Here is a 40,761-nt window from a genome sequence, read left to right as displayed (position 1 = left end):
TGCTCCCAGGAGGACCGCGCTGCAGGCCCCATCCTGGGGCCCAGCGCTTGACGGGCATCCATGCCCGTCACCTCCCTCCGCAAGGCCTGCGTTCGGCCTACTGAAGTCGCGAAGATCAAAATCAAAATCAAAATACAAAATCAAAAAACAAAATCAAAATCACGGTATAGCACAACCTCGAGCGGGGAGTGCGGGTCGCTGTGCGACCCGTCGCGCAAGCAAAAAAAACCCGGGTTCTGGGGGGGGAATCCGGGTTAAGACCATTAGGAGTAAAACAAAGGTACGCGGTCCCTGAGCACCTTTATCGGCGCGCCACTTGGGGGGGATGCGCCGCGCCAACACTTCAAGTATTGGTCAGGTTTGGCGCAGTGCCAGCGTATATTGGTCGTTTTTTAAACAAATTTGGAATACGCCGAGGTTTCAATCCTTCCACAGCGCATGGCAGTAAGCATGGTGAAACACAGACATGCGTGGATGATCCGTGCAATTTCTTGCAAGTTAGGCATAATAAACCGCTTCGATTGTCATCCAGTCCTTCCCATGCAGAAAGAACCTCGTAAGGTCCGTGAGTTTCGCCGTCGCGAACAGGAAATCCTCGACACCGCGCTCAAGCTGTTTCTCGAACAGGGTGAGGACAGCGTCACTGTCGAAATGATCGCCGACGCCGTGGGTATCGGCAAAGGCACGATCTACAAGCATTTCAAGTCAAAGGCGGAAATCTACCTGCGCCTGATGCTCGACTATGAGCGCGACCTGAACGAACTGTTGCACTCGGCCGACGTCGACCGTGACAAGGAAGCCCTGTCACGCGCCTACTTCGAGTTCCGCATGCGCGACCCGCAACGTTACCGGTTGTTCGATCGCCTGGAAGAGAAGGTGGTCAAGGGCAACCAGGTGCCGGAAATGGTCGAGCAACTGCACAGTATCCGTGCCTCCAACTTCGATCGCCTGACTCAGCTGATCAAGGGCCGCATCAGCGAAGGCAAGCTCGAAGACGTACCACCGTATTTCCATTACTGCGCCGCCTGGGCGCTGGTGCACGGCGCCGTTGCGCTGTACCACTCGCCGTTCTGGAGCAATGTGCTTGAGGATCAGGAAGGTTTCTTCCAGTTCCTGATGGACATCGGTGTGCGCATGGGCAACAAACGCAAACGCGATCCGGAACCGACGAACTGAAGCGTTCCGTCACTTGACGCTGAAACCGGCAGGGTGCGGGGGCTTGCAAAAACCTGATTTATGAGTCAGGTTTCGCCTGCCCCTATCATCCATGCCGGAGTCATTCATGATTGTCGATCGTCAAGGCAGGCGCTTTCGCAACCTGCGTGTCAGCCTGACGGCTGCTTGCAATTATGCCTGCACCTACTGCGTGCCCGACGGCAAACGCCTGGTGGCGGCGCAAGACGAGCTCTCGGCAGATGCCCTGGCCCGCGGCGTGGCTTACCTGATCGAAGCGGCGGGTATCGAGCGCCTACGCATCACAGGGGGTGAGCCGCTGGTCAGCCCGCGCCTGGATGCCTTTCTGGCCGCAGTGGCCAAGCTCGACCTCGACGATATCTCGCTGACCACCAATGGCCAGCTGTTGGCACGCAAGCTGCCCCAGCTGCAAGCGGCGGGTATCCGACGCCTGAATGTTTCCCTCGACACTCTCGACCCCCAGGCCTTCCGCCGCATTGCCCGGGGCGGCGACCTGGCCAGTGTGCTGGCGGGTATGGAGCAGGCCACTGCGCTGGGCATGCGAATCAAGGTGAACATGGTGCCAATGCGCGGGCACAACCTCGACCAGGTATTGCCGCTGCTGGATTACTGCCTGGAGCGCGGCTTCGAGTTGCGCTTCATAGAACTCATGCGCATGGGCCACCTGGCCCGTGAGCACAATGCCTTTGTGCAGCAGTTCGTCGGGCTCGACCAGTTGCTGGCGCTGATCGGCGGCAAGTATGCCTATGTCCAGGTCGATGCGCCGCTGGACGCTACAGCCCTGCGCTATGAAATCCCGGGCATTGGCCACTTCGGCATCATCGCCAACGAGAGCGTGCCGTTTTGCCGTACCTGCTCGCGCTTGCGCCTGTCCTCCACGGGCTGGTTGCATGGCTGCCTGTCTTCGAGCAATCGCCACTTCGTCGGTGACCTGCTGGAAAAGCCGCGTCATCAGGCCCTTCCGGCCCTGCAGCGCCTGTTGGTCAAGGCGCTGGCAGACAAGCAGGACCTGGCGTTTTCCGGTGATGTGATGGTGATGAAGGTGATTGGCGGCTGAAGCTGGCGCAAAAGCTGCATCCGCCTGCTATTCGCCGGTTTTTCGTCGCCGGCCACTGGAGGAAAGATGCGTAGCCTGGTCTTGCTGCTGGCGCTGATGGCGCTGGGCGGCTGCATGAATGTCAGCGATATGGGCGAAGGCGTCCGCTATCACATGAGCGATGCCGGTCTGCTGGACCACAGCGATACCCGGCGTACCCTGTCGATCCGCCTGCAGCCCGATTCGTTCATTTTCATCGGCCAGGGCGCATTCGTGCCGCCGGGCAAGGGGCCGGTGCCACGGCAGAATGCGGTGGCTGACGAGGCGTTCAAGAGCTTTGTCGAGTATTTCCCGTTGGTGCGCCGCGCCCAAGGCCCATTGGGCCTGGAAGACGCCATTGCCCAGGCACGCTCGGTGGGTGCCGACTACGTCCTGTACACCCGCTTCGCCCGTACCGACGACCGCATCGGCAATGGCGATGAGTGGTATGACGAACAGGCCGTCGACCGGCTGGGGTGGGACACTGGCGTGGTGCAGATGATGTTGATCGAAACCAATACCCGCTACCTGATCGACACCGCACGCATCAAGAGCCGTGGCGGTTTGTTGACGTTCCACGACAACACCCCGGAGGATTTGCTTGGTGCGCCGATGCGCGAGTACGCTCGTAGCCTTCTGGGTATGAGCGAATGAGGCAGGCGTGATGAGTGATTCCGGCAAGGCCAATGATCTTCTGGCACAGATCCCCAAGGCCAAGGGCCTGCCGCCGGTGCATCTGTGGAACCCGGATTTTTGCGGTGACATCGATATGCGCATTGCCCGCGATGGCACCTGGTATTACCTGGGCACGCCGATCGGGCGCAAACCGATGGTGCGGTTGTTTTCCACGATCATTCGCCGCGATGGCGATGACTACTTCCTGATTACCCCGGTAGAAAAGGTTGGCATCCGCGTCGACGATGCCCCATTTGTGGCCGTGGCTCTGGAGGTGCTGGGGGAGGGGGAGCAGCAGGTGCTGCGCTTCACCAGCAATGTCGAGGACCAGGTTGACGCCGGGCCGGACAACCCTTTGCGTGTGGTCATCGACCCGGTGACGCAGGAGCCATCGCCCTATGTGCTGATGCGCAGCAACCTTGAGGCGCTGATTCACCGCAATGTTTTCTATCAGTTGGTAGAGCTGGCGGTGGCGCGTGAAATCGACGGCGAGGAATGGCTGGGGGTCTGGAGCCAAGGCGTGTTCTACCCGATTGGGCGTAGCAGCTGAGCTCTTGGTTGCCTGTACCGGCCTCTTCGCGGGCATGCCCGCTCCCACAGGTACAGCACCTGTGGCGAATGAACTTGTGGGAGCGGGCGGCACAGGTAAAATCGGCCCCCTGCTTTTACCTCGAATTGGCCATTTGTCTTCAGCCAACGAAGGCCTAACCTGCTGGCATTAGTCATCCAGGAGAAGCCCGCCATGAAACCCTTGGCTATCGTCCTTTTTGCCCTGCTCGCCGTCCAAGCCCCCGCCTGGGCCCACGGCGACGTTGCCGACCAGGTCAAAGTCCTGCAGCAGCAACAACCCTCGAACGCCCCGGGCAAAACGGCTGTCATGCTTACGGTGAGCTACGCCCCTGGCGAGGCATCGCCCGCGCATCAGCACCCCGGCGCAGTGATGGCCTACGTTCTGGAGGGGGCAGTGGTGTCGAAGCTCAACAACGATCCGGAAAAGACCTACAAGGCCGGTGAGTACTGGTACGAGGCGCCAGGCACCGTGCACAGCGTGTCACGCAATGCCAGCAAGACCCAGCCCGCCAAGCTGCTGGCCTGGAGCCTGGTGGACGAGGGCAAGCCAGTGACCGAGCCGCTGGGCCAGTAAATCCGATGCAATGCAAAAAAGCCCCCGGTTGCTTGCGCACCCGGGGGCTTTTCAATGTTTGGCTCCGCGACCTGGACTCGAACCAGGGACCCAATGATTAACAGTCATTTGCTCTACCGACTGAGCTATCGCGGAATCTGTGCGTATCTTACTGACTGCCTGGAAGAAGTCAAGCCTCTCCCAGGCAAATCAACAGGTTACAGCACTTCGACGATGGCCTTGGTTACCACGTGGATGTTGCTCTGGTTCAGCGCGGCAACCGCGATGCGTCCGGTGTCCAGTGCGTAGATGCCAAACTCGTTCTTCAGGCGGGCTACCTGTTCAACGGTCAGGCCCGAGTAGGAGAACATGCCTGCCTGTCGGCCAACGAAGCTGAAGTCGCGCTTGGCGCCATATTCAGCCAGCAGGCTGACCATTTGCTGACGCATGCCGTGGATGCGCTGGCGCATCTCGCCCAGCTCGGCTTCCCACATTTGGCGCAGTTCGTCGCTGTTCAGCACGGTAGCGACGATGGTTGCGCCATGGGTCGGCGGGTTGGAGTAGGTGGTACGGATCACACGCTTGACCTGCGACAGCACGCGAGTGCTCTCATCCTTCGAGGCGGTGACGATCGACAGTGCGCCAACGCGCTCGCCGTACAGCGAGAACGACTTGGAGAACGAGCTGGAAACGAAGAACTCCAGGCCCGACTCGGCGAACAGGCGCACGGCGAAGGCATCTTCGGCGATGCCGTCACCAAAGCCCTGATAGGCCATGTCCAGGAACGGCACATGGCCCTTGGCCTTGACCACTTCCAGGACGTTTTTCCAGTCGTCCAGGCCCAGGTCGACACCGGTCGGGTTGTGGCAGCAAGCATGCAGCACCACGATCGAGCCGGCCGGCAGGTTGTTCAGGTCTTCCAGCATGCCCGCGCGGTTGACGTCGTTGCTTGGCGCGTCGTAGTAGCGGTAATTCTGTACCGGGAAGCCGGCAGTCTCGAACAGTGCGCGGTGGTTTTCCCAGCTCGGGTCGCTGATGGCTACCACAGCGTTGGGCGACAGGCGCTTGAGGAAGTCGGCGCCGATCTTCAGCGCGCCGGTGCCGCCAACGGCTTGCACGGTGACCACGCGGCCAGCGGCCAGCAGTGGCGACTCGGCGCCAAAGATAAGTTTTTGCACGGCCTGGTCATAAGTGGCGATGCCGTCGATCGGCAGGTAGCCGCGCGAGGCGTGCTGGGCGGCACGCTGGGTTTCGGCTTCGATCACGGCGCGCAGCAGCGGAATGCGGCCTTCCTCATTGCAGTACACGCCAACGCCCAGGTTGACCTTATCGGTACGTGGGTCGGCGTTGAATGCTTCGTTGAGGCCCAGAATAGGGTCGCGGGGTGCCAGCTCGACAGCGGAAAACAGGCTCATTGTTACCTTGGCTCTGATTGGAGAGTGATAGGGCGTACACGCTCCAGCCGAATGCACTGAAGCGGTGCACAAACGGGGAGTCAGTATAGTGATACCGTCCGGTCACTGCGACACTCTGGCACAGCTTTTCCGGCTATTTGCGCAAATATTTTTCGACCATTGGTCTAATTGCCGGGTCCACTGTAACAAGCGCTCACAGCCCAGCCTTGAAAGCGCCCCCAGCTAGCCGCATTTGGGTATAGACTACTGGCTAAATTTACAGTTGCTGCAGCACCGCGAGGTCAAACATGTCCGAGTTCCAGCTCGTCACCCGTTTTCAGCCGGCCGGCGACCAGCCAGAGGCCATCCGTCAGATGGTCGAAGGCATCGAAGCGGGGCTGTCGCACCAGACGCTGCTCGGCGTGACCGGGTCGGGCAAGACCTTCAGCATCGCCAACGTCATCGCGCAGGTGCAGCGCCCGACACTTGTCCTGGCACCGAACAAGACCCTGGCCGCGCAGCTCTACGGCGAATTCAAGGCGTTTTTCCCCAACAACGCGGTGGAGTATTTCGTTTCCTACTACGACTACTACCAGCCCGAGGCCTACGTACCATCGTCGGACACCTTCATCGAGAAGGACGCCTCGATCAACGACCACATCGAGCAGATGCGCCTGTCCGCGACCAAGGCGCTGCTGGAGCGGCGCGATGCAATCATCGTCACCACCGTGTCTTGCATCTATGGCCTCGGCAGCCCCGAGTCCTACCTGAAAATGGTCCTGCATGTGGACCGCGGCGACAAGCTCGATCAGCGCGCACTGCTGCGCCGCCTGGCCGACCTGCAGTACACCCGCAACGAAATGGACTTTGCCCGTGCCACTTTCCGCGTGCGGGGTGATGTGATCGATATCTTCCCGGCCGAGTCGGACCTAGAGGCCATCCGCATCGAGCTGTTCGATGACGAGGTGGAGAACATAGCCGCCTTCGACCCGCTCACTGGCGAGGTCTTCCGCAAGCTGCCGCGATTCACCTTCTACCCCAAGAGCCACTACGTTACCCCGCGGGAAACCCTGCTGGAGGCCGTGGAGGGCATCAAGGAAGAGCTCAAGGAGCGCCTTGAGTACCTGCACAAGGCCAACAAGCTGGTAGAAGCGCAACGCCTGGAGCAGCGTACCCGCTTCGACCTTGAGATGATCATGGAGCTGGGCTACTGCAACGGCATCGAGAACTATTCACGCTACCTGTCCGGGCGCCCTGCCGGGGCGCCACCACCCACCCTGTACGACTACCTGCCAGCCGATGCGCTGCTGGTCATCGACGAATCCCACGTCAGCGTTCCGCAGGTAGGCGCCATGTACAAGGGTGACCGTTCGCGCAAGGAAACCCTGGTCGAATACGGCTTCCGCATGCCTTCGGCACTGGACAACCGGCCGATGCGCTTCGACGAATGGGAAGACGTCAGCCCGCAGACCATCTTCGTCTCCGCGACCCCGGGCCCCTATGAGGCTGAGCATGCCGGGCGCGTGGCGGAGCAGGTCGTGCGCCCGACCGGCCTGGTCGACCCGCAAGTCGAGATACGCCCGGCACTGACCCAGGTAGACGACCTGCTGTCGGAAATCCGCAAGCGCGTGGCGGTGGGGGAGCGGGTGCTGGCCACTACGCTGACCAAGCGCATGGCCGAGGACCTTTCCGATTACCTCGCCGACCACGATGTGCGGGTGCGCTACCTGCACTCGGACATCGACACGGTGGAGCGGGTGGAGATCATCCGCGACCTGCGCCTGGGTACTTTCGATGTGCTGGTGGGCATCAACCTGCTGCGCGAAGGCCTGGACATGCCAGAAGTGTCGCTGGTGGCGATTCTGGATGCGGACAAAGAAGGTTTTCTGCGTTCCGAGCGCTCCCTGATCCAGACCATTGGCCGTGCTGCGCGTAACCTCAATGGCCGGGCGATTCTGTACGCCGACAATATTACCGGCTCGATGCAGCGGGCAATTGACGAAACCGAGCGACGCCGGGAAAAGCAGATCGCTTTCAACGAAGCCAACGGTATCGTGCCCAAGGGTGTGGTCAAGGACATCACCGACATCATGGAAGGCGCTACCGTGCCCGGCGCGCGCAGCAAAAAGCGCAAGGGCATGGCCAAGGCGGCAGAGGAGAGCGCCCGCTATGAGGCAGAGCTGCGTACACCGGGCGAGATCACCAAGCGCATCAAGCAGCTGGAAGAGAAGATGATGCAGCTCGCCCGCGACCTGGAGTTCGAAGCTGCGGCGCAGCTGCGCGACGAGATTACCCAGCTGCGCGAGCGGTTGATTACCAGCTGATCCCTTTGGGTGGATGAACTGGCCCTGTCGTCGGCAAGCCAGCTCCCACAGGTGTGCCGCTGCATTCAAAATTTGCCCGGTACCTGTGAGAGCTGGCTTGCCGGCGATAGGGCCAGTACAAGCTAGTGAGCTTCCCCAGCCTTCAACCCCGCCGGCAGCTTGCGGGTCAGCAACACTGCCACCATGCTCACCGCCAACCCGATCCCGACAAAGTGGAAAGCATCGTTGTAGGCCATGATCATGGCCTGCTGATGGGTAATCTCGCTCAGCTTGCCCAGCGCTGCATTGTCATTGCCCAGGCGCTCCGCCAGTTGCGCCAGCCGTTCTGCCACCTGTGGGTTGCTCGGCACTACCGATTCGCGCAGGTAATCGAAATACACCTTGGTCCGCGCATCCAGCAACGTGGCCAGCAAGGCGATACCAATCGCACCCCCCAGGTTACGCAGGATATTGAACAGGCTCGATGCCGACCCCGCATCCTGCGGCTGGATGTAAGCCGTGGCGATCAGCGAAATGGTCACCATGATCATCGGCTGGCCCAGGGCGCGGATGATCTGGATCTGGTTGAATTGCGGCCCGGCAAAGTCCGGGTTCAGCACCCCCGAACCGAAACTGGCGGCGCCGAACAGGCAGAACCCCAAGGCGCACAACACTTTGGGTGACACCACCTTCATCAGTTGCGGCACCAACGGGATCAGGAACAGCTGCGGGACACCCATCCACATGATCACCTCGCCGATCTGCAGGGCGTTGTAACCCTGCACCTGCGCCAGGTACAGCGGCAACAGGTAGATTGACCCGTACAGGCCTACGCCCATGCCCAGGCTGGCGATGCTCGACAAGCCGAAGTTGCGGTTACCGAGAATGCGCAGGTTGATCAGCGGGTGCGGCTTGGAAAACTGCAGGATGACGAAGGTGATGAGGCTGATCAGGGCGATGCTGCCCAGGCCAACGATCAAGTTCGACTCCAGCCAGTCCTTGCGGTGGCCTTCTTCGAGAAACACCTGCAGGCAGCCCAACCCCAGGCCCAGGGTGACGATGCCTGCGTAATCGGTGCTTTTCAGCAGTTCCCAGTGCGCCTCTTTCTTCTCCAGCCCATACATCAGGCCGGCAATCATCACCAGGCCGGGCGGGATGTTGATGTAGAAGATGTACTCCCAGCCCCAGTTCTCAGTCAGCCAACCGCCCAGCGTGGGGCCGATGGAGGGGGCGAACGTGGCGGTCATGGCGAACATCGCCATGCCTTTGGCGCGGTGGTGTTCGGGCAGCTTGATCAGGGTAAGGGTAAACGCCAGCGGGATCAGTGCGCCGCCGGTAAAGCCTTGCAGGGCGCGGAACAGGATCATGCTCTCCAGGTTCCAGGCCATCGAGCACAGCAGTGACGACAACAGAAACCCTGCAGAAACCCACACCGCCAGGCGCCGCGCCGAGAGTAACTGCACCAGCCAGGCAGTCAGCGGGATCATGATGATTTCCGCCACCAGATACGAGGTGGAAATCCATGAGCCTTCCTCCAGCGTCGCTGACAGTGCGCCCTGGATGTCTTTCAGCGACGAATTGGTGATCTGGATATCCAGCACCGCCATGAACGCACCGAGCATCACGCTCATTACCGCGATCCAGTCGCGGCGGGTGGGCTCAGCGGTGGGCCGGAGCAATTGGTCACCGGCCATTGTGGCCTTCGCTTTCGCTGCGCAGGTCGACGGTGGCAGTCACCGACATGCCGGGGCGAATGCGCCCGTGCAGCGGGTTGTCGGCGCTGAAGGTGAGTTTCACCGGGATGCGCTGTACCACCTTGGTGAAGTTGCCGGTGGCGTTGTCGGGTGGCAGCAGGCTGAATTGCGCGCCCGAGGCAGCGAAGACACTGTCGACCCGGCCTTCGATGGGGGTATCCGGGTAGCTGTCGAACAGCAGCTCGGCGCGTTGCCCGGGCTGCATCCGGCCGATCTGGGTTTCCTTGAAGTTGGCCTGCACCCAGATGTCTTCGTCGGGCACGATCGACAGCAGGTAGGCGCCAGCCTGCACCACCTGGCCATTGCGCGCGTTGCGCTGGCCGATGGTGCCGCTGATCGGCGCGCGGATTTCGCAGCGGGTCAGGTTCAGTTCGGCCTGTGCCAGGTCGGCGCGGGCGTTGGCGATCTGTGCATCAAGGCGTTTGAGGTCGGCGTTCAGGGCGTTGACCTGCTGGCGCTGGCTTTGCAGGTCGGCGCGGGCTTTGTCGACCTGAGAGCCGGCGACATGGCTGTCCGCCGACAGGGTGGTGACCCGCTCTTCGGATATGAAGCCTGGCTTGCGCAGCTTTTCGGCACGGCTCAGGTCTACCCGCGAGCGCTCGAACGTGGCTTGGTTGGCTGCCACCTGCGCCTGCCCGGCGGCGATCAGGCTACCCTGCTGGGTCAGGCGGCTTTGCGCTTGCGCGTATTCTGCTTCGCGGGTAGCCAGGGTAGCGCGGGCGCGGTCAACCGCCAGCTCGAAGTCTGCTACTTCCAGGCGCACCAGCAGGTCACCTTTGTTGACATGCTGGTTGTCCTCGACCGGCACCGCCTCGATACGTGCGCCCAGCTGGCTGGAAATACGGGTGATCTCGCCCTGTACGTAGGCGTTGTCGGTACTCTCGTAGAAGCGGCCCTTGAAGTACCAGTGGGCCAGAAAGGCGAGGGCGATGATGGCCACCAGGGTGAAGAAGACCAGCAGGCGACGTTTGAGTTGGGCAGGCATGGGCACTATCGTTCCAGAAATGTAAACAAATTTAACAGCGCTGCAGGGGCTGTCGACAAGTGACGTTCGCGCCATTGCTGGAGCCCGGTGCCTGCCTCCTGCTAACATCCCGCCTTTGTTTCATCTTCAGTTCGAGACCTTCCATGACCACCGTACGTACGCGTATCGCGCCATCGCCTACCGGCGACCCCCATGTCGGCACTGCCTACATCGCCCTGTTCAACTACTGCTTTGCCAAGCAGCACGGCGGTGAGTTCATCCTGCGCATCGAAGACACCGACCAGCTGCGCTCCACGCGCGAGTCGGAACAGCAGATCTTCGACGCCCTGCGCTGGCTCGGCATCGAATGGAACGAAGGCCCGGATGTGGGCGGCCCGCACGGCCCGTACCGGCAGAGCGAGCGTGGCGAGATCTACGCGAAGTATGCCAAGCAGCTGGTGGATGCCGGTCATGCCTTCTACTGCTTCTGCACCGCCGAAGAGCTGGAGCAAATGCGTGCCGAGCAACAGGCCCGCGGCGAAACCCCGCGCTACGACGGCCGCGCGCTGCTGTTGAGCGCCGAAGAAGTGCAGCGCCGCCTGGACGCCGGCGAGCCACATGTGATCCGCATGAAGGTGCCGAGCGAAGGTGTCTGCGTGGTACCGGACATGCTGCGTGGCGATGTCGAGATCCCATGGGACCGCATGGACATGCAGGTGCTGATGAAGAACGACGGCCTGCCGACGTACTTCCTGGCCAACGTGGTGGACGACCACCTGATGGGCATCACCCACGTACTGCGTGGCGAAGAGTGGCTGCCGTCGGCGCCCAAGCTGATCAAGTTGTACGAATACTTCGGCTGGGAGCAGCCCAAGCTGTGCTACATGCCGCTGCTGCGCAACCCGGACAAGTCCAAGCTGTCCAAACGCAAGAACCCGACCTCGGTGACCTTCTACGAGCGCATGGGCTTCATGCCTGAGGCGATGCTCAACTACCTGGGCCGCATGGGCTGGTCGATGCCGGACGAGCGCGAGAAGTTCTCGCTGGACGAAATGGTCGAGCACTTCGACCTGTCGCGTATTTCGCTGGGTGGCCCGATCTTCGACATCGAGAAACTGTCCTGGCTCAACGGCCAGTGGTTGCGCGAACTGCCGGTCGAGGAATTCGCTACACGGCTGCAGAAGTGGGCATTCAACAGCGACTACATGATGAAGATTGCCCCGCACGTGCAGGGCCGGGTCGAGACCTTCAGCCAGGTTGCCCCGCTGGGCGGGTTCTTCTTTGAAGGCGCGCTGAAACTGGATGCCAAGCTGTTCGAAAGCAAAAAACTGTCGGCCGACCAGGTGCGCCAGGTGATCCAGCTGATCCTGTGGAAGCTCGAAAGCCTGCGCCAGTGGGAAAAAGAGCGCATCACCGGCTGCATCCAGGCCGTGGTCGAGGCGCTGGAGCTGAAGTTGCGTGATGCGATGCCGCTGATGTTCGCCGCCATTACCGGCCAGGCCAGCTCGGTGTCGGTACTGGACGCCATGGAAATCCTCGGCCCCGACCTGACCCGCTATCGCCTGCGCCAGGCCTTGGACCTGCTGGGTGGCGTTTCGAAGAAAGAAAACAAAGAGTGGGAAAAGCTGCTGGCTTCTATCGCTTGACGGTGTTTTGAAAGCTGCCGCTGAACCGTGTAGTAGCAGCCGTGTGCCGCGAAAGGGCCGCAAAGCGGCCCCGATGATATTGCTTCAAGGCGAAGATTGTGGGACCGCGCTGCGGTCCTATCGCGACACAACGCCGCTCCTACAAGGGTTCGAGGGTGAGGTTTTGCTGGGGCAGGGCGGTAAGTGATTGTTATCTGTGAAAAAACTTTTGAATATTTTCAAAATTTCGTTTGACAGCCCTGCAATCCGATCTTAATATGCGCCCCGTCCACAGCGATGAACGAAAACGAATCGTCAGGCACCCAGCCAGCGGTTCAGTTCAAAGCGACATTGTGGGGCTATAGCTCAGCTGGGAGAGCGCCTGCATGGCATGCAGGAGGTCAGCGGTTCGATCCCGCTTAGCTCCACCAAATTCCGCTTGTCAGTCAAGGCTGGCAAGCAAGACCGGGTCCAGCAACCAGGTCTTGAAGGTAAGAAGGTTCGTCCCCTTCGTCTAGTGGCCTAGGACACCGCCCTTTCACGGCGGTAACAGGGGTTCGAGTCCCCTAGGGGACGCCAGTTTTACACAAGCGATGGTGCACTTGTCGCTGGGCCGCGAGGCTAGAAATCTGGGGCTATAGCTCAGCTGGGAGAGCGCCTGCATGGCATGCAGGAGGTCAGCGGTTCGATCCCGCTTAGCTCCACCAATTTTGCCGCGGTTCGCGTAAGCGGATCGGCACGAAGGTTACGTCCCCTTCGTCTAGTGGCCTAGGACACCGCCCTTTCACGGCGGTAACAGGGGTTCGAGTCCCCTAGGGGACGCCACTTTTTCCTGCGTTTTTGCAGGGCTTAAAAAGGCTCGTCGATTATTGATGAGCCTTTTGTTTCGGGGCTATAGCTCAGCTGGGAGAGCGCCTGCATGGCATGCAGGAGGTCAGCGGTTCGATCCCGCTTAGCTCCACCATTTCTGCCAGGGTTCACGCAAGTGGATCTTCGCGAAGGTTACGTCCCCTTCGTCTAGTGGCCTAGGACACCGCCCTTTCACGGCGGTAACAGGGGTTCGAGTCCCCTAGGGGACGCCACATTTACCCGCGTTTTGCGGGATTTTAAAGGCTCATTCGCTTATTGAATGGGCCTTTTGTTTTTTCGCCCTTCCGAAAAATCGCAGCTGACCAGCGGCGTAAAATTTTGCTTGCCAAAAAATATGATATGCATAATATTTCAAGCATCATATTTTGAAAGGCGGATGCCTGATGAGCGACAAGAAGAGCAGAACCCGCGAACGCATCCTGGAAGCAGCGCGCAGTGCGCTGATCCAGCACGGCCCGGCCGAGCCCAGCGTTAGCCAGGTGATGGGGGCGGCAGGCCTGACCGTCGGTGGTTTCTATGCCCACTTTGACAGCAAGGACGAGCTGATGCTCGAAGCGTTTCGCCAGCTGCTGGGTGAGCGCCGCGCCTTGCTCGCCCAGATCGACCCCAGCCTCGATGGTGCAGGGCGGCGGGCGCTGGCCAGTGCCTTTTACCTGTCGCGCAAGCACCGGGATGCCGAAGTGCACGCTTGCCCGCTGCCCAACTCGCTGGGCGAGATGCAGCGCCTGCCAGAGGCGTTCCGCGAGGTATTGGCTGAGCACATCGAGCTGATGACTGCCGCCATGGTTGACCGGCCTGAAGATGCCGACAAGGCCCTGGCTGATCTGGCGCTCATGGTTGGCGGCCTTGCCCTGGCCCGTGCCTTGGGTACCGGTGAACTTTCTGACCGTATTCTGCGCGCCGCCAAATCGGCGGTGCTTTAACCCTGGAGCATGGCGATGACTACCCTGAGCTGGATTCGTGGTGTCAATGGCACCCTGGGCCGGCTGGCCCCTGAGCATGTCGCGGGCAAGATGCGCCGTGCCTTCATGACCCCGCGCAACCTGCCACCTAGGGAATGGGAGTTGCCCGCGCTGGCCAGCGCCGAACGCATCACCCTGCGCTTCGGCTTGTCTGCCTTGCGCTGGGGCAAAGGGCCGACCGTGTTGCTGATGCATGGTTGGGAAGGGCGCCCGACCCAGTTTGCCGCTTTGATCGAGACCTTGGTCCAGGCCGGGCACACGGTGGTGTCGCTGGAAGGGCCGGGCCATGGCCGTTCGCCGGGCGAGCAGGCAAATGTGGTGCTGTTTGCCCGGGCACTGCTGGAGGCCGCTGCAGAGCTGCCGCCGCTGCGTGCGGTCATTGGCCACTCGATGGGGGGTGCCAGTGTGCTGCTGGCCCTGCAGATGGGGTTGCGCACGGAAGCGGCTGTGAGCATTGCTGCCCCGGCGCGGCTGCTGGGTGTGTTGCGTGGCTTTGCTCATCGCCTGGGGATGCCGGCGCGGGCGCGGGCGGCTTTCATACGCCAGGTGGAGCGGGACGTGGGCATGCAGATTGCGCGGCTGGATGTGACCGGTTACCAGCTTGAGCTTCCGGGGTTGGTGGTGCATGCCGCCGATGACGCCCTCGTGGCCGCCGATGAAGCCCATGTCATTCATAAGGCCTGGTTCGATAGCCGTTTGCTGATGTTGGAGGAGGGCGGCCACCAGCGGGTGCTGGCCGACCCGCGGCTGAGTGTGGCCGTGCTCGAATTGCTGGCCCGGGCTGACGAGCCAGCGCGGCAAACCGCCTGATGGTGTTGCCTGTGCTGGCCTCATTGCCGGCAAGCCAGCTCCCACAGGTACGGCGCAAACCTGGAGTCCTGCGCGGTTTTTGTGGGAGCTGGCTTGCCGGCGATGAGGCCGGTAAATCTTGCGCAGGGGCTGGACATTGCCCTGCAGGTCGCTGCTAAATCGCCTTTTGTGCCAAGGAAGCGAACATGAGCTGGGACCTGGCAACACCCTTCGTCATCGACCTGCGCGTCAGCAGCGAGGACATCGACGGCCTTGGTCATGCCAACAACGCGGTCTACGTCACGTGGCTGGAGCGTTGCGCCTGGCGCCACTCCCAGCGCCTGGGGCTGGACCTGGCGGAGTATCGGCGCCTGGATCGGGCGATGGCGGTGGTGCGTCACGAAATCGATTACCTGGCCGCCGCCTACGAGGATGACGAGCTGCAACTGGCCACCTGGATCATCGACTGGGATCAGCGCCTGCGCATGACCCGGCGCTTTCAGCTCAAGCGCCCGCGTGACGGCGTAACCCTGCTGCGTGCGCACACCACCTTTGCCTGCATCGAGCTGTCCAGCGGCAAGCCCAGGCGCATGCCGGCGGAATTCGTAGATGGCTACGGTCCGGCGCTGATCGGCACCTGAATCGTCGACAATTTTTGTTAGACTGCCGGCTTTTTCACCGAGACCCCGACATGCAAATTGCCCTGGCCCCCATGGAGGGGCTGGTTGACAACATCCTGCGCGACGTATTGACCCGCGTGGGCGGTATCGACTGGTGCGTCACTGAGTTCATTCGCGTGTGCGACCGCCTGCTGCCGCCGTCCTCGTTCGACAAGCTGGCGCCCGAGCTGCGCCAGGGCGCGCGTACGGCTGCGGGGGTGCCCATGCGCGTGCAGTTGCTGGGGTCGGACCCGGTGTGCCTGGCGGAAAACGCGGCGCTGGCCTGTGAGCTGGGTGCGCCAGTGATCGACCTGAACTTCGGCTGCCCGGCCAAGACCGTGAACAAGTCACGTGGCGGTGCCGTGCTGCTCAAAGAGCCGGAGTTGCTGCACGCCATCGTGCGGGAGGTGCGCCGCGCAGTGCCGGCGCATATCCCGGTAACCTCGAAGATGCGCCTGGGTTTCGACAGCCCCGACGGCGCGCTTGAGTGTGCCACGGCATTGGCAGAGGGGGGCTCGGCGCATCTGGTGGTGCATGCGCGGACCAAGGTCGAGGGCTACAAGCCGCCGGCGCACTGGGAATGGGTGGCGCGGGTGCAGGATGTGGTCAAGGTACCGGTGTTCGCCAATGGCGAGATCTGGACTGTTGATGACTGGCGGCGGTGCCGTGAGGTCAGCGGGGCCGAGGACATCATGCTGGGCCGTGGCCTGGTATCGCGCCCGGACCTGGGTCTGCAGATTGCCGCAGCCCGTGATGGGCGGGACTATCAGCCGATGAGCTGGGATAACCTGCTGCCGTTGTTGCGCGAGTTCTGGCGTCAGGCCCAGGCCAAACTGTCACCGCGTTATGCACCGGGGCGGATGAAGCAATGGCTGGCCATGCTGACCCGCAGTTACCCCGAAGCGGTGGTGCTGTTTGCCGAGTTGCGCCGGGAAGATGACTGCGCGCGGATCAGCCGGTTGCTGGGGGTTGAGGTGCAGGCTTTGGAGGCCTGTGTTGCCTGAGCTGGCCTCTTCGCGGGCGCGCCCGCTCCCGCAGGTAGTGCACTGGTCCTGAGGCCTGTGGTGATCCTTTGGGAGCGGGCATGCCCGCGAAAAGGGCTACACCGATTTCAAATTTTTTTATCATTGCCCCTTGAAAGCTTTTCCCTCGGCCATATCTTTTGAGTACGCGATGCCGAAGCCGGGTCGCGTAATGACTTACTTGCTGAATCTCAGGAGTTTATGACCATGACTACCGCTTTCTCTCTTGCTCCACTGTTCCGCCATTCCGTTGGTTTCGACCGTTTCAACGACCTGTTCGAATCCGCGGCACGTAATGAGGCCGGTAGCAGCTACCCGCCCTACAACGTGGAAAAACATGGCGAGGACCACTATCGCATCGTAGTAGCCGCAGCCGGTTTCCAAGAGGAGGACCTCGACCTGCAGGTTGAGAAAGGTGTCCTGACCGTGACCGGTGGCAAGCGCGACAATGGCGCCGCTGAAGTGACCTACCTGCATCAGGGTATCGCGCAACGCGCCTTCAAGCTGTCGTTCCGCCTGGCTGACCATATCGAAGTGAAAGCCGCCGGCCTGGCCAACGGCCTGCTCAGCATCGACCTGCTGCGCATCGTGCCTGAAGAAGCCAAGGCCAAGCGCATCCCGATCAATGGCGACAAACCAGCGCTGAACTGATCACGCTGCGATGAAGAAGGGCACCCCCAGGGGTGCCCTTTTTTGTGCTCCTGACGCGCTACCGTGCAGGCGCTGGCAGCCAGGCGGTCAGTAGTCTGCCGGCGCTTCCAGCAACAGCTTGCGAAACTCTGGCAACGGCAACGGCCGGCTGTGCAGGTAGCCCTGATACAGGTGACAGCCCAGCCGTTCCAGAAACTCAAGCTGTTCAGTCAGTTCGACCCCCTCGGCAATCACCGCCAGGTCCAGGCTGCGGGCCATGGCGACAATGGCGCGGACGATTTCGGCGTCGTTGGGGTCGATCGGTGCATCGCGCACAAAGGTCTGGTCGATCTTCAGCGCATCGACCGGCAGGCGCTTGAGGTAGGTCAGCGATGAATAGCCCGTGCCGAAGTCATCCATGGCAAAACTCACCCCGTAGTGCTTCAGTTCGCGCATTTTGCTGATGGTGTCTTCCAGGTTCTGGATGACGATGCCTTCGGTGATTTCCAGCTTGAGCATGTGTCGTGGCAGCCGATAGTCGTCCAGGCTGCGCAACACACGCCCGACAAAGTCGTTTTGGCGGAACTGCCGAGGGCTGATGTTCACGCACAGGCTGAAATCATCCGCGTCGATCAGGCCGTCGGCCAGCATGTGCGCGCAAGCATCGCAGGCTTCGTCAAGGATCCAGCTGCCAACTTCCAGGATCAGGCCGCTTTCTTCCAGCACCTGGATGAACTGCGAGGGCGGCTGCTGGCCGAGTTGCGGGTGATGCCAGCGCAGCAGCACCTCGGCGCCGACGATGCGGTTGTCGCGGGCATCCACCTGCGGCTGGAAGTACAACGCCAGTTCACCGCGGGCCAAGGCCAGGCGCAGGTCGTTTTCCATGCGCAGGCGTTCGCTGGCGGCCTTCTGCATGGTGGTGTGGAACAACTGGGTGGTGTTGCGCCCAGAGTCCTTTGCCCGGTAAAGGGCGATATCGGCACGCTTGAGCAGATCGGCCGGCGTGGTGCCGTGGTCGGGGATCAGCGCCACGCCGATGCTGGGCGTCACCTGCAGGCGCTGGCCATCCAGCGACATCGGTTCGGCCAACAGCTCACGCAGCGTGTCGGCCAGTTCACGCACTTTTTCCTCTACCAGCTCACGGCTGCCTTCCAGTCCGCTGAGCAATACCACGAACTCGTCGCCACCCAGTCGGGCCACGGTGTCTTCCAGGCGCACACTGGCTTCCAGGCGTGCGGTGATGATCTTCAGCACCGCGTCGCCCACCGGATGGCCCAGCGAGTCGTTGATGTGCTTGAAGTGGTCGAGGTCGAGGAACAGCAGGGCGCCGCGCAAGTTGTGGCGCTTGAGCAGGGCAATCTGCTGGCTCAGGCGGTCCATCAGCAGGGCACGGTTGGGCAGGTTGGTCAGCGGATCGTGGTAGGCCAGATGGCGTATTTGCGCCTGGGCGTTTTTCAACTGGCTGACGTCGCGTGCGGTCAGCAGCAGGCAGTCGACTTCGTTGAGGGTGATCGGCTCGACAGAAACTTCCACGGTGAGGATATCGCCGCGCTTGTTACGCCCAAGCATTTCCCGGTGATGCACCCGGCCGCGCTCGCGCAACTCGGCCAGCAACGCGCTGCGCTGCTTGTCATCGGCCCAGATACCGATCTCATATACCGTGTGGCCGACCACATCGGCGGCACTGTAGCCTGTCAGGCGGCAGAAGCCATCGTTGATTTCCAGGTAGCGGCCGCTGTGGCGTTCGGTGATGGTGATGGCGTCGGGGCTGGAGTGGAAGGCCTTGGCGAACTTTTCCTCGCTGGACTGCAGCGCCGCCTCGGCGCGTTGTTGCTGGGTGATGTCGCGCAGGGTGGTAACGCTGCAGGGCTGGTCGTCGACGGTGATCAGGCGGCTGGAGATCACACAGGTCAGCGGCGCGCCGTCGCGGTGGTTGACCACCACGGCAACGTTGCTCAGGGCCTGTTCGCGGATGACCCGCTCGATACGTTGCGCACGTTCGATGGACTCGGCCCACAAGCCGATTTCCTCGGCTGTGCGGCCAATCACCTGGTCGCTGCCCCAGCCAAAGGTCTGGCTGAACGCGGGGTTGATCTCGATGAACTGGCCGGTGTCCTGGCGGGTAACGCAGATTGGGTCGGGGCTGACCTGGAAAAGGCTGGCGAACTTCTCTTCCGAGGCGCTCAGGCGCTGCTCGCGCTCCACCTGGTCGGTAATGTCGAGCAAGGTGCCGGCCATGCGCAGCGGGTTGCCCTGTTCGTCGCGGTACAGGCGTGCGCGGCTTTCGATATAGCGCGAAATGCCGTTCTCCAGCTGCACCCGGTAGGTAATCTGGTAGTTGCCGGCGGGCCCTTCGCGCAGGCTGCGGTAGGCCTGGCGCATCGAGTTGCGCTCCTGTTCCGGCACCCCCTCGAAAAACGCATCGAACGACTCGTGAAAAGGGGTGGGCGGCAGGCCGTGAAGCTGCGCGGCGCGGGCCGAACCGTAGAGCATGCCGCTGGGGATATGCCAGTCCCAGGTGCCCAGCTGCGCCGAGTCCAGGGCCAGGTCCAGCCGTTCCTGGCTGTCCTTCAGGGCCTGCTCGGCGCGCTTGCGTTCGGTGGTGTCGACGAACGTGCTGATCAGGAAGGTGATGCCCTCCAGTTCGATGCCCTGGGTGCAGAGGATGCCGTCGTGCACCTTGCCGCTGGAGGCACGGAACTGCACCTCCATGATGAGCGGGCCGCCATTGGCGCGGGTCGACTCCATCACCTGGTGACGCTGTTCGGGGTGGACCCACAGGCCCAACTCCAGGCTGGTCTTGCCGATCACCTGGCTGCCAGGCCAGCCGAACATGTCTTCGAAATGCTGGTTGACCTCGAAGATCATGCCGTCGTGGCGGCGGGTCAGCAAAATGGCGTTGGGGCTGAGGTGGAACAGGGTGGCGAAGCGCTTTTCCGAATTGATCAGCGCTGTTTCCCGCTCGCGCTGGCGGGTGATTTCGCGGATCACCCCGATCATCTGCGGGCGCCCATGCTGGTCGTGGGTCAGGCTGCCGTTGATCTCCAGCCAGTGCAGGCTGCCGTCAGGCCAGCGAATGCGGTGACGCATGGCCTGTTCCACCGGCTCGCCGTTGAACACGGCCTGGAACACCTGGCGGGTGCGGGCGCGGTCTTCCTCGGGCAGCAAGTCGAGGTAGTCGACATCGGCGGGCAACGGTCGCTGCGGGTCGAAGCCGAACAGCGCCTGGGTGCCTCGTGACCAGCTGACCCGGCCGCTATCGATGTCCCATAGCCAGGCCCCCAGGCGCGCGCCATTGAGCGCGGCCAGCAGTTGTGGGGCGTTCTGCCAGGCCTGCTCCGACTCTTGGGGATCGGCCGCAGGAATACGCGGCAGGCGCAAAAAGCGGTTTGCTGATTTGGGCATCGGTACCAGACCTTTGGCGTATGACGCGTCCTTGAATTGGATATGCCGGGCTGACGGCCGGTCAGGCCGGCCCTGCGTGGCTGTCGAGCAGGGCCATGAAAGCCCTGGCCGCGTTCGACAGCGTACGCTCCGTGTGCAAGATGTAGCCTAGCTGGCGTGACAGCTGTATGCCCGGTAATGCGATGGGTGCAACCTGTTCGTCGAGCATGGTGCGTGGCAATACACTCCAGGCCAGCCCGATCGATACCATCATCTTGATGGTTTCCAGGTAGTTGGTGCTCATGGCGATGTTCGGCGTCAGGCCCTGGCTTTCGAACAGGCGCTGGACAATATGGTGGGTAAAGGTGTTGCCGCCGGGGAATACCGCCGGGTGGCGGGCCACATCAGCCAGGCTGACTGTACGGTTGTTGGCCAGCGGGTGCTCGGGCGCGGCGACAAAGTCCAGGGCGTCGTCCCACACCGGTACGGCCTTGATCAGGTGGTGCGGCTCGGGCGCCAGGGTGATCACGGCAATCTCGGCACGGCCATGCAGAATTTCGTCGTAGGCCTGTTCTGAATCCAGAAACTGAATATCCAGCGCCACCGCCGGGTACTGGCGGGTGAAAGCCCGCAGCAATGGAGGCAGGCGGTGCAGGCCGATGTGGTGGCTGGTGGCCAGGGTCAGACGACCGCTCACGGCCCCGGTCAGGTTGGTCAGCGCCCGTCGGGTATCATCAAGCACATTGAGAATCTGGTAGGCCCGTGGCAGCAGGGCGCGCCCGGCCTCGGTCAGGGTGACCTCGCGGCCCAGGCGGTCGAACAGGCGCACACCCAGTTGCTGTTCCAGCCCGGCGATGCGTTTGCTGATGGCCGGCTGGGTCAGGAACAGCCGCTCGGCGGCCCCGGAAAAACTGCCGGTTTCGGCAATGGCGATAAAGGCACTGAGGTTGGCCAGGTCCATGGGGTTGTATTCCTTTGGGTTATCCAAAGCATAAAAATTATGAATTTGAGTTATTCAATCTAACCCCCTAGCATCGTCCGTACAAGCCAAGGGGTCTTTGGCATAGAAAGACGCTGATGAGGAACAGTCTGATGGCTGGCAAAACGCTCTACGACAAACTCTGGGAAGCCCATGAGGTCAAGCGCCGTGATGACGGCTCGTCCTTGATCTACATCGACCGCCACATCATCCACGAAGTGACGTCGCCCCAGGCCTTTGAAGGCCTGCGCCTGGCCAACCGCAAACCGTGGCGCATCGACACCAACATCGCCACCCCCGACCACAACGTGCCGACCACGCCAGAGCGCAAGGGCGGCATCGAGGCCATCGTCGACCAGGTGTCGCGCCTGCAGGTGCAGACCCTTGACGAAAACTGTGACGAATACGGCATCGTCGAATTCAAGATGAATGACGAACGCCAGGGCATCGTTCACGTCATCAGCCCCGAGCAGGGCGCCACCTTGCCCGGCATGACCGTGGTCTGCGGTGACTCGCACACCTCCACCCATGGCGCTTTCGGTGCCCTGGCCCACGGCATTGGCACCTCCGAGGTCGAGCACGTGCTCGCCACCCAGTGCCTGGTCGCCAAAAAGATGAAGAACATGCTGGTGCGCGTGGAAGGCCAATTGCCTGCCGGTGTTACCGCCAAGGACATCGTCCTGGCCGTGATCGGCAAGATCGGCACCGCGGGTGGCAATGGTCACGCCATGGAGTTTGCCGGCAGCGCCATCCGCGAATTGTCGATGGAAGGCCGCATGACCATTTGCAACATGTCCATCGAGGCCGGTGCCCGTGTGGGCCTGGTGGCCACTGACGCCACCACCGTTGCCTACGTTGAAGGCCGCCCGTACGCGCCGAAGGGCGAGCAGTGGAAACAAACGGTCGAGTCGTGGAAAGACCTGGTGTCGGATGACGATGCCGTGTTCGACACCGTGGTCGAGCTCGATGCCAGCCAGATCAAGCCACAGGTCAGCTGGGGCACCTCGCCCGAGATGGTCCTGGCCGTCGATCAGCGCGTGCCGGACCCGGCTGCCGAAGCCGACCTGGTCAAGCGTGGTTCGATCGAGCGTGCCCTGAAGTACATGGGCCTGACCGCCAACCAGGCGATCACCGATATTCAGCTGGACCGCGTGTTCATCGGCTCGTGCACCAACTCGCGTATCGAAGACCTGCGCGCCGCAGCCGAAATCGCCAAGGGCCGCAAGGTGGCCGCTACCGTCAAGCAAGCCATCGTCGTACCGGGTTCGGGCCTGGTCAAGGCCCAGGCCGAGCGCGAAGGCCTGGACAAGATCTTTGTCGAAGCCGGTTTCGAATGGCGTGAGCCAGGCTGCTCGATGTGCCTGGCGATGAACCCGGACCGCCTGGAGAGCGGCGAGCACTGCGCGTCCACCTCCAACCGCAACTTCGAAGGCCGTCAGGGGGCCGGTGGCCGTACCCACCTGGTCAGCCCGGCCATGGCTGCCGCTGCCGCGGTGACCGGCCACTTCATCGATGTCCGCGAGTTGATCCAAGGGAGCGCAGCATGAAAGCCTTTACCCAGCACACTGGCCTCGTCGCGCCGTTGGACCGTGCCAACGTCGACACCGACCAGATCATCCCCAAGCAGTTTTTGAAGTCGATCAAGCGCACCGGCTTTGGCCCTAACCTGTTCGACGAATGGCGTTACCTGGACGTGGGCCAGCCCTACCAGGACAACAGCAAGCGCCCGCTGAACACCGAGTTCGTGCTCAACCACGAACGCTACCAGGGTGCCAGCGTGTTGCTGGCGCGGGAGAACTTCGGTTGTGGCTCCAGCCGTGAGCACGCCCCGTGGGCGCTGGACGAGTACGGCTTCCGCAGCGTGATCGCGCCGAGCTTTGCCGACATCTTCTTCAACAACAGCTTCAAGAACGGCTTGCTGCCGATCATCCTCAGCGATGAGGAAGTCGACGAGTTGTTCAAGCAGGTCGAAGCCAACCCGGGTTACCAGCTGACCATCGACTTGCAAGCGCAGGCCGTGACACGTCCGGATGGCAAGGTGCTGCATTTCGAGATCGATGCGTTCCGCAAGCACTGCCTGCTCAACGGCCTGGACGATATCGGCCTGACCCTGCAGGACAGCGATGCGATCAAGGCCTTCGAAGGCAAGCACCGCGCCAGCCAGCCTTGGCTGTTCCGTGATGCCTGAGTGATGTAGCTGTGAGTGCTGGCCTCTGTGGGAGCGGGCTTGCCCCGCGAAGAGGCCGGTACTGGTGATGACAATCAAAAGGACTGCACCCATGACCAGCACCAACCACACCGACGTGGTCCAGCGCCAGTTCGGCGAACAGGCCAGCGCCTACCTCAGCAGCACCGTGCACGCCCAGGGCAGTGAGTTCGCCCTGCTGCAGGCTGAGCTGGCAGGGCAGGCCCATGCGCGCGTGCTGGACCTGGGCTGCGGTGCCGGTCATGTCAGCTTCCACGTCGCGCCGCTGGTCGCCGAGGTGGTCGCCTACGACCTTTCGCAAGCCATGCTCGACGTGGTCGCCAGTGCTGCCGCCGAGCGCGGCCTGGCCAACATCACCACCGAGCGCGGCGCGGCCGAACGCCTGCCGTTTGCCGATGCTTCGTTCGATTTCGTCTTCAGCCGCTACTCGGCCCACCACTGGAGCGACCTGGGCCTGGCCCTGCGCGAAGTGCGCCGGGTGCTCAAGCCCGGTGGCGTGGCGGCGTTCGTCGATGTGATGTCACCCGGCAGCCCGCTGCTCGACACCTACCTGCAAACGGTCGAGGTGCTGCGCGACACCAGCCATGTGCGCGACTACTCCGCCGCCGAATGGCAGCGTCAGGTCAGCGAAGCCGGCCTGCATGTGCGCAGCCACACGCGCCAGCCACTGCGCCTGGAGTTCAGCAGCTGGGTCGAGCGCATGCGCACCCCCGAGCCGATGCGCGTGGCCATACGCCAATTGCAGCAAGCCATGGGTGAAGAAGTACGGCAGTATTACCAGATCGAGGCCGATGGCTCGTTCAGCACTGATGTGCTGGTGTTGTGGGCCGAGCGTTAAGCACTTTTCGGTGGGGCCCGTTTGGCCGCACCGCGTGAATGGATAGAGGAAAGCATGAGCAAGCAGATTCTGATTCTCCCTGGTGACGGTATCGGCCCGGAAATCATGGCCGAAGCGGTCAAGGTGCTGGAACTGGCCAACGACAAGTTCCAGCTTGGCTTCAGCCTGGAACATGACGTGATCGGTGGCGCCGCCATCGACAAGCATGGCGTGCCGCTGGCCGACGAAACCCTGGAGCGTGCGCGCAAGGCCGATGCCGTGCTGCTGGGCGCCGTGGGTGGCCCGAAGTGGGACAAGATCGAGCGTGACATCCGCCCTGAGCGCGGCCTGCTTAAAATCCGTTCGCAACTGGGCCTGTTCGCCAACCTGCGCCCGGCCATCCTCTACCCGCAGCTGGCCGATGCCTCGTCGCTGAAGCCGGAAATCGTTTCGGGCCTGGACATCCTCATCGTCCGTGAGCTGACCGGCGGCATCTACTTCGGTGCACCGCGTGGCCAGCGCGAGCTGGAAGGCGGCGAGCGCCAGGCCTACGACACCCTGCCGTACAGTGAAAGCGAAGTGCGCCGCATTGCCCGTGTCGGCTTCGACATGGCCCGCGTACGTGGCAAGAAGCTGTGCTCGGTGGACAAGGCCAACGTCCTGGCGTCCAGCCAGCTGTGGCGTGAAGTGGTCGAAGACGTGGCCAAGGACTATCCGGACGTCGAACTCAGCCACATGTACGTCGACAACGCTGCCATGCAGCTGGTGCGCGCACCCAAGCAGTTCGACGTGATGGTGACCGACAACATGTTCGGTGACATTCTGTCGGATGAAGCTTCCATGCTGACCGGTTCCATCGGCATGCTGCCATCTGCGTCGCTGGATGCCGACAACAAAGGCATGTACGAGCCGTGCCACGGTTCGGCGCCGGACATCGCCGGCCTTGGCATCGCCAACCCGCTGGCGACCATTTTGTCGGTGTCGATGATGCTGCGTTACAGCTTCAATCAGTCGGCTGCCGCCGAGGCGATCGAGAAGGCCGTCAGCCTGGTCCTTGACCAGGGCCTGCGCACCGGCGACATCTTCTCGGAAGGCTGCCGCAAAGTTGGTACGCAGGAAATGGGCGACGCAGTAGTCGCAGCGCTGCGGAATCTGTAATCTCTCTGGCCCGCCACCCCAAATTCCCGGTGGCGGCCCACTTTTAGCAAAGGTGTAGTTGCGATGAAACGTGTAGGTCTGATCGGTTGGCGCGGCATGGTCGGTTCCGTGCTCATGCAGCGGATGCTGGAGGAGCAGGATTTCGACCTTATCGAGCCGGTGTTCTTCACTACCTCCAATGTCGGCGGCCAAGGCCCGAACGTGGGCAAGGATACAGCGCCGCTCAAAGACGCTTATTCGATTGAAGAACTCAAGACCCTCGACGTAATCCTGACCTGCCAGGGCGGCGACTACACCAACGAGGTCTTCCCCAAGCTGCGTGAAGCCGGCTGGCAGGGTTACTGGATCGATGCGGCCTCGTCCCTGCGCATGCAGGATGATGCGGTGATCGTCCTCGACCCGGTCAACCGCAAGGTCATTGATCAGCAGCTGGACGCCGGTACCAAGAACTATATCGGCGGCAACTGCACTGTCAGCCTGATGCTGATGGGCCTGGGTGGGCTGTTCGAAGCCGGCCTGGTCGAGTGGATGAGCGCCATGACCTACCAGGCAGCCTCGGGTGCTGGCGCGCAGAACATGCGCGAGCTGATCAAGCAGATGGGCGCCACTCACGCAGCCGTTGCCGACGACCTGGCCAACCCGGCCAGCGCCATCCTCGACATCGACCGCAAGGTTGCCGAGAGCATGCGCAGCGACGCCTTCCCGACCGAGAACTTTGGTGTGCCACTGGCCGGTAGCCTGATCCCGTGGATCGACAAGGAACTGCCGAACGGCCAGAGCCGTGAAGAATGGAAAGCCCAGGCCGAGACCAACAAGATCCTCGGTCGCTTCAAGAGCCCGATCCCGGTCGACGGCATCTGCGTGCGCATCGGCGCCATGCGTTGCCACAGCCAGGCGCTGACCATCAAGCTGAACAAGGACGTGCCGATCGCCGACATCGAAGGCATGATCAGCCAGCACAACCCTTGGGTGAAGCTGGTGCCGAACCAGCGTGAAATCAGCATGCAGGAGCTGACCCCGACCAAGGTCACCGGTACCCTGAACATCCCGGTTGGCCGTCTGCGCAAGCTGAACATGGGCTCGCAGTACCTGGGCGCGTTCACCGTGGGTGACCAGCTGCTGTGGGGCGCCGCCGAACCGCTGCGCCGCATGCTGCGGATTCTGCTGGAGCGTTGATCGTTCTGCTTTGACCAAAAACCCGCGCTGGCGACAGTGCGGGTTTTTTTGAGTGTTCGCCACAGCATTTTTGGTGCCGGTGAGATCGAGCGCCGCCCGCGCGGCGCATCGCGACGCAAGGCCGCTCCCACATTTGTTTCGGGCCAGTTATTCCTGTGGGATTCGCGCGCGTAGGCCTTGGCGCATGCATCGATATCGCGTCGTACATACAAGGCGGTCGCGCGCGCCTGGCGCAGGATGGACTGGCCCGAAACAAATGTGGGAGCGGCCTTGCGTCGCGATGCGCCGCGCGGGCGGCGCTCGATCTCACAAACACCGCAAATCCCAAGCCATCCCCGCTAGCCCTCACGCAACCCACAGCGGCGAAGATACGGCCAGCACAGACAAAACCCTGCAATCCGAGTAAAGTGCCGCCCCCGCCGTTTTCTGCAAGAGGATCCCTACCATGACACACCCTTTGGACATCGCCGTCGTCGGCGCCACTGGCAGCGTCGGTGAAGCCTTGGTGCAGATCCTCGAAGAACTCGCATTCCCGGTCGCCACGCTGCACCTGCTGGCCAGCATGGAATCGGCGGGCAGCAGCGTGATGTTCGCTGGCAAGAAGCTGAAAGTGCGCGAAGTCGACAGCTTCGACTTTGCCCAGGTCAAGCTGGCCTTCTTCGCCACCGGCGCCGCCGTCAGCCGCAGCTTTGCCGGCAAGGCGCTGCAGGCAGGCTGCACGGTGATCGACCTGTCCGGTGGCCTGGACGACGCCCTGGCCTTGGTGCCGGAAGCCAACGCCGACCGCCTGGCCGGCCTGTCGTTGCCAGCGCGCATCATCAGCCCATGCTCGGCCGCTGTAGCCCTGGCCGTCGCGCTGGCGCCGCTCAAAGGCCTGCTCGACATTGAGCGGGTGCAAGTGATGGCCGCGTTGGCGGTGTCTGCTCAAGGCCGTGAAGCGGTCAGCGAACTGGCCCGGCAAACCGCTGAGCTGCTCAATGCCCGTCCGCTGGAGCCTCGCTTCTTTGACCGCCAGGTGGCATTCAACCTGCTGGCCCAGGTAGGGGCCGCCGATGAACAGGGCCATACAGCGCTGGAGCGCCGCCTGGTCAGCGAGTTGCGGGTGCTGCTCGGCATGCCTGAATTGAAGATTTCCGTAAGCTGCGTTCAAGTCCCGGTGTTTTTCGGCGATAGCTTCAGTGTGGCTGTGCAGAGCCGTCGCCCGGTCGACCTGGAGGCGGTCAACCAGGCGCTGGAGGCAGCCGATAGCGTCGAGCGGGTGGAGCGTGATGATTATCCGACCCCGGTCGGTGACGCAGTGGGCCAAGACGTGGTCTATGTTGGTCGTGTACGTCACGGTGTTGATGAAGACCAGCAGCTCAACCTCTGGCTGACCACCGACAACGTGCGCAAAGGCGCCGCGCTCAATGCCGTGCAAGTGGCACAATTGTTGATTAAACAGATGCCGTAAAAGATACTGGCGAGCACTTTTGTCCTGCTCTGCTTGCAGGTTTCGGGACGATTCATACAAGGGAAGAGGTCATGCTTCGAATTCGCAAACTGGTTCTGGCCATGGCTGCAGCCTCCGCGCTGTCGTCTGGCATGGCGAATGCGCTGGGCCTGGGGGAGCTGACCCTGAAGTCGGCACAGAATCAGCCGCTGGACGCCGAGATCGAATTGCTCGACGTACGCGACCTCAAAGCCGCCGAAGTGGCGCCGAGCCTGGCGCCACCGGAAGAGTTCAGCAAGGCCGGGGTGGCGTTTCCGACCTACCTCGAAGACCTGACCTTCACACCGGTGATCAACCCCAACGGCAAGAGCGTGCTGCGGGTGACCTCCAGCCAGCCGCTGCCGGGGCCAGTGGTCAAGTTCCTGGTCCAGGTCATGTGGCCGCAAGGCCGCCTGCTGCGTGACTACAGCGTGTTGCTCGACCAGGCCAAGGCGCAAGGCGACAAGCCGGCGGCGGGCAATGTCACACCGGCCACAACCGGTGCCAGCAACTACACCACCCAGCGCCGCGATACCCTGTGGCAAATTGCTGCGCGCAACACCCAGGGTGGCTCGATCCAGCAGACCATGATCGCGATCCAGGCGCTGAACCCGGACGCCTTCATCGGCAACAACATCAACCAGCTGAAGGTTGGCCAGGTACTGCGCCTGCCCGACCAGCAGCAGGTCCAGAACATTGCCCAAGGCGAGGCGAACCGCGAGGTGGCCGAGCAGTACGCCGCCTGGCGTGAAGGCCGCCGCCTCGGCCCGCGTGCCCGCCAGCTGGACGCTACCCGCCGTGGCGCCGCCGAAGCCGCCCCGGCGCGCATCGCCCAGGGCGACAACCTGCGCCTGGTCACACCGGGCAGCCAGGCCGGTGCCGGCCAGGCCAAGGCACTCAACGACAAGCTGGCCGTGGCCCAGGAAAGCCTGGACACCAGCCGCCGTGACAACGACGAACTCAAAAGCCGCATGGCCGACCTGCAGAGCCAGCTGGACAAGCTGCAGCGTCTGATCGAGCTGAAGAACAATCAGCTGGCGCGCCTGGAAGGCCAGGGTGCAGCCGCTCCGGCAGTGGCAGCTGCTGCTTCTGCCCAGCCGGCAGCCGCCGCTCAGCCAGCGGTCAAGCCTGCACCTGCTGCCGTCGATACTGCGCCCAAGCCGGTGCCGGCCGCCAATCCAGCGTCAGCTAGCCAGTCGGGCAGCGCACTTGACCAGATCCTGGGCAACCCGTGGCTGCTTTGGCTGATTGCCGGCTCCAGCATTCTGGTGCTGGCCTTGTTGCTGTGGCTGCTGGCGCGCAAGCGCAAGGCCCAGCAAGAAGCAGAAAAGCACCTGCGCATGGCGCGGGCGCTGGAAGAAGAGCAAGGCACAGGTTTCGACAACGATACCGAGAGCCTTGACGGCGTTGAGGTCGCGGAGCCGAGCGTGACGCTGTCGCCAGCCGTGGTCGCAGCCTCGGCTGCCGCTGCCGTTGCTGCGGAAAAAGTGGCAGCGCCAGCCGCCGAGCCAGCACTCGAGCCTGAGCCGTACGCAGACCCTCACGCCGCGCTGTTGGCCGAAGTGGATCAATGCCTGGCCGAGGGCCGCCTGAATCGCGCCACCGAACTGCTGGAGCCCGCTGTGGACGCCGCGCCGGAGCGTGACGACCTGCGCTTGAAACTGATGGATGTGTACGCCCGCCAGGGTGATCAGAGCGCGTTCGCCGAACAGGAGCGCAAGCTGCCGGCCAGCGAGCACAACACTGCCCAGGTTGCCGGGCTGAAAGAACGTTACCCGGCCATGCTCGGCCTGGCCGCCGCCGGCCTGGGTGCCGCGGCGCTGGCTGCCGAGATGGATCAGCAGTATGTGCAGGAGCTGCTGCACGACGAGCCTGAGGCGCCGGTGGTTGCCGATGTCGTGCCTGGCGAGGTGCCTGAGTTCGAGCAACAGGTAGAGGCTGAGCCAGAGGTTGTGGCGCAAGCAGAGCCTGAAGCCGAACTGGATGCCTTCGAAGAAGTGCCGACCCTCGATGCACCGGGCCTGGATGAGCAGGACCTGGACAGCGCCTTCGACCTGAGTCTGGGTGAAGACCTGCCGGAAGAAGACCCACTGGCAGCGCCGTTGCTGAACGAGCCGGCGGCACAGGAACCTGTACCCGACGAGCTGGTCATTGCCGAGCCTGTGCTGGATGAGCCAGCGCTGGAAGCGATTCAGCCAGAAGAGCAGCCGTTTGCCGTGGATGCCGAACTGCAAGCCGACGCCGACGCCGATTTCGAGGCCATGCTGGCCCAGGCAGAGCCACAGCCTGCTGCGGACCTGTCCGATTTCGACCTCGATGTCACTGAGCCGGTTGCCCCGGCCGCCCCGCAAGCCGTGGAGGAGGCCCCGGTGGACATCGCCGCCGAGCTGGCTGCCTTCGACAGCGTGCCGGAGTTTGACCCGGTCTCCGAGTTCGACATGCCGTCGGATTTCGACTTGTCGCTGTCGCTGGAAGACGATTCGCCTGCCGCCAAGCGCTTTGCCTCGGAGCTGGACGACGTCAACGCCGAACTGGACAAGCTGTCGCAAAGCCTCGAATCGCCATCGCTGGAGCCACACTTCACCAGCGACGATGCGATTGCGCAGCCTGAACCCGAGCCGTTGGACGACCTGGACTTCGACTTCTTCTCCGGCAGTGACGAAGTGGCCACCAAGCTCGACCTTGCCCGCGCCTACATCGACATGGGCGACAATCAGGGGGCCCGCGACATCCTTGATGAAGTGGTCAAGGACGGCGACGACAGCCAGCGCCAGGAAGCCGAGGACATGCTGTCTCGCCTGGTCTGATGCTCGCGCCTGTGGGAGCGGCCTTGTGTCGCGATAGGGCCGCATAGCGGCCCCAGGATTTCAGCCACTCAGCTAGCATCGCCGGGGCCGCTCTGCGGCCCTATCGCGGCACAAGGCCGCTCCCACAGCCCTACAAGGCTGCCGTTGTCGTTATAATCCCCGCCATTTCGTACACCCCACAGGTTTCATGCGCTTGGACATCATCGACACCGCTACCGCCGAATCCGCAGCCGAAGGCTACTCCCGTATCGCCCTGGGCGTGGAATACAAGGGCGCCCGCTACCGCGGCTGGCAGCGCCAGGCCAGCGGAGTACCCAGCGTCCAGCAAGCGCTGGAACAAGCATTGTCCAAGGTGGCCAACGAACCGGTTTCGGTGATCTGTGCCGGGCGAACCGATGCCGGTGTGCATGGCTGTGGCCAGGTCGTGCACTTCGATACCCGTGCCGTACGCGACGAGCGCGCCTGGACCCTGGGCACCAATTTCAACCTGCCGCACGACATCAGCGTGGTCTGGTCGCGGCCGATGCCGGCCGACTTCCATGCCCGCTTCAAGGCATGTGCCCGGCGCTACCGCTATGTCATCTACAACGACCCGATCCGCCCGGCGCACCTGGCCGAGGAAGTGACCTGGAACCACCGCCCGCTGGATGTCGAACGCATGGCCGAAGCCGCGCAGTTCCTGCTTGGCACCCACGACTTCAGCGCCTTCCGCGCCAGCCAGTGCCAGGCCAAGTCGCCGATCAAGCATATCTACCACCTGCGCGTTACCCGCCATGGCCAGATGATCGTGCTGGACGTGCGCGCCACGGCTTTCCTGCACCACATGGTGCGTAATATTGTCGGTGTGCTGACGGCCATTGGCGCCGGCGAGCGCCCGGTCACCTGGGCGCGTGAAGTGCTGGAAGGGCGCAACCGCCGTGAAGGCGGGGTCACGGCCCATCCGTACGGGCTTTACCTGGTCCAGGTGGAGTACCCCGAGGCGTATGCGCTGCCCCAGCGTTACATCGGCCCACACTTTTTGACGGGCTACGAGGCGTTGGCCGACTGACGGGCGAATAGCCATTTGCTAACATCCGGCCTTTCACCGTAACAATCAGGGTTCGCTGTCCATGAGCAATGTTCGCAGCAAGATCTGCGGGATTACCCGTATCGAAGACGCGCTGGCTGCTGCCGAGGCGGGTGCCGATGCCATCGGTTTTGTCTTCTATGCCAAGAGCCCGCGGGCCGTGGACGTGCGCCAGGCGCGGGCGATCATTGCCGAGTTGCCGCCGTTCGTGACCACGGTCGGTCTGTTCGTCAACGCCTCGCGTTGCGAGCTGAACGAGATCCTCGAAGTGGTTGCGCTGGACCTGCTACAGTTCCACGGCGACGAGACCCCGCAAGACTGCGAAGGCTATCACCGCCCCTGGATCAAGGCCCTGCGGGTGCGCCCGAGCGACGACCTGGAGGCGGCCTGCCAGCTTTATGCGGGGGCTCGCGGCATACTGCTGGACACCTACGTGGCAGGCGTACCCGGGGGAACCGGTGAAGCGTTCGACTGGTCACTGGTGCCGGCACATCTGAGCAAGCCCATCATCTTGGCGGGCGGGCTGTCGGCCGACAACGTTGGCCAGGCCATTGCCCAGGTACGGCCTTACGCGGTGGATGTCAGTGGTGGCGTCGAACAGGCCAAGGGCATCAAGGACGCGGCGAAAATCGAGGCCTTCATGCAGGCGGTGAAACAGGCGTGATGGCAGATGTGACGGCTGGCTGCGCGCCATCGTCCATAGCTTTCGCAGCCCTGCGGGGCAGCCGCCGCTGGCGGCGGAACAACACATTAGCGGTGGAGTGGCACGCTGGCAGCCCCGGTGGCCGGTCTACCATTGTTTCATAAAAGATTTTGAGCTCAAGGGCAGGGCAGGGCGGTGACACCGCCCCCCGCCTGCCGATACTGGAGAAATAAAGCATGAGCAACTGGTTAGTCGACAAACTGATCCCTTCGATCATGCGTTCCGAGGTGAAGAAGAGCTCGGTGCCTGAGGGCCTGTGGCACAAGTGCCCGGCCTGTGAGGCCGTGCTGTATCGTCCGGAGCTGGAAAAAACCCTGGATGTCTGCCCCAAGTGCAACCACCACATGCGCATCGGCGCACGTGCGCGCATCGATATCTTCCTGGATGCCGAAGGCCGTGCCGAACTGGGGGCCGACCTGGAGCCGGTCGACCGCCTGAAGTTCCGTGACGGCAAGAAGTACAAGGATCGCCTGGCCGGCGCCCAGAAGCAGACTGGCGAAAAAGACGCGCTCATCTCCATGAGCGGCACCCTGATGGGCATGCCGATCGTGGTCAGCGCTTTTGAGTTCTCGTTCATGGGCGGCTCCATGGGTGCCATTGTCGGCGAACGCTTCGTACGCGCGGCCAACTACGCCCTGGAACACCGTTGCCCAATGGTCTGCTTCTCTGCTTCGGGTGGTGCGCGCATGCAGGAAGCGCTGATCTCGCTGATGCAGATGGCCAAGACCTCGGCGGTGCTGGCGCGCCTGCGCGAAGAGGGCATCCCGTTCATCTCGGTGCTGACCGACCCGGTGTACGGCGGCGTTTCTGCCAGCCTGGCGATGCTCGGCGACGTTATCGTCGGTGAGCCTAAGGCCCTGATTGGCTTCGCCGGCCCACGCGTGATCGAGCAGACCGTACGCGAGAAGCTGCCAGAAGGCTTCCAGCGTAGCGAGTTCCTGCTGGAGCACGGTGCTATCGACCTGATCATCTCCCGTGGTGAACTACGCCCGCGTCTGGCCCGCCTGCTGGCACAGATGACCGGCCAGGAAACCCCGGAGCAAGCGCGTGAGGCGGCTGCTGTCGCGTGATGAAACAACGAACCCTGGGCGAATGGCTCGCCTACCTCGAGCAGTTGCATCCCTCGGCCATTGACATGGGCCTTGAGCGGTCGCAGAAGGTGCTTGCCCGGCTGGCGCTGGGCAAGCTGGCGCCACGTGTGGTGACGGTAACCGGCACCAATGGCAAGGGCTCGACCTGCGCATTCGTGGCCTCGCTGCTGCGTGCCCAGGGGCTCAAGGTCGGCGTCTACAGCTCGCCGCACCTGTTGCGCTACAACGAGCGGGTAGTGATCGATGGCCAAGAGGCCAGCGATGAGCGCCTGTGCGAAGCCTTTGCCGCCGTCGAGGCGGCGCGGGGCGATATTTCCCTGACCTACTTCGAAATGGGCACGCTGGCCGCGTTCTGGTTGTTCTACCAGTCGCAGCTGGATGCCGTAGTGCTGGAAGTGGGGCTTGGTGGCCGCCTGGACACCGTGAACGTGGTGGATGCCGACCTGGCGCTGGTGACCAGCATCGGCGTCGACCATGTCGATTACCTGGGCAATACCCGCGAGCAGGTAGCCTTCGAGAAAGCCGGGATCTTCCGCCCGGGCAAGCCGGCCCTGTGCGGCGACCTCGATCCGCCACAACCGTTGCTGGACAAGGCCGCCGAGCTGGCTGCGCCGCTGTTCCTGCGTGGTCGGGACTTTGATCTGGCCAGCACCGTGGCCGGCTGGAGCTGGCGCGGTACTGCGGCAGACGGCGCGCAAGTTGCGCTTTGTGACCTGCCACTGCTCGACCTGCCCATGGAAAACGCCACGCTGGCCCTGCAGGCGTACCTGCTGATGGGGCTGCCGTGGGATGCCGCGCAGGTGCGCCAGGCGCTGCTGGCTACCCGCATTACAGGCCGCCTTGATCGCCGCCTGGTGAACTGGCAGGGCAAGCGGGTGGAGCTGTTGCTGGATGTGGGGCATAACCCTCATGCAGCGGAGTACCTGGCCCGGCGCCTGACGGCCCGGCCGCCCAAGGGCCGTCGCCTGGTGGTGTTCGGGCTGCTCGCCGACAAGGACCTGGAAGGCGTGGTCGCGCCGCTGCAGGGCCTGGTCGACGACTGGGCCGTGGCGCCGCTGGATACCCCGCGCAGCCGCCCGGCTGCCGAGCTGGCCACAGCCTTGACGAACCTCGGCGCCGCGGTGAAGTCTTATGCCAGCGTCGACGCCGCCCTTGAAGGGCAATGTGCGCAGGCGACGGCGGATGATCAGGTCCTGCTGTTCGGTTCGTTTTTCTGTGTTGCCCAGGCGCTGGAGTGGCTGGAGCGGCACGCCCAGGAGGGTGGAGTAGATGGCAGTGCTGGATAAAGGGATGAAACAGCGCATGGTGGGTGCGCTGGTGCTGGTGGCGCTGGCGGTTATTTTCCTGCCGATGCTGTTCACCCGCGAGGACGAGATGCGCCAGGTGCACGTCGAGGCCCCGCAAGCACCGGCCATGCCAAGCCTGCCGGAAGTGAAGGTGGAGCCGGTCGCCGTGCCCGAGCCGCAGGCGATTGCGCAAGCGCCGGAGCAGCCAGCGGTGGTGGTCGACGAGTCCACTGCGCCGCCCGCCACGCCCAGTCAGCCCATTACGCCATCGCCGCAAACCCAGGCGCAGGTCCAGCCGGCCAAGCCACAGGCTGCTGCGCCTAAAGTGGAGTCGAAGCCAGTGGCCACCCCGGCACCTGCCGCAGCAGTGGCAAAGCCGGCTGCCCCTTCAAAAATCGACGTCAATGGCTTGCCTGTCAGTTGGTCCATCCAGTTGGCCAGCCTGTCCAATCGTGCCGGTGCCGAAAAGCTCCAGCAAACCCTGCGCAGCCAGGGCTACAACGCCTATATCCGCTCGGCGGGCGGAATGAATCGGGTGTATGTCGGGCCGCTGATCGAGCGCGCCGAGGCGGAGCGGACACGCGACGCCATCAACCGGCAGAACAGCCTCAAAGGCTTTGTGGTGCGTTTCCAGCCAGAGCGCAGCTGATAGCACGAGGGCGGCTTTGCCGGCCATCGCCGGCAAGCCAGCTCCAGAGAGTGCCTGGCAAATCACCCGGTCATGTTTTGTTCTATGAAAGGTGGCTTGCCGGCGATGAAGCCAACACCAATCCACCCGACATTCCGCTTACTCCCAGCCCGTCGCTCTGGTAAAATGCGCCGCCTCAAACGTCTGCAGGCAGCACCGTGGCATTTACCTTGGTTGATTGGGCGATCATCGCGATCATCGCCGTCTCCACACTGATCAGTCTCAAGCGCGGCTTCGTCAAGGAAGCCTTGTCGTTGCTCATCTGGATCGTTGCGGGTGCGGTTGCGTGGATGTTCGGCGGTTCGCTCTCGGTGTATCTTGAGAGCTATATCCAGACGCCATCCATGCGCGTCATCGCCGGCTGCGCCATTCTTTTCGTCGCCACCTTGCTGGTGGGGGCCATGGTCAACTTCCTTGTCGGCGAGCTGATCCGTGTGACCGGGCTGTCCGGCACCGATCGTTTCCTGGGCATGGCCTTTGGCGCTGCGCGCGGGGCCTTGCTGGTAGTGGTGGCCATAGGCCTGATCAGCCTGGGGCCTGTTCAACAAGACACCTGGTGGCAGGAATCACGCCTGATACCACAATTTCTCTTGGTCGCCGACTGGTCGAAAAACCTGATCCTGGGTTTTACCGGCCAATGGACGCCCAGTGGGTTGATCAGCGCTCCGGCTGATCTTCCGTTCAAGGAACAGTTGCTCGGGCCGTCCCGGCCCTGAGCGCTATTCACTCAAGTTTCGTCAAAGTAGGGGTTGCGTCGCATGTGTGGCATCGTCGGTATCGTCGGTAAGTCGAACGTCAATCAGGCGCTGTATGACGCGCTTACGGTCCTCCAGCACCGCGGCCAGGACGCTGCCGGTATCGTGACCAGCCATGACGGCCGGTTGTTCCTGCGCAAGGATAATGGCCTGGTGCGCGACGTCTTCCAGCAGCGCCATATGCAGCGCCTGGTGGGCAGCATGGGCATTGGCCACGTGCGTTATCCGACGGCAGGCAGCTCGACCTCGGCCGAGGCCCAGCCGTTCTACGTCAACTCGCCGTATGGCATCACCCTGGCCCACAACGGCAACCTGACCAACGTCGAGCAGTTGGCCAAAGAGATTTACGAGTCCGACCTGCGCCACGTCAACACCAACTCCGACTCGGAAGTGCTGCTGAACGTGTTCGCCCATGAGCTGGCGGTGCGTGGCAAGCTGCAACCGACCGAAGAGGACGTGTTCGCCGCTGTTTCCCACGTGCACAGCCGCTGCGTCGGCGGTTACGCCGTGGTGGCGATGGTCACTGGCTACGGCATCGTCGGTTTCCGCGATCCCCACGGTATCCGCCCGGTAGTGTTCGGCCAGCGTCACACCGACGAAGGCGTGGAATACATGATCGCCTCGGAAAGCGTGGCTCTGGACGTGCTCGGCTTTACCCTGATCCGCGACCTGGCGCCGGGCGAAGCGGTGTATATCACCGAAGAAGGCCAGCTGTTCACCAAGCAGTGCGCCGAATCGCCAAAACTGCAGCCGTGCATTTTCGAGCACGTCTACCTGGCCCGCCCAGACTCGATCATCGACGGTATTTCGGTGTACAAGGCCCGTCTGCGCATGGGGGAGAAGCTTGCCGACAAGATCATGCGCGAGCGCCCAGAGCATGATATCGACGTGGTCATCCCGATCCCGGACACCAGCCGCACTGCTGCGCTGGAACTGGCCAACCGGCTGGGCGTCAAGTTCCGCGAAGGCTTCGTCAAGAACCGCTACATCGGCCGTACCTTCATCATGCCCGGCCAGGCCGCGCGCAAGAAATCGGTACGCCAGAAGCTCAACGCCATCGAACTGGAATTCCGCGGCAAGAACGTGATGCTGGTGGACGACTCGATCGTGCGCGGCACCACCTGCAAGCAGATCATCCAGATGGCCCGTGAAGCCGGTGCCAAGAATGTCTACTTCTGTTCCGCAGCCCCTGCGGTGCGCTACCCCAACGTCTACGGCATCGACATGCCGAGTGTTCACGAACTGATCGCCCACAACCGTACCACCGAACAAGTGGCCGAGTTGATTGGTGCCGATTGGCTGATCTATCAGGACTTGCCAGACCTGATTGACTCGGTCGGTGGCGGCAAGATCAAGATCGATCACTTCGATTGCGCGGTGTTCAACGGTGAGTACGTCACCGGCGATATCGACGATGCCTACCTCGAGCGTATCGAGCAGGCCCGTAATGACCTGGCCAAGGTCAAGAACCAGGCCGTCAGCGCGATCATCGACCTCTACAACAACTGATTCAGGGAGCGACGGCATGACGGATCAATGGGATGCCGGGCGACTGGACAGCGACCTCGAGGGTGTCGGTTTCGACACCCTGGCGGTGCGCGCCGGTCAACACCGTACACCTGAGGGCGAGCACAGCGAAGCGCTGTTCCTGACCTCCAGCTACGTGTTCCGCACGGCCGCCGATGCGGCCGCGCGCTTTGCCGGTGAAACACCGGGCAACGTCTATTCGCGTTACACAAACCCGTCGGTGCGCGCCTTTGAGGGGCGCCTGGCGGCCATGGAAGGCGCCGAGCAGGCCGTGGGCACTTCCACCGGCATGGCGGCGATCCTGGCCGTGGTAATGTCGCTGTGCAGTGCCGGTGACCACGTGCTGGTATCGCAGAGCGTATTCGGCTCGACCATCAGCCTGTTCGAGAAGTACTTCAAGCGCTTTGGTGTGCAGGTGGACTACGTGCCGCTGGTCGACCTCGGTGGCTGGGAAAAGGCCATCAAGGCCAATACCAAGCTACTGATCGTCGAGTCGCCGTCCAACCCGCTGGCCGAGCTGGTCGATATCACCGCGCTCAGTGAAATCGCCCATGCCCGCGGTGCCATGCTGGTGGTGGACAACTGCTTCAGCACCCCTGCGTTGCAGCAGCCGCTGAAGCTGGGTGCCGACATCGTGTTCCACTCGGCCACCAAGTTCATCGACGGCCAGGGCCGCTGCATGGGTGGCGTGGTTGCCGGCCGTGCCGAACAGATGAAAGAAGTGGTGGGCTTCCTGCGCACCGCAGGCCCAACGCTCAGCCCGTTCAATGCCTGGATCTTCACCAAGGGCCTGGAAACCTTGCGCCTGCGCATGCGTGCGCACTGCGAAAGCGCCCAGGCCCTGGCCGAATGGCTGGAGCAGCAGGATGGCGTGGAGAAGGTGCACTACGCCGGCCTGCCCAGCCATCCGCAGCACGAGCTGGCCAAGCGCCAGATGAGTGGCTTTGGTGCGGTGGTCAGCTTCGAGGTCAAGGGCGGCAAAGAGGGCGCCTGGCGCTTTATCGACGCGACCCGGGTGATTTCCATCACCACCAACCTGGGTGACAGCAAGACCACCATCGCTCACCCGGCCACCACCTCCCACGGCCGCTTGTCGGCGCAGGAGCGTGAAGCCGCCGGTATCCGCGACAGCCTGATCCGCGTTGCCGTGGGCCTGGAAGATGTGGCCGACCTGCAGGCCGACCTTGCACGCGGGCTGGCCGCACTGTGATCGAAATCCGCGGCAGTACCCCGGGCCACAATGGCCGGGTAGCCTTGGTCACCGGTGCCGCGCGCGGCATCGGCCTGGGCATTGCCGCTTGGCTGGTCTGTGAAGGCTGGCAGGTGGTGCTGAGCGACCTCGACCGGCAGCGGGGCAGCAAAGTGGCCAAGGCCTTGGGCGACAACGCCTGGTTCATTACCATGGACGTTGCCGACGAGGCCCAGGTCAGTGCCGGGGTGTCTGAAGTGCTCGGGCAGTTTGGTCGGCTGGACGCGCTGGTGTGCAATGCGGCCATCGCCAATCCGCACAACCAGACGCTGGAAAGCCTGAGCCTGGCGCAATGGAACCGGGTGCTGGCGGTCAACCTCAATGGCCCGATGCTGCTGGCCAAGCATTGTGCGCCGTACCTGCGTGCGCACAACGGGGCGATCGTCAACCTTACCTCCACCCGGGCGCGGCAGTCCGAGCCCGATACGGAGGCCTACGCGGCGAGCAAGGGCGGCCTGGTGGCCTTGACCCATGCCCTGGCCATGAGCCTGGGCCCGGAGATTCGTGTCAATGCGGTAAGCCCGGGCTGGATCGATGCCCGTGACCCGTCGCAGCGCCGCGCCGAGCCGTTGACCGACGCCGATCATGCCCAGCACCCGACGGGCAGGGTGGGCACCGTGGAAGATGTGGCGGCCATGGTTGCCTGGCTGTTGTCGCGCCAGGCGGCGTTTGTCACTGGCCAGGAGTTTGTGGTCGACGGCGGCATGACCCGCAAGATGATCTACACCTGAACATTCTGCTTATCATTTACGGGCCTCTTCGCGGGTGAACCCGCTCCCACAGGTACAGCGCAGTGCTAAAGACCTGTGCCGTACCTGTGGGAGCGGGTTTACCCGCGAAGGGGCCCGTACAGGCAAGCACACTATTTTGCCCTTTTTGAAAAAAATTCAATGGGGCTATTGACTTAGCTTCGCCATCTGCGTAAATTTCGCGGCCTCAGCGAAGCAAACGCAACAAGCAACATCGCGAGGGTGATTAGCTCAGCCGGGAGAGCATCTGCCTTACAAGCAGAGGGTCGGCGGTTCGATCCCGTCATCACCCACCACTTCCTGAGAAGTTCCTGGTGCAAGGTTTCGCAAGAAGCCCATGGCCAGAGAGGAACGCACTGCGCAGCGGTAGTTCAGTCGGTTAGAATACCGGCCTGTCACGCCGGGGGTCGCGGGTTCGAGTCCCGTCCGCTGCGCCATTTTTCAGTAACAGATGGGTGCTTTGCACCGGTCTGAAGCCACAAGGCAAATTGTCTTTGGCTGATCCCAGTTTCAATCAGGTGCAAGCCTGAACGATACGCAGCGGTAGTTCAGTCGGTTAGAATACCGGCCTGTCACGCCGGGGGTCGCGGGTTCGAGTCCCGTCCGCTGCGCC

At 62.8% G+C, this 40,761-nt stretch carries 34 protein-coding genes and 10 tRNA genes; 38 read left to right on the top strand and 6 right to left on the bottom strand.

The window, feature by feature from the left end; genetic code table 11:
- Window positions 1–60 precede the first annotated feature (60 nt).
- From LU684_RS30900 to LU684_RS28935, 6 genes are all read left to right on the top strand, one after another.
- A complete protein-coding gene (locus LU684_RS30900; protein ID WP_096425765.1) occupies window positions 61–258 on the top strand; it encodes a hypothetical protein in 198 nt (65 codons plus the stop codon).
- 282 nt (window positions 259–540) lie between these two features.
- On the top strand, window positions 541–1,176 hold the full coding sequence (locus tag LU684_RS28955) for a TetR/AcrR family transcriptional regulator (protein ID WP_016485495.1): 636 nt from the start codon (window positions 541–543) through the stop codon (window positions 1,174–1,176).
- Window positions 1,177–1,282: 106 nt separating this feature from the next.
- Window positions 1,283–2,251, top strand: coding sequence for a GTP 3',8-cyclase MoaA (locus tag LU684_RS28950; RefSeq protein WP_016485496.1), 969 nt, complete (start codon window positions 1,283–1,285; stop codon window positions 2,249–2,251).
- 66 nt (window positions 2,252–2,317) lie between these two features.
- Complete coding sequence (locus LU684_RS28945) at window positions 2,318–2,923, top strand: DUF4823 domain-containing protein (protein WP_016485497.1); 606 nt, start codon at window positions 2,318–2,320, stop codon at window positions 2,921–2,923.
- Between the two features lie 10 nt (window positions 2,924–2,933).
- Window positions 2,934–3,494, top strand: coding sequence for a DUF1285 domain-containing protein (locus LU684_RS28940; protein ID WP_016500884.1), 561 nt, complete (start codon window positions 2,934–2,936; stop codon window positions 3,492–3,494).
- 192 nt (window positions 3,495–3,686) lie between these two features.
- Entirely contained in the window at window positions 3,687–4,088 is a 402-nt protein-coding gene (locus tag LU684_RS28935) for a cupin domain-containing protein (RefSeq protein WP_232895304.1), read from the top strand.
- A gap of 59 nt (window positions 4,089–4,147) precedes the next feature.
- Here the strand turns inward: LU684_RS28935 and LU684_RS28930 are convergent.
- Window positions 4,148–4,223, bottom strand: a tRNA-Asn gene (locus LU684_RS28930).
- 62 nt (window positions 4,224–4,285) lie between these two features.
- On the bottom strand, window positions 4,286–5,482 hold the full coding sequence (locus LU684_RS28925; protein WP_016485500.1) for an amino acid aminotransferase: 1,197 nt from the start codon (window positions 5,480–5,482) through the stop codon (window positions 4,286–4,288).
- A gap of 287 nt (window positions 5,483–5,769) precedes the next feature.
- Between LU684_RS28925 and uvrB the strand changes: the two genes are divergently transcribed.
- Window positions 5,770–7,785 carry an excinuclease ABC subunit UvrB gene (gene uvrB, locus LU684_RS28920; protein ID WP_232895303.1) on the top strand — a complete coding sequence of 672 codons (2,016 nt, stop codon included), beginning with the start codon at window positions 5,770–5,772 and terminating at the stop codon, window positions 7,783–7,785.
- A 122-nt stretch (window positions 7,786–7,907) separates the two neighbouring features.
- On the opposite strand, the gene LU684_RS28915 is transcribed toward uvrB, so the two are convergent.
- Both LU684_RS28915 and LU684_RS28910 read right to left on the bottom strand, forming a co-directional pair.
- Window positions 7,908–9,458, bottom strand: a complete 1,551-nt coding sequence (locus tag LU684_RS28915; RefSeq protein ID WP_016485502.1) for an MDR family MFS transporter — start codon at window positions 9,456–9,458, stop codon at window positions 7,908–7,910.
- Entirely contained in the window at window positions 9,448–10,503 is a 1,056-nt protein-coding gene (locus LU684_RS28910; protein ID WP_023047685.1) for an HlyD family secretion protein, read from the bottom strand. Before LU684_RS28910 ends, LU684_RS28915 begins: the two co-directional genes overlap by 11 nt.
- A 143-nt stretch (window positions 10,504–10,646) precedes the next feature.
- Between LU684_RS28910 and gltX the strand changes: the two genes are divergently transcribed.
- The 12 genes from gltX (at window position 10,647) to LU684_RS28850 (ending at window position 17,060) form a co-directional block, all read left to right on the top strand.
- Window positions 10,647–12,128 carry a glutamate--tRNA ligase gene (gene gltX / locus LU684_RS28905; RefSeq protein ID WP_016485504.1) on the top strand — a complete coding sequence of 494 codons (1,482 nt, stop codon included), beginning with the start codon at window positions 10,647–10,649 and terminating at the stop codon, window positions 12,126–12,128.
- Between the two features lie 334 nt (window positions 12,129–12,462).
- Window positions 12,463–12,538: transfer RNA gene (locus LU684_RS28900), tRNA-Ala, on the top strand.
- 72 nt (window positions 12,539–12,610) lie between these two features.
- Window positions 12,611–12,686, top strand: a tRNA-Glu gene (locus LU684_RS28895).
- Window positions 12,687–12,738: 52 nt separating this feature from the next.
- Window positions 12,739–12,814: transfer RNA gene (locus LU684_RS28890), tRNA-Ala, on the top strand.
- A 42-nt stretch (window positions 12,815–12,856) separates the two neighbouring features.
- Window positions 12,857–12,932: transfer RNA gene (locus tag LU684_RS28885), tRNA-Glu, on the top strand.
- A 63-nt stretch (window positions 12,933–12,995) separates the two neighbouring features.
- Window positions 12,996–13,071 (top strand) — tRNA-Ala (locus tag LU684_RS28880).
- Between the two features lie 42 nt (window positions 13,072–13,113).
- A tRNA-Glu gene (locus LU684_RS28875) sits at window positions 13,114–13,189 on the top strand.
- 171 nt (window positions 13,190–13,360) lie between these two features.
- Complete coding sequence (locus LU684_RS28870) at window positions 13,361–13,900, top strand: TetR/AcrR family transcriptional regulator (protein ID WP_016485506.1); 540 nt, start codon at window positions 13,361–13,363, stop codon at window positions 13,898–13,900.
- A gap of 15 nt (window positions 13,901–13,915) precedes the next feature.
- On the top strand, window positions 13,916–14,749 hold the full coding sequence (locus tag LU684_RS28865) for an alpha/beta fold hydrolase (RefSeq protein ID WP_016485507.1): 834 nt from the start codon (window positions 13,916–13,918) through the stop codon (window positions 14,747–14,749).
- A gap of 185 nt (window positions 14,750–14,934) precedes the next feature.
- Window positions 14,935–15,369, top strand: a complete 435-nt coding sequence (locus LU684_RS28860) for an acyl-CoA thioesterase (protein WP_016485508.1) — start codon at window positions 14,935–14,937, stop codon at window positions 15,367–15,369.
- A gap of 50 nt (window positions 15,370–15,419) precedes the next feature.
- Window positions 15,420–16,391, top strand: a complete 972-nt coding sequence (locus LU684_RS28855) for a tRNA dihydrouridine synthase (protein ID WP_232895302.1) — start codon at window positions 15,420–15,422, stop codon at window positions 16,389–16,391.
- Window positions 16,392–16,616: 225 nt separating this feature from the next.
- A complete protein-coding gene (locus LU684_RS28850) occupies window positions 16,617–17,060 on the top strand; it encodes an Hsp20 family protein (RefSeq protein ID WP_016485510.1) in 444 nt (147 codons plus the stop codon).
- An 87-nt stretch (window positions 17,061–17,147) separates the two neighbouring features.
- On the opposite strand, the gene LU684_RS28845 is transcribed toward LU684_RS28850, so the two are convergent.
- Both LU684_RS28845 and LU684_RS28840 read right to left on the bottom strand, forming a co-directional pair.
- On the bottom strand, window positions 17,148–20,444 hold the full coding sequence (locus LU684_RS28845) for a PAS domain S-box protein (protein WP_016485511.1): 3,297 nt from the start codon (window positions 20,442–20,444) through the stop codon (window positions 17,148–17,150).
- A gap of 61 nt (window positions 20,445–20,505) precedes the next feature.
- A complete protein-coding gene (locus LU684_RS28840; RefSeq protein ID WP_232895301.1) occupies window positions 20,506–21,384 on the bottom strand; it encodes a LysR family transcriptional regulator in 879 nt (292 codons plus the stop codon).
- A gap of 131 nt (window positions 21,385–21,515) precedes the next feature.
- Between LU684_RS28840 and leuC the strand changes: the two genes are divergently transcribed.
- From leuC to LU684_RS28745, 19 genes are all read left to right on the top strand, one after another.
- The gene (gene leuC / locus LU684_RS28835; protein WP_232895300.1) at window positions 21,516–22,949 is read left to right on the top strand and encodes a 3-isopropylmalate dehydratase large subunit; all 1,434 of its coding nucleotides are present in this window, start codon (window positions 21,516–21,518) and stop codon (window positions 22,947–22,949) included.
- Complete coding sequence (leuD, locus tag LU684_RS28830; RefSeq protein ID WP_016485514.1) at window positions 22,946–23,590, top strand: 3-isopropylmalate dehydratase small subunit; 645 nt, start codon at window positions 22,946–22,948, stop codon at window positions 23,588–23,590. Before leuC ends, leuD begins: the two co-directional genes overlap by 4 nt.
- A gap of 91 nt (window positions 23,591–23,681) precedes the next feature.
- Window positions 23,682–24,446 (top strand): class I SAM-dependent methyltransferase, encoded by a 765-nt coding sequence (locus tag LU684_RS28825; RefSeq protein ID WP_016485515.1) that lies wholly within the window; start codon window positions 23,682–23,684, stop codon window positions 24,444–24,446.
- A gap of 54 nt (window positions 24,447–24,500) precedes the next feature.
- A complete protein-coding gene (leuB, locus tag LU684_RS28820) occupies window positions 24,501–25,583 on the top strand; it encodes a 3-isopropylmalate dehydrogenase (RefSeq protein ID WP_013971603.1) in 1,083 nt (360 codons plus the stop codon).
- A gap of 63 nt (window positions 25,584–25,646) precedes the next feature.
- Window positions 25,647–26,759, top strand: coding sequence for an aspartate-semialdehyde dehydrogenase (asd, locus tag LU684_RS28815; protein WP_016485516.1), 1,113 nt, complete (start codon window positions 25,647–25,649; stop codon window positions 26,757–26,759).
- Between the two features lie 445 nt (window positions 26,760–27,204).
- Window positions 27,205–28,209: an aspartate-semialdehyde dehydrogenase gene (locus tag LU684_RS28810; RefSeq protein ID WP_016485518.1), complete on the top strand. Its 1,005-nt coding sequence runs from the start codon at window positions 27,205–27,207 to the stop codon at window positions 28,207–28,209.
- Between the two features lie 71 nt (window positions 28,210–28,280).
- Complete coding sequence (locus tag LU684_RS28805) at window positions 28,281–31,034, top strand: FimV/HubP family polar landmark protein (protein WP_016485519.1); 2,754 nt, start codon at window positions 28,281–28,283, stop codon at window positions 31,032–31,034.
- Window positions 31,035–31,221: 187 nt separating this feature from the next.
- Window positions 31,222–32,082 (top strand): tRNA pseudouridine(38-40) synthase TruA, encoded by an 861-nt coding sequence (gene truA / locus LU684_RS28800; protein WP_016485520.1) that lies wholly within the window; start codon window positions 31,222–31,224, stop codon window positions 32,080–32,082.
- Window positions 32,083–32,143: 61 nt separating this feature from the next.
- Window positions 32,144–32,764, top strand: a complete 621-nt coding sequence (locus LU684_RS28795; protein ID WP_102690268.1) for a phosphoribosylanthranilate isomerase — start codon at window positions 32,144–32,146, stop codon at window positions 32,762–32,764.
- Between the two features lie 215 nt (window positions 32,765–32,979).
- Window positions 32,980–33,873 carry an acetyl-CoA carboxylase, carboxyltransferase subunit beta gene (gene accD / locus LU684_RS28790; protein ID WP_016485522.1) on the top strand — a complete coding sequence of 298 codons (894 nt, stop codon included), beginning with the start codon at window positions 32,980–32,982 and terminating at the stop codon, window positions 33,871–33,873.
- Complete coding sequence (folC, locus tag LU684_RS28785; RefSeq protein WP_060519100.1) at window positions 33,873–35,180, top strand: bifunctional tetrahydrofolate synthase/dihydrofolate synthase; 1,308 nt, start codon at window positions 33,873–33,875, stop codon at window positions 35,178–35,180. Before accD ends, folC begins: the two co-directional genes overlap by 1 nt.
- On the top strand, window positions 35,164–35,829 hold the full coding sequence (locus LU684_RS28780; protein WP_060519099.1) for an SPOR domain-containing protein: 666 nt from the start codon (window positions 35,164–35,166) through the stop codon (window positions 35,827–35,829). Before folC ends, LU684_RS28780 begins: the two co-directional genes overlap by 17 nt.
- 197 nt (window positions 35,830–36,026) lie before the next feature.
- Window positions 36,027–36,584, top strand: a complete 558-nt coding sequence (locus LU684_RS28775) for a CvpA family protein (RefSeq protein WP_016485525.1) — start codon at window positions 36,027–36,029, stop codon at window positions 36,582–36,584.
- Window positions 36,585–36,626: 42 nt separating this feature from the next.
- Window positions 36,627–38,132: an amidophosphoribosyltransferase gene (gene purF / locus LU684_RS28770; RefSeq protein WP_016485526.1), complete on the top strand. Its 1,506-nt coding sequence runs from the start codon at window positions 36,627–36,629 to the stop codon at window positions 38,130–38,132.
- Window positions 38,133–38,148: 16 nt separating this feature from the next.
- Window positions 38,149–39,360, top strand: coding sequence for an O-succinylhomoserine sulfhydrylase (locus LU684_RS28765; protein WP_016485527.1), 1,212 nt, complete (start codon window positions 38,149–38,151; stop codon window positions 39,358–39,360).
- The gene (locus LU684_RS28760; protein ID WP_016485528.1) at window positions 39,357–40,130 is read left to right on the top strand and encodes an SDR family oxidoreductase; all 774 of its coding nucleotides are present in this window, start codon (window positions 39,357–39,359) and stop codon (window positions 40,128–40,130) included. Before LU684_RS28765 ends, LU684_RS28760 begins: the two co-directional genes overlap by 4 nt.
- Before the next feature lie 238 nt (window positions 40,131–40,368).
- Window positions 40,369–40,444, top strand: a tRNA-Val gene (locus tag LU684_RS28755).
- Window positions 40,445–40,508: 64 nt separating this feature from the next.
- Window positions 40,509–40,585, top strand: a tRNA-Asp gene (locus LU684_RS28750).
- A gap of 100 nt (window positions 40,586–40,685) precedes the next feature.
- A tRNA-Asp gene (locus LU684_RS28745) sits at window positions 40,686–40,759 on the top strand.
- Window positions 40,760–40,761 lie beyond the last annotated feature (2 nt).

Source organism: Pseudomonas sp. NMI542_15 (assembly GCF_021283425.1).
GTDB classification, from domain to species: Bacteria; Pseudomonadota; Gammaproteobacteria; order Pseudomonadales; family Pseudomonadaceae; genus Aquipseudomonas; species Aquipseudomonas fortuita.
This window is presented reverse-complemented; position numbering and strand designations above follow the sequence as displayed.

Coding starts and splice junctions, on each gene's coding strand:
- LU684_RS28860 (WP_016485508.1), top strand. CDS start 14,935: ATGAGCTGGGACCTGGCAACACCCTTCGTCATCGACCTGCGCGTCAGC.
- LU684_RS28765 (WP_016485527.1), top strand. CDS start 38,149: ATGACGGATCAATGGGATGCCGGGCGACTGGACAGCGACCTCGAGGGT.
- LU684_RS28945 (WP_016485497.1), top strand. CDS start 2,318: ATGCGTAGCCTGGTCTTGCTGCTGGCGCTGATGGCGCTGGGCGGCTGC.
- gltX (WP_016485504.1), top strand. CDS start 10,647: ATGACCACCGTACGTACGCGTATCGCGCCATCGCCTACCGGCGACCCC.
- leuD (WP_016485514.1), top strand. CDS start 22,946: ATGAAAGCCTTTACCCAGCACACTGGCCTCGTCGCGCCGTTGGACCGT.
- LU684_RS28855 (WP_232895302.1), top strand. CDS start 15,420: ATGCAAATTGCCCTGGCCCCCATGGAGGGGCTGGTTGACAACATCCTG.
- accD (WP_016485522.1), top strand. CDS start 32,980: ATGAGCAACTGGTTAGTCGACAAACTGATCCCTTCGATCATGCGTTCC.
- LU684_RS28940 (WP_016500884.1), top strand. CDS start 2,934: ATGAGTGATTCCGGCAAGGCCAATGATCTTCTGGCACAGATCCCCAAG.
- LU684_RS28795 (WP_102690268.1), top strand. CDS start 32,144: ATGAGCAATGTTCGCAGCAAGATCTGCGGGATTACCCGTATCGAAGAC.
- truA (WP_016485520.1), top strand. CDS start 31,222: ATGCGCTTGGACATCATCGACACCGCTACCGCCGAATCCGCAGCCGAA.
- LU684_RS28950 (WP_016485496.1), top strand. CDS start 1,283: ATGATTGTCGATCGTCAAGGCAGGCGCTTTCGCAACCTGCGTGTCAGC.
- LU684_RS28915 (WP_016485502.1), bottom strand. CDS start 9,458: ATGGCCGGTGACCAATTGCTCCGGCCCACCGCTGAGCCCACCCGCCGC.
- LU684_RS28955 (WP_016485495.1), top strand. CDS start 541: ATGCAGAAAGAACCTCGTAAGGTCCGTGAGTTTCGCCGTCGCGAACAG.
- LU684_RS28850 (WP_016485510.1), top strand. CDS start 16,617: ATGACTACCGCTTTCTCTCTTGCTCCACTGTTCCGCCATTCCGTTGGT.
- folC (WP_060519100.1), top strand. CDS start 33,873: ATGAAACAACGAACCCTGGGCGAATGGCTCGCCTACCTCGAGCAGTTG.
- LU684_RS28780 (WP_060519099.1), top strand. CDS start 35,164: ATGGCAGTGCTGGATAAAGGGATGAAACAGCGCATGGTGGGTGCGCTG.
- LU684_RS28825 (WP_016485515.1), top strand. CDS start 23,682: ATGACCAGCACCAACCACACCGACGTGGTCCAGCGCCAGTTCGGCGAA.
- LU684_RS28845 (WP_016485511.1), bottom strand. CDS start 20,444: ATGCCCAAATCAGCAAACCGCTTTTTGCGCCTGCCGCGTATTCCTGCG.
- purF (WP_016485526.1), top strand. CDS start 36,627: ATGTGTGGCATCGTCGGTATCGTCGGTAAGTCGAACGTCAATCAGGCG.
- LU684_RS28910 (WP_023047685.1), bottom strand. CDS start 10,503: ATGCCTGCCCAACTCAAACGTCGCCTGCTGGTCTTCTTCACCCTGGTG.
- LU684_RS28810 (WP_016485518.1), top strand. CDS start 27,205: ATGACACACCCTTTGGACATCGCCGTCGTCGGCGCCACTGGCAGCGTC.
- LU684_RS30900 (WP_096425765.1), top strand. CDS start 61: ATGCCCGTCACCTCCCTCCGCAAGGCCTGCGTTCGGCCTACTGAAGTC.
- LU684_RS28840 (WP_232895301.1), bottom strand. CDS start 21,384: ATGGACCTGGCCAACCTCAGTGCCTTTATCGCCATTGCCGAAACCGGC.
- asd (WP_016485516.1), top strand. CDS start 25,647: ATGAAACGTGTAGGTCTGATCGGTTGGCGCGGCATGGTCGGTTCCGTG.
- leuC (WP_232895300.1), top strand. CDS start 21,516: ATGGCTGGCAAAACGCTCTACGACAAACTCTGGGAAGCCCATGAGGTC.
- leuB (WP_013971603.1), top strand. CDS start 24,501: ATGAGCAAGCAGATTCTGATTCTCCCTGGTGACGGTATCGGCCCGGAA.
- LU684_RS28870 (WP_016485506.1), top strand. CDS start 13,361: ATGAGCGACAAGAAGAGCAGAACCCGCGAACGCATCCTGGAAGCAGCG.
- LU684_RS28805 (WP_016485519.1), top strand. CDS start 28,281: ATGCTTCGAATTCGCAAACTGGTTCTGGCCATGGCTGCAGCCTCCGCG.
- LU684_RS28925 (WP_016485500.1), bottom strand. CDS start 5,482: ATGAGCCTGTTTTCCGCTGTCGAGCTGGCACCCCGCGACCCTATTCTG.
- LU684_RS28935 (WP_232895304.1), top strand. CDS start 3,687: ATGAAACCCTTGGCTATCGTCCTTTTTGCCCTGCTCGCCGTCCAAGCC.
- uvrB (WP_232895303.1), top strand. CDS start 5,770: ATGTCCGAGTTCCAGCTCGTCACCCGTTTTCAGCCGGCCGGCGACCAG.
- LU684_RS28865 (WP_016485507.1), top strand. CDS start 13,916: ATGACTACCCTGAGCTGGATTCGTGGTGTCAATGGCACCCTGGGCCGG.